Here is a 55,189-nt window from a genome sequence, read left to right as displayed (position 1 = left end):
CCTGTCGAGCACGTCCGAGAACACCCCGGCGACCTCGTGAAAGTCGAGCGCGGCCGGGCCGGTAAGGTCGTACGCCCGGTTCCGGTGTCCGGGGTCGGTGAGGACGGTCGCGGCCACCGCGGCCACGTCCCGCGCGTCGGTGAAACTCAGGACGCCGTCCCCCGCCGGGACGTATATCTCGTTGCGGTCGACGATCTCCGCGCGGTGGATCTCGCTCAGGTTCTGGGCGAACCACGAGGCGCGGAGGAAGGTGCACGCGAGGTCCGTCCCCGCGAGGTGCGTCTCGATCCGGCGATGCGGAAGGATCGGGAGCTTCCCCGCGCCGAGGATCGACAGGAAGGCGACGTGCTCGACGCCTACCCTGTCAGCGGCGTCCGCGAACTCGGTGATGTCGCTCACCGCGCTCCCCGGCGGGTACAGGAGGAAGAGTCGGTCGACGTCCGCGAGCGCAGACCCCCACGTCTCGGGGCGACCGAGGTCGAACTCGACGTACTCCAGCCCCTCACCGAACTGTTCGCGTGCGTCGTCCGGGTTCCGAGTCGCGAGCCGGACCGACGCGTCCCCGTCCGTGAGTTTCCGGACGAGGGGCTCGCCGACGGTGCCGGTCGCGCCGGTGACGAGGACGCGGTCCGCGGTCGGTCGCCCCGAGCTTTCCTCGCCGGTGGCGGCGCGTTCCATACGTCCCGTTCGCGCCTCGCGTATAAGATATTCAGCCCCGATCCGCGCACGAACGGCCCGCCGGCGTCGGCCTCGATCCGAGTGGGGACGCTCCGGCCGGTTTCGACGGCGCTCGCGCCGCCTACTCCCCGCCCAGCTTCGTCTCGCCGACCGCGTCGTGGCCCTCGATGACCTCCGTGCCGCCCATGTACGGGCGCAGCGCCTCGGGGACAGTGACGGTGCCGTCGTCGTTCTGGTAGTACTCTAAGATTGCGACGACGATCCGCGGCACCGCGAGCCCCGAGCCGTTGAGCGTGTGGAGGTACTCCGCGGACTCGTGGTGCTCCTCGCGGTAGCGGATCCCCGCGCGGCGCGCCTGGAAATCCTCGAAGTTGGAGACGGAGGAGACCTCGAGCCAGCGGCCGCCCTGTTCGGGCCCCTCGTCCATGTCGTCGGCGGGCGCCCACACCTCAATATCGTACTTCTTCGCCTGCGTGAACCCGAGGTCGCCGGTACACATCTCTAAGATGCGGTAGGGGAGCTCCAGGCGCCGGAGCACCTCCTCGGCCTCGTCGACGAGCCCCTCGAAGCGCTCGTCGCTCTCCTCGGGCCGGACGAAGTTCACCATCTCCACCTTGTTGAACTGGTGGACGCGGACGATGCCGCGCGTCTCCGTGCCGTGTTCGCCCGCCTCCTGCCGGAAGTTCGGCGTGTACGCCTGGTACTTTAGGGGCAGGTCCTCGCCGAGCAGGATCTCGTCGCGGTGGAGGTTCGTGACGGGTACCTCCGCGGTCGGGAGCAGCCAGAGGTCGTCGTCGTCGTACTCGTCCTCGTTCGACCCCTCGACGCGGTAGGCGTCCTCGGTGAACTTCGGCAGCTGCCCGGTCCCTCGCATCGACGCGGAGTTGACCGGGATCGGCGGGAACACGTCCTCGTACCCCTGCTCGCGGTGGACGTCGAGCATGAACTGGATCAGCGCGTGTTCTAGCCGGGCGCCGTCGCCCTTCGCGACGTAGAACCCGCCGCCGGCGACCTTCGCTCCGCGCTCGAAGTCGAGAATTTCGAGATCCTCGCCGAGGTCGTAGTGCGGCTCCACGTCGGCCGGAAGGTCGCGGAGCTCGTCGAACCCCTCGCGGCGGCGCTCGACGTTCTCCGACTCGTCTTCGCCCACGGGGACCGAGTCCTGCGGGATCTGGGGGAGTTCGAGTAAGGATTCCTCCAGTTCCGCCTCCAGTTCGTCGGCGCGCTCCTCGACCTCTTGGAGTTCCGACTTGAGCTCCTGCGAGCGCTCGATGGCCTCCTGAGCTGCTTCCTCCTCTCCGGCCTGTTTCAGGTCGCCGATCTTCGAGGAGACCTCGTTGCGCTCGTGTCGGAGGTCGTCGCCGCGCTGTTTCAGCTCCCGCCACTCCTCGTCGACGTCGAGAATCCGGTCGAGGTCCACGTCGACGCCCTTGTTCGCGAGCGCCTCGCGGACGACCTCGGGGTTCTCCCGGACGAACTGTCGAGACAGCATTTGACGAGAGTTCCGCGGGGCGACCCAAAACCGTATCGGAGCGTCGCTAACGTCTCACAGCGTCTCCTATTAGTTAGCACTCGGGAATCGGCGGCGAAGACTGTCAAAGCCCCAGCCGCTCGCTTATAAATACGTACCAGTAGATCGCCAGTGAACTCCCATAAAGCACCAGCCGTTCATTTATAAACAGATGTCAGCAGATCGCCGGCGAACACCCCCAAATCTCCAGCCGTTCATTTATAAATAGGTATCAGCAGATCGCCGGCGAACACCCCCAAAGCCCCAGTCGCGAGGCCGGCGCACGCTCGTTGCGCTCCTCGTCGCTCGTTTCACTCGCTCCTGCGGTGCTTACGTCGCCTGCGCCGGCCTCGCGACTGCCCCTTTGAGTCCCGGCCCGCACCGCGACCGCACCTCACGCCTCCCCAGCCTCGCCGCTCGCTGCGCTCGCGGCGTCCCTCGCGCGTACTCCTCGCGCCCAGGGGGCGCTCGGAGGCACGCGCCGACCGCCTCGTCCATTTATAAATCGACGATCGGTGACTGAATGGTCAGTACCCGCCCGGCAGCGCCATCCCGATTGCGAGCGCGACGAGCGGGACCGCGGCGACGAGCGCGTACCACAGTCCGGCGCCGACGAGGAGGAACCACGTCGAGTAGCCGTACCCCGTCGGGTCCCAGTCGACGCCGAGCCGTGGCAAGGCGAGCATGGCGACCGCCGGCGCGACGAAGGCGACGAAGACCGCGCCGAGCAGCGCCGTGAGCAGGAATCCGGAACTCCAAGCGGGCCCCGCCTCGGCGGCGCGCGCGACGGTGAAGACGACGCCGACGACGTACGGGACCGAGAGCCCGACGCACACCCCGAGATACGAGGGCAAGACGCGTCCGGCCGGCGGGAGCGCGTCGAACAGCGCCCGAAGGCGCTCGGCGGCGAGGAACGGTGCGCACAGTCCGGCGGCGACGATCCCGGGGAAGAGGAGCAGCGCGACCGTCCACAGCCATCCGACTGCGACGTCGACGGTCGCGGGGGCGAGAGAGAGGAGGGCCATGGGCGGGAGACCCGTCGGAACCGGCAAACCTCTTGCGGTGACGGCCTCTCGGCTCGGAGGGGGGCCAGGGAGACCGACCGGAACCACCAGCGTTTATCCCGCGCGCCGCGACCGGCCGACAACGATGCTCATCACGGGCGCGACGCTGGCCGACGGCCGGGTTCGAGACGTGCGGATCGGCGACGACGGACGGATCGCCGCGGTCGCCGAGGGGCTCGGCGCCGACGCCGGCGAGCGCGTCCTCGAAGCGCGCGGGAGACACCTCCTACCGGGCGCGGTCGACGTCCACGTCCACTTCCGCGAGCCCGGCGGGAGCCACAAGGAGACGTGGAGTTCGGGCTCACGGAGCGCCGCGGCGGGCGGGGTCACGACCGTCGTCGACCAGCCGAACACCTCGCCGCCCACCGTCGACGGTGCGGCGTTCGACGAGAAGGCGGCGCTCGCGGCCGACTCGCTCGTCGACTACGGGATCAACGGCGGCGTCACGGCGGAGTGGGACCCCGAGAGCCTCTTCGACCGCCCGCTGTTCGCCCTCGGCGAGGTGTTCCTCGCGGACTCGACCGGCGACATGGGGATCGACGCCGACCTGTTCGCGGACGTGCTCGACGAGGCGGCCGCCCGCGACGTGCCGGTCACCGTCCACGCGGAGGACGCGACGCTGTTCGACGAGTCCGCGCTCGACGGCGACCTCGGCGGCGTCGGCACGGCCGCGACCGCCGACGCGTGGTCCGTCTATAGGACGGCCGACGCGGAGATCGCCGCGGTCGAGCGCGCGCTCGCGGCGGCCGGCGACCGCGACGCGCGGGTCCACGTCGCGCACACCTCGACGCCGGAGGCGGTCGACGCGGTGACGGACGCCCGCGAAGACGGGACGGACGCAACCTGCGAGGTGACGCCGCATCACCTCTATCTCTCTCGCGAGCGGGCGCGGTCGCTCGGGACGTTCGGTCGCATGAACCCGCCGCTCCGCTCCGAGGAGCGGCGCGAGGCGCTGTTCGCCCGGCTCGCCGAGGGCGCCGTCGACGTCGTCGCGACCGACCACGCGCCGCACACGGTCGAAGAGAAGCGCGCGGGGCTCGTCGACGCGCCCAGCGGCGTGCCCGGCGTCGAGACGCTGTACCCGCTGCTGCTCGAATCGGCCCGAAAGGGCGAGCTGTCTCTCGAACGCGTCCGCGACGTGGTCGCCGCCAACCCCGCCGAGATATTCGGTCTCGACCGGAAGGGACGGGTCGCCGAGGGACGCGACGCCGACCTCGTCCTCGTCGACACCGCGGACCCGCGGGAGATCGAGGCCGCTGCGCTCCACAGCGCCCCCGCGTGGACCCCCTTCGAGGGGCTCCGCGGCGTCTTCCCCGAGGTCACGCTCGTCCGCGGCGAGGTCGTCTACGAGCGCGACCCGGCGACCGGGGCCGCGTCGTTCGGCGATCCGGTCGGGCGGAACGTCAGGGAACGGTAGTCGCGCGCCGCGGGGAGTTCGCGGGGTCGCCGCCGACGGGGTGAAACGTCGAGACACCGAAGCGCCGAGGACCCGAAACGCCGAGATCGGCCGCGACGAGCGGACCGCCGCCGGCGGAACGCATATGCCGTTGCTCGCCTTACCCGGGGTATATCAATGATCACGGGGAGCATTCGCACGGTCGTCTCCGGACGGGAGCCCGACCCGGACGAGGCCGACCGAACATGACGGCCCCCGGAGAGTCGGGACCGGCGGGGGCCGGTCCAGCGGAGTCGGCGGACGCCGAGGCGGAATCGACCGGCCGCGAGGGGGCGGGGACGACGGCCGGCACCGCCGCGGCGGTCGAGCCCGAGACCCCCGCCGACGTCGCCGCGCTCGCGGACCGCATCGTCGAGGAGGTCGAGGACGTGATCGTGGGCAAGCGCGAGGCGGTCGAACACGTCCTCGTCACTGTGCTGGCGCGCGGCCACCTCCTCGTCGAGGACGTGCCCGGCGTCGGGAAGACGACGCTCGCGAAGTCGGTCGCGCGCTCGATCGACGGCTCGTTCAAGCGCGTCCAGTTCACGCCCGACCTCCTGCCCTCCGACGTCACCGGCGTCAACGTGTTCAACCGCCGCACCGACGAGTTCGACTTCCAGCCCGGGCCGGTGTTCGCGAACGTCGTCCTCGGCGACGAGATCAACCGTGCCCCGCCGAAGACGCAGTCGGCGCTGTTGGAGGCGATGGAAGAGAACCAGGTGACCACCGACGGGACGACCCGCGACCTGCCGGACCCGTTCTGCGTGATCGCGACCCAGAACGACGTGGAGCCGGGACAGACGTACGAGCTCCCCGTCGCGGAGGTCGACCGCTTCACGAAGAAGATCCGGCTCGGCTACCCGGACGCGGAGGAGGAGGCAGCGATCCTCGGGCGGCTCGCCGGCGACCACCCGGTCGACGCGATCGAGCCCGTGGCCACGATCGCGGACGTCCGGCGCGCGCGGCGGATCGTCGGCGAGATAGAGGCCTCCGAGGCGGTCCGGGAGTACGTGGCCCGCCTCGCGGTGTTCACCCGGCGGAACGCGAAGCTCGGGGCGAGCCCGCGCGGGAGCCTCGCGCTGATCCGCGCGTCACAGGCCCGCGCCGCGCTCGACGGCCGTGGATACGTGATCCCCGACGACGTCCAGACCGAGGCGCCGACCGTGCTCTCGCATCGCATCCGGACCGAGTCGGGCGGGACCGACGGCGCGGACGTCGTCGCCGACGCGCTCGACCGGATCCGCATGGAGTGACGAGATGACGCCGACACTGCCCTCGCACAGATGACGCCCGAACTCACCCGCCGGGGCCGCGTCGCCGTCGTCGTCGGCCTCGTCGCGGCCGCCAGCGCGCTCGCCGCCGGCGGGCGCGCGCTCGACGCGATCGTGATCCCGGTCGCCATCGCGCTCGCGGCGGGCTACGTCCAGGTGTCGCGCGTCGACGTCCCCGCGGTCCGACACGTGACGCCTCCCGACGGGTTCGTCGGGGAGACGCGCGAGGTCCGCCTGGAGTTTGGCCCCGATGCCGTGCGGAGCGACAGCGACGACCACGGCGCCGGGCCCTCGTTCCTCGCCGACGTCCGGGTCCGCGTCGACGAGGGGCTCGACGGGCCGACGGCGCCGATCCGTGCGTCCGTCGGCACCGAGCCGGTGTCGTACGCCGTCACGTACCGCGAGCGCGGCGAGCGGACGCTCGGCCCGGTCGAGCTCACCGTGACCGACGTGTTCGGGCTGTTCGAACGCGAGATGGTCGTCGACGAGACCGACACGGTGACTGTGTACCCGCCCCGCGACCCGGTCCCGACGCGGTTCCGGCGGGCGCTGTACGCGGCCGACGCGGTCGACGTGAGCCGGCAGCGCGAGGAGTTCGACCGCCTCCGGGAGTACACCCGCGGCGACGCGGTCCGCGACGTCCACTGGGCGACGACCGCCAAGCGCGACGAGATCGTCGTCAAGGAGTTCGCGGCCGAGACCGCCCGGAACCGGGTGACGATCGCGGGCGGCACTGAGGTCGGCGGCAGCGAGGCGCGCGGTCGCGGCGGCCGCAGCGGCGGTGAGCGCTCGCCGTTCGCGGGCAGCGCTCTCGGCGACGACTCGGCGGCCGACCGCTCCGCGAGCGCGGCCGCCGCCGACGAGCTCGCGCGGGCGACGGCGAGCCTCGCGCTGGCGCTGCTCGACGACGGCGTCCCGGTCGACGTGCGGCTGCCCGGCGGGCGCATCTCGGCGGCCCCGGGCGGCCGCGGCCGGCGAGAGGTGCTGGAGCTCGCGGCGCGGACCGGCCCGGGCGCGGTGACCGACGACGAGGCCGACGTGACGATCGTCGCCGACGCGGACGGCGCCCGGTTCCGCACGGGCGACCGGTCCGAATCCTTCGCCGACCTGCGCCGCGAGGCGGAGGGAGAGCGCGGGGCAAGCGACGGCAACGGTCCGGGCGGGGGCGACGATGCGGCGGACGGACGGGAGGTGGTGTCGCCGTGAGTCGGAGCCCCTCCGTCCGAGAGCGGCTCTCTCCGGGCGAGTCCGCCGGCGGCGACCGACGGCTGGCCGACCCGGCGGTCGTCGGCGTCGCGGTCGTCGCCGCGGCGTACCTCGCCGTGTTCTTCGAGGTGACGAACGTCGTCGGCGGGACGGGGCGGACCGCGGCCGTCGTCGCGCTCGCGGGGGTCGGCGGGCTCGCGCTGGCGCGGGCGGTCGGCGAGCGGACCGCGCTGTGGCTGGCCGGGGTGCTGTTCGCCGCGGGGCTCGCGGGCTACTTCCTCGCGATCCCCGCGAGCCGGCGCGCGCTGTTTTCGGTCCGGAGCGTCGCCTTAGACCTCCTCGCGCTGTCGACCGGGCTCTCCGTGTTGCGGCTGGCGCTCGCGGACGTCTGGGTGCTGGCGGTGGCGCCGGTGCCGACGTTCCTCGTCGGCTACTTCGCGGGACGCGGGCGCCACGTCGCGGCCGCGACGGTCGCGGGCGGGACGCTCGGCTTCCTCGTGCTCACCGGCGACGCCGGGACGGGCGCCGCTGTCGCCGGCGTCGTCGGCCTCGCGCTCGCCGTGGGGCTCTCCACGCTGTCGACGCCGAGCCGGCGCCGCGGCCACGCGGGCACGTTCGCGCTGGTGGTCGCGGCGATGGTCGTCGCGAGCGCGACCGTCACCGTGATCCCGGCCGGCGCGGCGGCGCCGCTGGGGCTCGACCGCGGCACGACGACGCTGGAGTCGAGCCTGAGCGGCGACGACGAGCTGGAGGTGATCGGCACCACGCGGCTCTCCCCGGAGGTGCGGTACACGATCGAGAGCCCAGTCGAGCGGAACTGGCACACCGGGGCGTACGACACCTACACCGGCGACGGCTGGGTCAGGAGCGGCGAGCGGTCCGCGGTCAACGACACGCTGCCGGGCCCGCCGGGAGCGAACGACAGCGTCGACGTGACGATCACCGCGGAGACCGAGTCGAGCGCGCTCCCGGCGCCGTGGAAGCCGGTCGCGGCCTCCGGCGGGGGCGCGGTCGAGGTCGACGAGCGCGGCAGCCTCCGGCTGGCGGAGCCGCTCGAATCGGGCGAGACGGTGACCGTCGAGAGCCGCGTCCTCGACGCCGACCCCGCGACGCTCCGGAACGCCAGCACCGACTACCCCGAAGCGATCGAGGAGCGGTACACCCAGCTGCCCGAGAGCACGCCGGAGCGGGTCGGCGAGCGGACCGAGGCGATCACGGCCGCGGCGGACGCGGAGTCGCCGTACGAACAGGCCGCCGCGGTCGAGGCGTACCTGCGCTCGGAGTACGACTACTCGCTGACCGTCGAGCGACCGGAGGGCGACGTCGCCGACGCGTTCCTCTTCGAGATGGACGCCGGCTACTGCGTCTACTTCGCGACGACGATGGCGGCGATGCTCCGGTCGCAGGGGATCCCCACGCGGATGGAGAGTGGCTACACCTCAGGCCAGCAGGTCGGCGACGACGAGTACGTCGTCCGCGGGCAGAACGCCCACGCATGGGTGTCGATCTACGTGCCCGACCACGGCTGGGTGGCGTTCGACCCCACCCCGTCCGCGCCCCGCGACGAGGCGCGCGACACCCGGCTCGCGGATGCGCGGGCCGACGGCGCTGAAGACGTCGACACCGAGGCGTCCGCGCCCGATCAGACGCCTGAGACTGACGTCGACTCGGACGAGACCGATCCGGAGGCGACCGACGACGGCGCGCAGACGACCGAGGGAACGAACAACTCGACGGCGGGGAACACGAGCGGCAACGGGACGCTCGGTTCCAGCGGCATCGCGCGGCTCGACGGGACCCGAACGGGCACCGCGCCGACGACGACCACCGGTCCGGCGGCGGGGTCGGGGTCGAGCGGGAGCGACGGCCCGCTCGGGTCGCTGCCGGACCCGGAGACCGCGCTCTACTGGCTGCTCGTCGCGGGCCTCGGCGTCGCGGGCGTCCGGCGAACGGGGATAGCGAGCCGGGCGAGCCGACGGATCGGTCCGACGCTCCCGCGGCGGCGCGGCGACCCGGCGGCGGACGCCGAGCGGGCGTTCGCCGACCTCGAACGGCTCCTCGCCGGGCGCTACCGCGAGCGGCGACCGGGGGAGACCCCGCGGCGCTACGTTGACGCGGTCCGGACGCTCGGGGCGGACGAGCGCGTCGAGACCGTCGCGGAAGCGTACGAGCGCGCCGCGTACGCCGGATCCGTGACCCGCGACGAGGCCGACGCGGCCCGCCGGGCCGTCCGGCGGCTCGCGCTCGAACGACTGCCGCTCATCGGGCGGTTCGTCCGCTGATCGGGGGGCTTCCCGACACTATTTAATATGGGCGTCCTGTAGATTCGGGCTGTAATGTCGGAAGTCTGCTCGACGTGCGGACTGCCCCAGGAACTCTGCGTCTGCGAGGACGTCGCGAAGGAGTCCCAGCAGATCAGCATCCGCATCGACGAGCGCAGGTACGGTAAGGAGGTAACGGTCATCGAAGGATTCGACCCGAAGGACGTGGACCTGAGCTCCCTCTCGTCGGATCTCAAGTCGAAGTTCGCCTGCGGCGGCACCGTCGAGGACGGCGCCATCGAGCTCCAGGGGAACCACTCGGGTCGCGTGGAGGACTTCCTCCGCGACAAGGGCTTCAACGTCGCGTGACCGTCACCTGACCGTCCGCCGTCGAGCGTCGCTTCGAACTGCCACCGTTTTTTAAAGAACTACTCGTCCGCGAGCGGCCGCGCCGCTCGTCTCACGCGACCACGGCGGCCCGCCCGACGACGAACGCGGCCGCCGCGAGGAAGGTGCCGTATTTAAACCGTCGCTGCGCGGCGGCGGGGTCTGAGAAGCTCTCGTAGGCCGCGTACAGCATGACCGCGTCGGCGACCGCGACGACCGCGAGGTACGCCGCGCCGAGCGTCCCGGAGCGGTACGGCAGCGGGCTGACAGCGACGGCGACGACGAGCGCGGCCGCTCCGATCCACAGCGCCGCGCGCTCGCCGACCGCGATGGGAAGCGTCGCGAGCCCCTCCTCGCGGTCGCCGGCCACGTCCTCGACGTCTTTGATCACCTCGCGCGTGAACGTCGAGAGTCCGGCGAGCGCGGCGAGGACGAGGACCGCGCGGGGGTTCCCCACGGCGGCCCCGCCGAACAGGAACGTCGAGCCGACGAGGTAGGCGACGAGGGCGTTGCCGAGGCCGGGCGTCCCCTTAAAAATGCTCGTGTAGGTGACCAGCGCGACGAGGTTCACCGCGGCGATGGCGATCGCGAGCGGCGGGAGGGCGACCGCGGCCGCGACGGCGACGGCGAACCAGACGGTCGCGGTCGCGAGCGCGCCCCGGGGCGAGACGGCGCCCCGCGGGATCGGCCGGTCGGGGCGGTTGACCGCGTCGATGTCGCGGTCGAAGTAGTCGTTGATCGCGTTGCCCGCGGCGACCGCGAAGGCGGTGGTCACGGCCGCGAGCGCGGTCGGGAGGGCGGCGCCGCTCGCGCCCGCGACGAACGCGCCGGTGGCCGTGAGGGCCCCGGCCGCGACGCAGTTGCCGAGGCGCGCGAGCTCGACGATACCGCGGAGCGTGTCTCGCACGTCGTCCGCGTACTCCCGCCCGCGAGGAATAAACGGTGCGGGATCAGTCGGGGGCCGCGGTAGGCGACGGGGCGTCAGTCGTCTCGTCGTCGCGGGGGCGTCTCGTCGTCGCGGGGGCGTCTCGTCGTCGCGGGGGCATCTCATCGTCGCGAGGTCGCCTCGTCCCCTCCCGAAGGTGTTCGCCCGGCCTCGGACGGTTGTCGGTCGGTCCGCCACGAACGTTTATCAGGTCCGAAATGAAATACCCGGATATGGCCAAGGGCTTAGACGTTGGCACGATGAACATCCTCTCCGGACGGCAGGAGGGCGCGGAGACGGTGTTTGTACAGCAGCGCAACTCGTTCGTCGAGATCGAGTACAGCGACATGGCCGAGCAGATGCTCTCGCGCAGCGAGGTCCTCCACATCCGGAAGGACGACAAGGTGTACGTCGTCGGCGACGACGCCCTCAACTTCGCGAACATCTTCAACAAGGAGACCCGCCGGCCGATGCAACACGGCATCCTCTCCAGCGAGGAGGCGTCGGCCATCCCGATGATCAAGCTGATCACCGAGCAGGTCGTCGGCGAACCCTCGAAGCCGAACGAGCGGCTGTTCTACTCCAGCCCCGCGGATCCCATCGACTCGCCGCTCACGACGCTGTACCACGAGAAGACGCTGGAGTCGATGCTCGGCGACATGGGGTACGACCCCGAGCCGATCAACGAGGGGATGGCGGTCATCTACTCCGAACTGGCCGACAACAACTTCACCGGCCTCGGGATCTCCTTCGGCGCGGGGATGACCAACGTCTGTCTCGCCTACTACGCGGTGCCCGTCATGAAGTTCTCCATCGCCCGCGGGGGCGACTGGGTCGACGAGCAGACCGCGCAGGCGACGGGCACCCCCGTCGACAAGGTGACGAGCATCAAGGAGGACGACTTCGAACTCGACTTCCGCACCGACGTGGGCGGCGTCGAGGGCGCGCTCGCCATCTACTACGAGAACCTGCTCGATTACGTCATCGAGAACATCTCCCGCGAGGTCGACGAGGAGGACGTCGAGGAGGGACTGGACGTGCCCGTCGTCGTCACCGGCGGTACCTCCAGCCCGAACGGCTTCGAGGACCTGTTCGCCGACCACCTCGCGGACGCGAACATCCCGTTCTCGATCAGCGGCGTACGCTCGGCCGACGAGCCGATGTACAGCGTCGCCAGCGGCGCCCTCGTCGCCGCCCGCTCCGAGGAGGGCGAGGACGACTCGGGCGCCGCCGAGGAGCCCGCGGCCGAGGAGCCCGCGGCCGAGGAGGCCGCCCCCGAGTCAGAGGACTGAGGCGCGGGCGACGGCCGCCGACTTTTCTCGACCGGCCGACCGCCGCGCCGGATCCCGGGAATCCGCCGAAGAGTAAAACCGACGCCGTCCGTAGCGATAGACATGTCTGACGCCGCCGGCACCGACGGCGACCGTCGCCTGCGGGTCGACCTCGACGTCGATCCGACCGGCGACCGCGCTTGTCCGATCGTCTCTGAGGCCGACGAGGCCGCCGCGGTCGCGGTCAACGCGGTCGGCGACGAGTGCGTCGTCGACGTGACGACGCCGGACGGCGAGGTGCGCCGCGGGACCGGCGAGGTCGACGCAGACTGCCTCTGTCACGCGTTCGGCCGGCTCGGCTACGTCCCGCACTTCCGGCGCGTCGAGGACGGGACGATACTCGTCACCGCGTACGTCGACGACCGGGCCGACGTCCGCCGGCTCGTCGAGGAGCTCCGCGGGGTCGTCGACCGGGTGCGTCTCGTCCGGCTCGCGGTCGTCGAGGGGCCGGACGCGACCGAGCAGGTCACGTTCGACCTCTCCGCGCTGACGCCGAAGCAGCGCCGCGGGCTCGAGCTCGCGGTCGTCCGCGGCTACTTCGACGACGACCGCGACGTCCGCCTGAGCGAACTGGCCGACGAGCTCGGAATCAGCAAGTCCGCGCTCTCCCAGCGGCTCCGCACCGCACAGGCGAAGCTGGTGACGGACGTCTTCGACGGCGCGGAAGGGTGACCGGCTCCCGGACCCGGCTCAGTCGTCGGCGGGCGCTGACCGGCCGGCGCCGTCGATCCGCGCGAGCGCCTCCTCGCCGGCGCGCTCGGCGTCGGTGAGGTAGCACTTCGGGTCGGGCGCGAACGGATCGCCGTGCGCCGAGAGCGCGCGGAGCCGCGAGCCGCCGCGGCAGATCGACTGATACGCGCAGTCGGCGCAGCGCCCGGTGAGCCGCTCCTCCCGCTCGCGGAGCCCGGCGAGGAGCGGGTTCGACTCGTCGGTCCAGATGGCGCCAAACGAGCGGTCGCGGACGTTGCCGGGGGAGTACCCCTGCCAGAACTGCGTGAGGTGGACGTTGCCGACGGGGTCGACGTCGGCGACGCGCTCGCCGGTCGGGTCGCCGCCGTTGCGCCGGAGATACTGATAAATGAGCCGCGCGCGGTCGGTCCCCATCTCCCGGTCGGCGTACTCCACGAGGTGGCCCGCGTCCGCGTAGTTGCCGACGAGCAGCGTCTCGATCTCCTCGCCGCGCTCGTGGTACTCGCGGGTGAGGTCACAGAGGTCCCTGACTGCCTTCCGGGTCGCCTCGGGCGAGAGGTCGACGTCAGAGATGTCGGCGCCCCGGCCGCCGTAGTCGAGGTGGTAGAAGCAGAAGCGGTCGACGCCGACGTCGACGAGCAGGTCGACGACCCCCGCCAGGTCGTCGACGTTGTGTTCGGTGATCGTGTATCTGAGCCCCGTCTTGAGCCCGACGTCGAGGCAGGCCTCGATCCCCCGGACCGCGGCGTCGAAGGCGCCCTCCTCGCCCCGGATCCGGTCGTTTCGCTCGGGGAGCCCGTCGACCGAGACGCCGGCGTACTTCAGCCCCGCCTCCTTCAGTTCGCGGGCGCGCTCGCGGGTGAGGAGCGTGCCGTTCGTCGAGAGAACCGGGCGGATCCCGCTGTCGTCGGCGTATTCGATCAGCTCGGGGAGGTCCTCGCGGACAAGGGGTTCGCCGCCGGAAAAGAGGAGGACCGGGACGCCGAACTCGGCGAGGTCGTCGATGAGCGCCTTCCCCTCGGCGGTCGACAGCTCGTTCGGGGCGCCCTCGGCGTCGGCGCCCGCGTAGCAGTGTTCGCAGTAGAGGTTGCACCGCTTCGTGGTGTTCCAGACGACGACGGGACGTCGCTGTTTCTCCTCCGTGATCTGCGGCTCCTTCGAGCCGTCGGCAGCGTCGTAGCGGAGCCCGTCGCTCTCGGCGTCGAGCCCGCACAGCAGCTTGCTGACGGAGATCATCGCGACCCCTCCGCGGACGGCTCCGCGGCCTCGTCACCGCCCCCGTCGCTGTCGACCGGCGCCCCGCCGCAGGAGACGGTCGGCGTCCCCTCAGTCTCCTCGTAGACGCGCGGCTCGTCGGCGTCGTCGGACTCCGCTGAATCTTCCGTCCCTTCGTCCTCGTCGCCAACCAGCGACTCCGCGGAGTAGCGGGACACCTCCGCGGCCGGACACACCCACACGTCGCGGGCGTACCACGCGAACAGCTTGCTCGCCTCCTCGTGCGCAACGTCGGACGTCGACGCGGCGACGGTGCCGACGTGGCGGAGCGGGTCCGACTCCTCCTCGCGGACGAACACCTCGAACCGGCGACCGTCGGCCGACCGGGGGCCGTTCGCGTCCTCGCTTCGGTCCGTCTTCTCGACCATACCCCCGATACGGACGGTCCCCCGAACGGGGTTTCGCGCGTTCTCACGGCCGCGAAACTCGCCCGAACCTGTTCGGGCGACGGAGGGGGCGCGACGCGGTCTCCGGTAACAGAAGTCGTCGAGGGACGGACTCACCGCTACCGAAGCGGAAAGAGGTGCGAGGACCGTAAGCGGTGCGGTCCCGCGTGAGAACGGCTTTCACCGCAGTAGAGAGCCGATCAGATGACGCGGTTCTGCAGGTAGTCGAGGTGTTTCGCGTTGTAGACGATCTTGACCTCGTCGGTGGCCGGGCTGCCGATACAGGTCAGGCGGACGTTCTTCTCCTCGACCTCCTCGTCGGAGAGGATCTGCTGCATGTCCATCTCGATGTCGCCCTCCTTGACGATGGACGCGCAGTTCGCGCAGGCGCCGGCGCGGCACGAGAAGGGCCAGTCGTAGCCCTGCGCCTCGGCCGATTCGAGGATGTATTCGCCCTGGTTCACTTCGAGGGTGCCGTAGTCCTCGGCGTCGAGGTCGGCGTCGGCGGCCTCCTCGAAGAGGTTGTCGTCGTCCATCGACCAGCCGTGGTCGTCGAGCACTTCGTAGTTGAGGTATTCTACTGTGGGCATCACCTGCCGATTTGGAGCCCACCTCATTAGGCTTTGCTGTTCCCCACCCGACCGCTTCGAGAGCGGGCGCCGTGAACCGAACACGTTCGACTCGTCCCAGCGGCGAGGGCGGCTTTCGGACCGCGCTGACGGTGGGGTTCGGAACGCCCCGGCGGCGAGGTCCGCCGGGCTGACCCGACCGGGACGCTTGAGTGACAGATCGTTATCACGACTGATACGAGGTGGGTAACAGTAAATAGCGTACGGCGCTCAGTACGTTCCGATGGAGGAGTCCGTCCTTGCCGACTTCGTCGGCCGCGTCCACGCGGCGAGTTTCGGAACCGACGAACCGGTGACGGGCCGCGTCCTGCTGAGCCAGCGGCGGTTGGTCATCGCGACGGACGACGGGAAGGAGACGGTCCCGCTCTCGCGGGTGTTCGACGTCGTCGTCGGGAGCGTGCCGGGCGACCTGCGCTCGTTTTTCAACGACAGCGTCACCGTCGCGTACGAGCGCGACGGGTCGCGCCGCGCCGCGCTCGTGGAGGGCGAGCCCGAGGACATGGACAAGTTCGTCAGGCTGCTGTTCAAGGCCCTGCTGCGGAACGTCACCGTCACGGTTCGGCACCCGGCGAAGGTCGGCGGGCGCGTCACGGACGCGAGCGACCACCGCGCCTCGGTGTCGGTGTCGCCGGGCGAGATCCGGTTCGAGAACTGCCCGGATCCGTTCACCGTCGACCTCTCCGCGGTGATCGACTACGAGCGGACCGACCGCACCCTCGGCGGGAAAAAGCGACCCGCGCTCGTGTTCCGGCACGTCGCCGACGGCCGGACGGTCTCGTCGATCGCGACCGTCCCGAACGAGCGCGCCCTCAACATTCTCGGCCGGTACATCAAGATCGAGTACGACGAGGCGATGGAGGAGCTCGACTCGTTCGACCCGACCGAAGAGCAGCTGGAGATCCTCGTGTCGATCTACTCCGCGGGGGGCGAGGCGAACATCGCCGACGTGGTCACCGGCGACGTCACCCAGACGTCGATGATCCTCGACACGCTCCGGGAGGCCGGCCTCGTCGCCGACGGCGAGAGCGGGGCGGCGCTCACCCGCAAGGGGCAGATGATCGTGAGCTCCTACCTCGAATCGGTGAACGCCTGACGACCGGACGCGACACGATTGAGGGTCGGACCCGGGCGCGTTCGGGCCCGAACGTGACGCATCGGCCGGGGGGAAGTTTCAAGCTCCTGTAACCGTAGGTATCTCTCATGCGAGAGAGAGACCACCGCGGCGGCGAGACGCCGCTCGACGCCGTGGTCCGCGAGCGAGGGATCGACGCGCCCGGCGAGACGGGGGAGGGCGATCCGCCCGGCGGTGAGACGCCCCCGAGCGACGCCGTCGACTCGGGACCGCGAACGGCCCGCGTGCCGGAGGGCCACGACCACGACACGTACTCGGTCGACGGGATCGACACCGACCGCCGCGAGAGGCAGTTGGAGGCGGTCCTGCGCGACGTCGACGGCGTCAGCGACGCCTCGGCGACGCGGCGCAACGGGACGGTGGGCGTCCACCACGACCCGTCGCTGTCGCGGGACGCGCTCCGCGAGACGCTCGAGTCGTGCGGGCTCGTCGTCGCGCCCGGCGACGAGGCGTTCGAGGCGCGGCGCGCGTCGCAGTTCGCGTCGGCCCGCGTCGCGGTCGCGGTCCTCTTCGGCCTGATGGTCGCGACGCCGTACGTCGCGGTGTTGTACCCGACCCGCATCGAGTGGCTGTTCTACGACCCCGTGACGGTCCAGTACCTCCAGTCGATACTCGACTCGGCGATGACGACGCACTTCTTCATCAACCTCGGCGCGCTCTCCGGGATCGCGTTCCTCGTCGCCTGCGGCCCGACGATCCGCCGCGCGACCGCCGCCGTGCGCGACGGCCGGTTCACCAACGAGGCCGCGTTCGTCGGGGGGGTTGTCGCGCTGTACGGATACAGTACCCTCACCGCGTTCACCGGGCTGGAGGGGGCGGTCCACTACGACCTCGTCGCGTACGCGATCGTCGTCGCCACCCTCTGGACGGAGTTCGGCGTCACGGACACCGCGGCCGACCCCGCGTCGAGCGACGAGTCCGCCGCGGAGGCGCCCGGCGATGTCGACGCGGACGAGCCGGTCGCGATGACCGACGGCGGGCGCTGACTCGGTCGCGGCCCCACCCTTTCCCTGCGTTCGTTTCTCAGACATCGTCGCTTTCCTGCGCTCGCACGGTAGCCTCCCGCTACGCGGTCGAGCGAACGGCCCGCGGACGCGAGGCGAAACGCCGTTCGACGAGTCGAGGCCGATCGGGATTCGGCAGCCCGAGGTCGATCGCGATTCGGCGAGTCGAGGGCGAACGTTCCGGGATCGGTCGAACGGTCAGGAAAAAGAGCCGAGGCGGCGAGGCGGCGCCGCCGGCGACCTCACAGCAGTTCGAGGTAGATGAGGAGCCACCAGACGTAGCCGCCGGTGAGCGCGAGCGCGGTGAGCAGTTCGAGCGCGCCGACGTACTTCGACCCGTGGGTCCGGCGGAACGCCTGGACCTTCTCCACCTGGTTCCACACCGGCAGCAGCGGTTCCGGGATGATCTCGTCGAGTCCGCCGGCCTGCTGTGCGGACTCCTCGGCGATCGACTCGGGGGAGTCGTCGCTCATTGGCTCGCCCCCCTGCCGAACGGCAGCGTGAGACCGCGGATCATCACCTTTTCCGCGACGAAGACCGCGGCGAAGGCCGCGATGCCGGCGATCTTCGCGAGATTGCTCGGGTACACCATGATCAGCACGCCGAGCGTCGCGAGCAGTGCTCGCGCGCCGATCTTCCGACCGGGACGCATCTTGAACGGGTAGTTCAGCCCGTAGATGATCGTCACGGCGCCCAGCAGGACGAGCAGCCCGACGTACAGCGTGTACGCGCCGACGTCCATCGAGATCAGGCCGGGGTTGTAGACGAACGCGACCGGGAGGACGAAAAGCGGCGCGGCGATCCGGATCGCCGCCCCGCAGGTCCGCCAGAAGTTCGCCTCCGCGATCCCGGCCGCGATTACCGCCGCGGTCGCCACCGGCGGCGTGATCCCCGCGAGGATCGCCGCGTAGAACATCGTGTAGTGGGCGGTGATCGCCGGGACGTTGAAGTCGGAGACGAAGGTCGGGACGATGAGGATGGCCACGATGACGTAGGCGGCCACCGTCGGCATGCCGACCCCCATCAGGATCGCGACCCCCATCCCGAGCAGCACCGCGAACAGCAGCACGCCGCCCGAGATGTTGATGAGCAGCAGCGCGATCTTCGCCGGGATCCCCGTCGTGCTGAAGAGGTTCACGACGCCGCTGATGACGACGAGGATGATCGCGATCGGCGCCAGGATGATCGCGCCGCGGCGGATCCCGTGAACGGTGTTTTTTACCTGCGTGACGAGTTCGCCGACCGGACTGGTGCCCGAGCTGTCGACCAGCCGCTGGAGCGGCGGCATGAACGTCCCCGTGATCATCATCGCGACCACCGTGTACAGCGCGGACGTCATCACGGTGTACTGGGCAATCCCGAGCAGGTAGATGAGGATCCCGAACGGAACGCCGAAGCGGATCGCCTCGAACACCTTCTTCTCCGTCGACAGCCGCTCGTCGAAGAACTCGGAGAACTCCATGTCCTGACTGCTGGAGTCCGAGATGGCGAGGTAGTGGACCGCGATGGAGATGGAGACGACCAAGATAGCGGCCGGGACGAGGCCGGCGACGACGATGTCGAGGTACGGCACCCCGAGGTACGACGCCATCACGAACGCGGACGCCCCCATCACCGGCGGGAGGACCTGCCCGGAGGTGGAGGCGACCGCCTCGATGCCGGCCGCGCGGTGCCCCTTCATCCCGGCCTCCTGCATCGTCGGGATGGTGAACGAGCCCGTCATCGCCGCGTTGGCGGTGTACGAGCCGTTGATCGAGCCGATGACCGCCGAGGAGAGCACCGCGGTCTGCGCGATCCCCGACTCGATGTACTTCGCGGCCACGATCGCGACCCGCAGGATGAGGTCGAACGCGCCGTACGCGAACAGCAGTCCGGCGTACAGTAGGAACGGCGCGATCCACGAGGCGGTGATCTGCGTCAGGCTCCCGTAGAACCCGTACAGGTCTGTGACCGTCGCCTGAAGCAGCGTCGCCTGGTTCATCCCCGCGTGACCCAGCACGCCGGGGACGAGATTCCCGTACATCGCGTACCCGAACACGGCGAAGACGAGCCCGAGGAACACGTTCCCGAACTCGCGCCACGTGAGGTACATCAGCGAGAGGACGACGAGCCGCGCGAGCATGTACTCGTGTTCGAGCGCGTACCCCTGCCGCTGGAGGTACACGTCTTGGAAGTTAACCGCGAAGAACGCCGACGCGGTCATCAGCGCCAGCGACGCGGGGATCAGCACGGCGCCGTCGATCCAGTCGCCGTCCGCGATGGCGAGCCGGGTCTCGTTGAGCGCGTACACGGTCAGGATGCCGCCGACGAATGCGGTGGCGAACCGCACCTGCGAGATCGCCTGCGTCTGCGCCCAGTAGAGGACGCCGGCCCAGAACAGCAGCGCAGCCGCCGTGACCGTGACGTTGAGCCCTCGAAGGAGCCCGGACTCGGATTCCGTCGAAGCCGTGTCCGTACTCATTGGCGCTGGAGTACGTCAGAGAGGCTGGTCGGTCGCCCGGGCGTGGTTGATAGTATCATGGTTGGTGTCTGAGTTGTCGGTTGCGTGTTCGATGATTTTAAATTACTGATCGGTACACCGCGGTGAACGGGGAGGAAAGCCGGTTTCCCGGCCGATCAGGCGCTGTCGCCTTCGGTCAGGCTGTCGTCCCACGCGTCGTTGTCCCGGTAGTACTGCACGGCGCCGCGGTGGACCGGGATGTTCTCGCGGGCCGACCCGAGCATGTCCGCGGTGGACTCGAAGTCGTTGAACTGCTCTTCGCCCTCGTTAACCGTGTCGTTGTGTTCGTCGACGACGCGGCACAGCTCGTAGACGGCGTCCGGGTTCGCCTCGGGGTTGAACGTGTAGTTGACCTCGAGGTTCCAGTGGAACACCTCGTCCGTGCCGATGTCGGTGTCCGCGATGGGCCAGTCGTCGTAGCTCGTGGTGCCGAACCCGGCGCCGGGGTACGACTCTGCGGACTCGCGGAGCGCGTCCGTCGGCTCGACGTAGTGGATGTCGGTACGGGAGGCGATCTCCTGGACGAATCCGGTGTACCGCACGCCGGGCGTCCCGTACGCGATACTGGCGTCGATCGTCCCCTCCTCGAACGCGCCGGGCGCGGAGTCGACGCCCATGTTCTGGATGTTCATCTGGTCATAGATGTCGGCCGTCGGCTCCTGCGACCAGACGTCGAGCGTCGTCGCGCGCGTCGAGTACCCCGGCTCGGCGGGATAGACGTTCGCGCCGGCGAGGTCGTCGAAGGTCTCGATCCCCGTGCCGTCGCGAGCGATGATGTAGATGGCGTACGGGAACGCGTAGAACCCGTACTGCGGGATGCGCTCGACGGGCTGTTCGGAGAACGCGCCGGTCTCGTCAAGCGCCTTCGACAGCGAGTTGTTGTCGGTGATCCCGGCGTTGAACTGGTTGTTCGCCATCCGCCGGATCGTCCCGATGTATCCCGGGCTCTCGATGGTCGAGTAGCTCAGGGAGTCGCTCTCTTGGCTCACCGCGCGCTCGACGGCGAGGCCGACGTCCTGCGTCCCGCCGGCGGACGTGCCGACGCGCAGCGTGAGGTCCTGGCTGCCGCCGTCGGAGCCGTCGGAGCCGTCAGATCCGTCCGAACCGTCGGAGCCGTCGGAGCCGTCTCCTCCGTCACCGCCGTTGCCGCTACAGCCGGCCAGTCCGGTGACACCTACCGCGCCGGTACCGTACAGGAACTTCCGCCGATCGATTGAGTTCTCGGACATACTCAACAGAGTACACCCGGTCGATCATTAACAATGTGCCTGTTTGTTTCAGTTCAAACCGAAGGAATATTCATTATAATGACGATCAGCGAACAAGTCGCCGGAACGCGTCACCCGTTGAAGCACCCACCACCGGAGCCGGCCACCCGCCGAGGAGACCGCGCCGGGGGGAGCTACTCCTCGAGGATGACCGTCACCGGTCGGTCCGCTCCGAGCAGCACCGACTGCGTCGTGCTCCCGAACAGCATCTTGCCGGTCGGGCTCCGGCGCCGCCCGCTCATCGTGATGTTATCGACGTCGAGCTCCTCGGCGACCTCGAGGATCGTCTCCGCGGGGTCGCCGTGTTCGCGCCGCTTCGACGTTTCGACCCCGGCCGCCGCCAGCCGGTCCTCGACGGCGGCGACGGCCTCGGGGTAGTTCTCCTCGTTCCACACGTCCTCGGAGTCGACGCGGCCCCCCTCGCCGCTGACCTCGAACCCCTCGTAGACGTTGAGCAGCACCGCCTCGACCTCGTCGGCGGCGTTCGGAAGCGACGCGACCGCGTCCGCGGCGGCCGGCGCGTGTTCGGTCTCTCCGCCGACCGGCACCAGTACCCGGTACATACCCGTCCCTTCCCGAAACGAGGTAATAAAAGTAGCTGCGGGGGCGCCGGCCGCCTACCGCGTCACCGGCGCAGTGACGGACCCGATCGACTCGACGACCGCCCGCACCTCGTCGCCGGGGTCGATGGGCGCCGCGCCGGGCGTGCCGGTGCTGAAGAGGTCGCCCGGCTCCAGCGTCATCACGTCGGAGTGGAACGAGACGATCTCCGCCGGCGGGAACAGCATGTTCCGGATCTCGTTTTCGGCTCGCACGTCCCCGTTGACCTCGGTCCGCACCGAGAGCTCGTCGAGGTCGACCGGCCCTTCCGGTACCGCGAGCGCGGCGCCGGGGACGAGGAACGTGTCGTAGCTCTTCGCCCGCGTGAGGAAGCGCGGGTTCCGCTGGAGCACGTCCTCGGCGGTCATGTCGATCACGGGGAGAAAGCCCGCGATCACGTCGTCGACCTCGCCCTCGTCGACGTTCCGACAGGTTCGGCCCATCACGACCGCCAGCTCGGCCTCGGCGGTCACCCGTTCGCTCTGCGACTCCGGCGGCAGGCGGATCGGCCCGCCGGGGCCGGTCAGGACCGACCGCGGCTTCATGAAGCTCGCCGGCTCCTCGGGGCGCTGCTCGTCGAGGTCGCCGGCGTGTTCCTCGTAATTCAGGCCGATCCCCCACAGCTTCCCGAACGACTCCAGGGGCGCGCCGAAGGACACGTCCGCCGCCGGGACGGGGTCCGCGGTCGCGTCGGCCACGTCACCGAGGTCGCCCGCGGCAGCCCGCGGGAGCGCGTCGCCGACCGTCTTCAGGTCCGGCTCGACGGCGTCAAGGGGGACGTACCCGTCCTCGCCGCCGAGGAGGGGCTCGCCGGTCGCCGTGCGCGCAAGATACTTCATTGCGAGGTGGCTCCGTTCATCTCACTCCTCCCGGTCCGTCCAGAAGTCGAACGAGCGCCCGGGCGCGAACACGTCGAGGCCGACCGCGCGCTCGTCGCCGGTGTTCTCGACCCTGTGGGGCTCGTTCGACTCCAAGAGGACGGAGTCGTTCTTCTGTAGCGTGACCTCGTCGTCCTCGGAGACGACGGTCAGCTCGCCCTCCAGACAGAGGCACACCTGCTCGTTCTCGTGGTCGTGCATCGGGGAGCTGTGCCCCGGCGGCTTCTCGAACCACTCGAAGGAGAAGCGGTCGCTGCCCGCCATCGACACGCGCCGCCACCCCTCGTCGGGCTCGTACGTCTCCGCCTCGTCGAACGCGACCGGCTTCATAGGTTCGCTCCGGTCGATCCCCCGTCGATGGGGAGGGCGGTGCCGTTGACGTACCCCGACTTCGGCGACGAGAGGAACGCGACCGTGTTACCGAGCTCCATCGGGTCGCCGATGCGCCCGAGCGGGTTCTGCGCCCAGTCGTCGAGCCCCTCCTCGTAGGAGTCGTAGTCGCCGCGCTCGACGGCGGCCTCGACGAGGTCCCGGATCCGGCTCGTCTCGTGCGGGCCCGGCAGGACGGCGTTCGCGCGTACCTCCGGCGCGAACTCCTTCGAGAGGGTCTTCTCTAACCCGATGACGCTCATCCGGACCGAGTTCGACAGCACGAGGCTGTCGATGGCCTCCTTCACGCTGCGGGAGGTGATGTTGACGATGGTGCCGCCGTCGCCCTCCTTGAGGTGGGGATACGACTCTCGCGCCAGGCGAACGACGCTCATCACGAGCAGGTCGTACGCGTGCTGCCAGTCCTCATCGTCGGTGTCGAGGAACGCGCCCGAGGGCGGACCGCCCGCGCTCGTCACGAGGTGGTCGATCGTGCCGAACTCGTCGACGGTCGCCTCCACCAAGGCCGCGACCTCGTCTGCGTCGGTGAGGTCGGCGGAGTGGGCGACGACCTCGCCGGTCGCGACCGCCTCGACCTCCTCTTTCGCGTCCGCCAGCCGCTCCTCGTCGCGGCCGTTGATGACGACGTCGACGCCCTCGCGGGCGAGCGCCTTCGCCGATGCCTTGCCGAGTCCGCTGGACGACGCCGTGACGAGGGCCGCGTTCCCGTCGATCTGTAGGTCCATACCCTATCGGTTCCGCGTATCGGGTGAAAACGTTTTCCTAGAGGCAACTGGAGGTATCGACGAGGAGACACGACGGGTGAGCGGCGCGGTTCGACCGGCGACGCGACCCTACGCGTCCGCGTCGTCGGCCAACCCCTCGATCTCCGCCGTTCCGCCGTCGAATCCGACCGTCTCGCGGCCGACCACTTCCGCCGCCTCGGGGAGGTCGTCGACCACGGCCTCGGAGACGCGGAACTCGCCGAGGTCCTGCGTGTTCCGGATCCAGACGATCCGGACCGTCTCGGGGTCGTACCCGCCCAGCGCCGCCAGCGCGGTCCGGAGCGCGAACTCGTCGTCGGGCGCCACCACGGGGAGCTTCGACTTCGCGAGCGACCCGCTCGTGAGCGCGTTCGCGTACGTCTTCTTCAGGTCGAGCTGGTCGACCGCGCGCTTCCGAGTGAGGTCGGCCAGCCCGATCCCGTTGCCGTTCCCCTTCGTCGCCTCGGTCAGGCCACGCACGTAGATGAGGTCGATGTCCGGCGTTTCGGGGTCGGGCGCGTTGAGGACGCGGTAGCGACCGATGACGTTCGTGTCCATCCCGGCGCCCGAGATCTCCTTGCCGATCTCGTCGACGACGAGCAGGTCTATGTCGTCGATCGGCAGCGTCGGCATCTCGTCGTAGGCGCGCTCCAGCAGCTCCGGCTCGCGGTCGAGGAACGAGCCCGCGGGGACGGCCTCGACGTGGCCGGTCTCCTCTTCGAAGTTCTCGACGAGCGCGATCCCGCCGATCATCGGGGTCTCGCGCTCGATCACGTCGAGCGCCGCCGTCAGCGTCTCGACGTACCCCTCGGCGATCGCCGTCGAGTGGAACGACTTCGCGCCGCGCTGCTTGCCGAGTCCGACGACGGTCATCTTCGCGAGCCCGCTCTCGATCGGCCCGGTGAAGTTGGTGTGGGCCTTCACGCGGTTCACCACGAGCACGGCGTCGGCCGCGAGCGCCGCCTCGGAGAAGTACACCGGCAGGTCGACGTCGCCCACGCTCACCGTCGCCAGCTCCTCGGCCGCCATGCGCGCGTCGATCGGCGCGCCGACGGACTCCTCCGTGATCCCGAGCGCCGCCAGCACCTCGCGCTGCCCCTCGGGGGTCGCGCCGCCGTGGCTGCCCATCGCGGGCACGACGACCGGGTCGAAGCCGCGCTCGGCGACCTCGTCGACGACCGCCGCCGCGACCTCGTCGATGCGATCGATGCCGCGGCTGCCGACCCCGACGGCCACGGTCGCGCCGGCCGGGAGGTCGCCGAGGTCGAGCGCGTCGAGCGACTCGCGGGCCGCCCCGACGGGGTCGTCGAGGCGCTCCGTCCGCGGCTCGTACCGCACCCGCGCGAACTCCGGAAGCGGCTGCGGGTCGATGAGCCCGTCCACGTCGGATCGGTCGGGGAACTCCATGTGGGGGCCCTCGCGCCGCCGGTACAAAAGCTGCGGGTGGGAACACGAGCCGCGACCGAGAGCATTGCCGATACAGCGGTCTACTTGTACCCGTGTGACGCCGCACCACGCATGCAGATAACCGAAGTCGAGTCGTTCCCGATCAAGTTACCGCTGGGGTCTCCCGTCTCCTTCTCCAACCGGACGCTGACTTACCGGGACCACGCGATCACGTACGTGCGGACGGACACCGGCCACGAGGGGGTCGGCTACTCGCTGGGGTACGAGGGGGCCGGCCTCATCGCCGACGCGGTCGAGTCGCTGCTCGAACCGCTGCTCGTCGGCGAGGACCCCCGCGACACCGAGCGCCTGTGGCACGAGATGTACGAGGGGAACGTCCAGATCGGCCGGACAGGCCTCTTCTTGCGCGCCATCTCGACGGTCGACATCGCGCTCTGGGACGTGAAGGCGAAGGCCGCCGACATGCCGCTTCACAAGCTGCTCGGCGGCCACGCCGAGTCGGTGCCGTCGTACGCCAGTGGCGGCTACTACCGCGACGACAAGGGCCACGAGGCGCTCCGCGGCGAGATGCGGCGCTACCTCAACGAGGGCCACGACGTCGTGAAGATGAAGGTCGGCCGCCTCTCGGCCGACGAAGAGGCCGAGCGCGTCGCCGCCGTGCGCGACGAGATCGGCGACGACCGCACCCTGCTGCTCGACGCCAACGGCGTCTGGGAGTCCAGCACCGAGGCGCTCCGCAACTGCCGCGCGTTCGCGCCGTACGACCCGTACTTCATCGAGGAACCCGTGATGATCGACCGCGTCGACACGATGGCCGAGGTGAACGACGGGCTCGACTACCCGGTCGCCACCGGCGAGTTAGAGGGGACGCGCCACAACTTCGCTCGGCTCGCGGACACCGGCGCGGCGACGATCCTCCAGCCCGACGTCACCGTCTGCGGCGGCGTCACGGAGTGGCTGAAGATCGCGAACCACGCCTCGGCGTACGACATCCAGATCGCGCCCCACTACAACTGGAACATCCACGCCTCTCTGCTCGGGGCCATCGAGAACGGGCTCTGGGTGGAGTACTTCTACCGCGACATGGACGTGAAGGCGTTCGACGACGTGGTCGCCGACCCGGTGAAGCCCGGCGACGACGGTACCATCGACCTGCCCGACCGCCCCGGCCACGGCGTGCCACTCGATAAGGACGCGTTGGAGCGGTTCAGAGACGACTGACTCGGCAATACCAGCGAAATACAAACACCACCACACATGCGAGACTACTCAGACCAGATCGACACCCGCGACCCGGACCGAGACGTACAGATCACCGGCCTCGACGCCTGCGTCGTCGAGGGGAACTTCGAGTGGAACCTGATCAAAGTGGAGACGGACGCCGGCGTCACCGGGATCGGTGAGGCGTACCGCGGCGGCGGCGTCCCGGAGCTCGTCGAGTACACGAACCGGTTCCTCGTCGGCGAGAACCCGCTCGACGTCGAGCGATTGGTGCGCTACATCTTCCAGGAGATGTCCGGCCACGGCGGCACGACCGGGAAGGTCGTCACCGCAGCCTCCGGCATCGAGATCGCCCTGCTCGACGCGGCGGGGAAGATCCTCGGGCTCCCCGTCTACCAGCTGCTCGGCTCGAAGTACCGCGACGAGGTGCGGCTCTACTGCGACTGCCACGCCGGCGAGGCGTACGCGGTCGAGGACGGGGCGACTGCCTACGCCGACGCCGAGGCGTACTCCCCCGAGGCGTACGCCGCCGAGGCCGCCCGCGTCACCGACATGGGATTCTCCGCGCTGAAGTTCGACCTCGACCTCCCGGCCGACAACGAGAACGACCCGTACAACGGGCGCTTGACGAACGCGGCGATCCGCGAGAAGAAAGAGATCGTCGCGGCCGTGCGCGAGGAGATCGGGTACGACGTCGACCTCGCCTTCGACTGCCACTGGGACTACTCCGTCGAGAGCGCGAAGCGGCTCGCCGACGAGCTCGCGGAGTTCGACTTGATGTGGTTAGAGGACCTGATCCCGCCGGAGAACATGGACGCCCAGAAGGAGGTGACGAGGGCGACGCGGACCCCGGTCGCGACCGGCGAGAACCGCTTCCGCGTGTTCGAGCTGTCGGACCTGATCTACGACCACGGCGTCGACATCGTCACCCCCGACCCGACGACCGTCGGCGGGCTCACGGAGACGATGCGGATCGCCGACCGCGCGGAGGAGAACTACATGCCGATGTCGCCGCACAACGTCTGTAGCCCGGTCGGGACGATGGCGTGCGTCCACCTCGGCGCCGCGACGCCGAACTTCGACCTCTTGGAGTACCACGCGCTGGAGGTCGACTGGTGGGACGACCTGCTGGCGCGCGACGAGCCGCTGATCGAGGACGGCCGCATCGCGGTGCCGGAGGCGCCCGGGCTCGGGATCGAACTCGACGAGGCCGTCGTCGAGGAGCACCTCCTCGACGGGACCGACGGCTGGGACTGAGGCGCTCTCGGCCGGAATATCTGTTCGGCCACGGTGGCGGCGCGGCCCGCGCTCGGACGGCGGGCCCTCGGATCCGTTCAATCGACTGACGAGACCGCCGATTTCGGTCGAGTGACCGACACAACTATACTTATTTATCCTTGGGATCGCAAGCGATCGTATGCTGGATTACTTCGACATGGAGTCGACCCTGTCCGAGGAGGAGCGCCTGCTCGTCGACTCCGCGCGATCGTTCGTCGACGGCGAGGTCCCGGACATGGGGGACCACTGGATCGAGGGCACGTTCCCCACGGAGCTCATCCCGAAGATGGGCGAGATGGGCTTTTATGCGCCGAACCTCGCCGGGTACGGCCTCCCGAACGTCAGCGAGACGGCCTACGGGCTCCTGATGCGCGAGTTGGAGGCGTGCGACTCGGGGCTCCGGTCGATGGCGAGCGTCCAAGGCGCCTTAGTGATGTACCCGATCCACGCGTTCGGCAGCGACGAGCAGAAAGAGGAGTGGCTCCCGAAGCTCGGCGCTGGCGAGGCGGTCGGCTGTTTCGGACTCACGGAGCCGGAGCACGGCTCGAACCCCTCGGCGATGGAGACGATGGCCGAGCCCGACGGCGACGAGTACGTCCTGAACGGCTCGAAGACGTGGATCACGAACTCCCCGATCGCGGACGTCGCGGTCGTCTGGGCGAAGGACCACGGCGAGGAGGGAACGCCGGTCCGCGGCTTCCTCGTTGAGACCGACCGCGACGGCGTCACGACGAACAAGATCGACGAGAAGCTCAGTCTCCGGGCGTCGATCACGGGCGAGATCAGCCTCCAGAACGTCCGCGTCCCGGCGGAGAACCGCCTCCCCGACGTCGAGGGAATGAAGGGCCCGCTGTCGTGCCTGACGCAGGCCCGCTACGGCATCGCGTGGGGCGCGGTCGGCGCGGCGGCGGACTGCTTCGAGGTGGCACGCGAGTACGCCACCGACCGCGAGCAGTTCGGGAAGCCGATCGGCGGCTTCCAGATGCAACAGGAGAAGCTCGCGGAGATGGCGACGCAGATCACGCTGGCCCAGCTGCTCGCGCACCGGCTCGCGGACCTCAAGGAGGCGGGCGAGATGCGGCCGCAACACGTCTCGATGGCGAAGCGGAACAACGTCCGCACCGCCCGCGACCAGTCGCGGATCGCCCGGGAGATGCTCGGCGGCAACGGGATCACCGCGGACTACTCGCCGATGCGCCACATGACGAACATGGAGACGGTGTACACCTACGAGGGCACCCACGACATCCACACCCTGATCCTCGGCGAGGACCTCACCGGGATCCAGGCGTACCAATAGTTCCGGACGGCTCTCCCCGTTTTCGACGGCCTCGCTTCAGGCGACCTGGTTTCGCAGTCCGTCGTAGTCGCCGGTCTCGGCGACACGTTCGAGGTTCTCGACGAGGACGTCCGCGCGCCGCTCCCAGTACCTCGGCGTGTGGCCCGCGACGTGCGGCGTCAGGAAGACGTTCTCGAACCCCCACAGGTCGTGGTCGCTCGGGAGCGGCTCTGGGTCGGTGACGTCGAGCGCGGCCCCGTGGAGCGTGTTCGACCGGAGCGCGTCCACGAGCGCCGGCGTGTCGATCACGCCGCCGCGCGCCACGTTGACGACGACCGCGTCGGTCGGCAGCGCGTCGAGCTCCGCCTCGCCGATCAGCCCCTCGGTCGTCTCCGTCAGCGGGCAGGCGAGGACGAGCACGTCCGTGCCCGGCAGCACGTCCGGGAGGTCGTCGTAGCCGACCACCTCGTCGGTCGGGCCGCCCTTCGCGACGGTGTGGCGGACCCCGACCGTCTCGACGTCGAACCCCGCGAACCGCTCGACCACGGCCTCGCCGATAGCGCCGAGGCCGACGACCGTCACGGTGCTGCCAGCGAGTTCGGTGAACGACTGGAAGCGGCGCCACTCCCGGCGTCGCTGGCGGCGGCGCCCCTCGTCGAGCCGCCGAGCGAACGTCAGCACCCAGCCGAGCACGTGTTCGGCGATGTTCGGGCCGTGGACGCCCGAGGCGTTCGTCACCGCGACGCCGCGCTCGGCGAGCGCGTCCAGCGGGAGGTGGTCGACGCCGGCGGAGTTACACGCGAACAGCCGGAGACTCTCGGCGGCCGCGACCTCGTCGGCATGGATGTATTTCCCCGCGACGACCGTCGCCTCGCGGAGGTAGCGCTCGTGCTCGTCCAGCGTCGCCGCGAGACGTACCTCGCAGTCGGGGAGCCGCCGGGCGAGTATCTCCTCGTAGTCGGCCGCGGGGATGCCGTGCGCGTCGTGGTCGAGGACGGCGACGTCGATGGCGGACATGGTCGACGCGTCGCGGGCGGCCGACAAAGCTCTCGGGGATCGCGACCATCGAGGCGAGCGAGCCGCCCTACCCCTCGGTCCGGATCGGCGGCGACGCGCTCATCAGGAGCAGGCAGGCGATCCCGACCCCGGCGCCGACGACGCCGGCGCCGACGCCGACCGCGCGGACCGCCGCCTCGAATCCGAGCGGGCGGGTCGCGAGCGCGACGGCGATGCCCATGACCACCGGGGTCGCCGTCGCCGCCGCGCGCCCGCTCCCCTCGCCGAGGCTGACCAGCCCCCCGCGCAGGTCCGGCGGCGGGAGCGCCGTGATGACGCTCCGGTAGATGGAGAGCACGAGCCCGAAGCCGACCCCCATGAGGGCGACGCCGACCGCGGCGACCGCGAGCGACCGGGCGAGGAAGGCGAGCCCGAGCCCCGCCCCCATCGACAGGTTCAGCGCCAGAAGCGGGTAGAGCCGGTCGTCGAACGCCTCGGCGATCCGGCCCGCCTGCGTCGCCGCGAGCGCGTACGTGAGGCTCGCGAGCGCCGCGAGCGCCCCCGCCTCCGCCGGCGTGTGGCCGAGCACGTCGACGACGAGGATCGAGTTGTACGTGAGGAAGCCGAACCACGCGACGTTCGCGCTCCCGCGGGCGACGACCATGGTCCACGCGCGGCGCTGCGCGACGAGCCCGCGCATGTCGCCGAGCTGCGCCCGGATCCCGGCCTCGCCTCCCTCGCCCGCCTCGTCTCCCACGCCGCCCGCCTCGTCTCCCACGCCGCCCGCCTCGTCGAGCGGCTCCTCGAAGTACAGGTAGACGACGGCCGCGATCGGGAAGGCGACGGCGTACAGCAGGAACGGGTACTGCCACGCCATCCCGACGAGCACCCCGGCGGCGAGCGGGAACGCCGTCTGGGAGAGCCCCGAGCCGGTGAACCGGAGGCCCTGGGCGGTCGCCTCCTTCGTGCCCGCGTACAGGTCGCCGAGGCTGGTGATGATGATCGGCGTGAGCGCGGCGAAGCCGATCCCCTGGAGCGCGCGTAAGGCGAGCGCCGCGCCGAACGTCGAGACGAAGGCGATGGCGGTCCCGGTGAGTCCGAACCAGACGAGCCCGAAGAGCAGGACGGGCCGCCGGCCGTACCGGTCGGAGACGACGCCGGCGATCGGGATCACGAATATCGACGGCGCGGTGAACGCCGACATCATGAGGCCGATGTTCGCCGTGGAGGCGCCGAGCGGCTCGACGAGGCTGCCCAGCACCGGCGAGAGGAGCGCGGTGCCGAGCGGCGGGAGGACGTTGATCAGCAACAGCAGCTGGAAGGGCCGCTCCCGGACGATCCCCGAGTCGGCGCCCGCGATCGACGAGGGCGATACCACGGCTACCCGCACACCGTCGTCCGAATTAAAGCTACGCGTCGGCGAAGGGGGCGGCGAAGGGAGCGGCGCGCCGGGGCGCGCGGCTGTGGGTCAGAACAGCCCGGCGAGGAACCCGACTCCCATGAGGACGAGGACCGCCGCGGAGAACGCCGGGAGGTACGGCGTGAACCGCTCGACGCGCTCTCTGGAGCGGTGGTAGCCCGCGATGAGCAGCATGGTGAGTCCGACGATGCCCGCGATGACGGTGAGCGCGTAGGCGCTCATCAGCTCGAGGCAGTAGCTCGACCCGGCGCACAGCGCGATGATCTCGAACTCCTCCTCGTGGGCGAACCCGAGGACGAACGCGAACCACGCGATGCCGAGGAGGCCCCGGTCGGCGCTCTCGTCGAAGCTCCCGTGCGAGTGGGAGTGGCCGCCGACGAACGGGAGAGCGCTCTTCAGGCGGGCGAGGCGTCCGTCGGAGCCGTCGTGGTCGTGTGAATGGTTGTGGTCGTGGTGTTCGTGTCCGTCATGGCGGTGGTCGTGATGATTATGCCCGTCACGGCTGTGGTCGCGGTGGTCGTGCCCGTCATGGCCGTGGTCGTGATGGTCATGCCCGTCGTGGTGACCGTGACTCCCTTCCGAGTCGTGGTCGTGCGCCTCGCCGGGAGTCCCGTGAGAGTGGCCGTGGCGGTACTCGCGGACGCCGAGCCCGATCAGCAGGGCGCCGGCCACGAGGCTGACCGGCCCGCCGATCTGGACGCCGCCGAGCACCGTGATCGGTTCGTTGACCTGCGTGAGATCGAAGTAGCTCTTCGCGTAGAAGAAGACAGCAACCATCGCGATGCTGCTGACGAGGTGGCCCAAACCGATGATTAGACTCGCCGTGAACCCGTACAGCCACTTGTTGGTCTGATCGAGCGCGTAGGAGGCCGCGACCGGCCAACCGTGCCCCGGTTCGATACCGTGGACCGCGCCGAGGAGGACCGCGCCCGCGAGCGGCCCGAACAGTTCGCTTGGGAGCATCGTTGTTCGAGGGTCGGGAACGGGGCCGTTTAGCGGTTGTTAGTACCGAACCGGAGGGATCGTAATACGGAGCCTCTTGTGTCCCCGGGTCCGAAGGCGGGCTAATGAGAACGAGTTTCAACATCCCCGACGAGCTGGTCGCGGAGTTCGACCGCGTGTGGCGAGACGAGGGGATCGAGAACCGCTCGCGGGCGGTGCGGGAGGCGATGCTGGAGTTCGTCGAGTCGCACTCGCGGCTCGAAGACACCTCGGGCGAGGTCGTCGCGCTCGTCGGCTTCGACTACCGCCACCACGACGTCATCCGGGAGCTTCACGGCGCCCAACACGAGTACCAGGACGTGATCCTCAACACGAGCCACACCCATCAGGGCGAGTGGTGTCTCGAATCGCTGTTCTGCCGCGGAGACGCAGCGCGCGTCCGCGAACTGACGTACCGGCTCCGCGACTTCGACGCCGTTCGCCGGGTGAAGGTGATGCTGATCCGCGACGGCGACGAGTAGCCCGCCGTCCGCGTGGGTCGTCGGACGCGAAACGACCAACTGTTCGATTTCGTCTCCGGTCGGCGCTACCGGACGTGTTGGCTCGCGATGTACAGCAGGTACGCCGTTCCCGTCGATCCCAGCAGCGTCAGCAGCCAGCTCACGAGCGTTCCGGCGTACTTGCGCGTGTCGACGCCGGCGCCCGCGCCGGCGAACCCGCAGCCGGCGATGCTGTTGATGATGATGTGGTTGTACGAGATCGGCACGCCGAGCGTGTTGGCGATGATCTGAACCATCGGGATCGCGGTCAGAAGCACTGCGAGCGAGGTCCGCTGGCCAAGGCTGGCGTACTGTCGCCCGACGGCCTGGAGCATGACGGGGCTCTTCGTCCACGCACCTACCATGATGCCGAGTCCCCCAAAGGCGATCAGCGGCAGGATCCCGACGCCGAGGTCGCTGACGGTCCCGACGAGCGGCCCCACCGCCAGCCCCACCTGACTGCCACCGCCGATGAACGAGAACACGATCCCGCCGAATAGGACCGCGTTCTCGACCCAGCGGTCCATCCGGTCCGACACCGGCACATACCGACGAATGAGGGTGACCAGTCCGTACGCGACGAACACGGCGGCGATACCGGAGGCGATCCACGAGGTGACAGTGAGCGACCAGTAGTCGAGGTTCGGGCTGTATCCCGCCGCCAGCCCGACCCCGGCGATCGCGCCGAAGGTCGAGAACGCGACGGGGATCGAGTGTTCGAAGTAGATCCCGAGGCCGACGTACAGCCCGATGACGATCAGAGCGATCGTCCCCATCTCGAAGGAGACAGGTCCGGAGACGATCTCGGTCCCGACCCCCCGCGTCACCGCCGTGCCCTGGGCCACGGCGCCGACGAACCCGACGAGTCCGACGAGGAACGCGCCCCGGAGCACCCCCGTCGAGTTGGCCCCGACCGCCGGCGCCATGGAGACGGAGACGCTGCTCGCGCCGGTTACGGCCGCGACGGCGAACGAGACGACGAACGCGCCGGTCAGAAGTAGCACCGACACCACGTAGTTGCCCGCGGCTCAGTATGGGCGAGTGTAAAGCGTAACGAAACCGTCGGCGCTCGACCGCCAACGGTTTCAGCGAGGAACCGAACTCCCCCACGCCGGATCGGGCGACGCAACGTGCCGCCGAGGGCCCGCGAGACGTTCGTGTCGGGCCGTCGGAGCCGACCACGAACTCACAATGGGAACCGAGACCACCGGGGACTCTCCCCCTGACCGAATCGTGGAGAAAACCGTCCGCTCGCCGTGGGTCGACCCACCGAAGGAGGCCGTTCCGGAGGCGCTGTCGACCGCGCGATCGGTGTTCAGCCCGAGCGACGACACGTAAGAGAGCGCGTCCGCGAAGCGGTCGCGGCGATCCGCACGCCGGCCGCGTCCCTCATTCTTTCGCCGACCGACCGTCCGAGAGTCCCGACAGCAGCCCTCCGCTGGGCGTCGACGGGGGTGTGAGAGCGTTCCCGCCCTCCCGGTTTTCCCGCTGCTCCACTTTGTTCAGATATCTGAAATAAATAATATCTTCTGCAACTTCTACGAGAGGTCCGTGGGTAATAGTGGGCAATACATATTAGCAGCGGGTCCGTGCCATTCCTCGATGAAAGTCGACGCGACAGACCTCAAGACGAGCGAGGCGGACGACCGGGGTCGAGTGTATCTCGGCACCGAGTACGCGAACAAGCGCGTGACCGTCGCCGTCGTCGAGGTCGAGTCCGACCGGCCGGACGACGACGAGCTGGCAGCAGCCTATCGGGAGGCCTCCGAGAGCGCGGAGACGCTCACCGAGGAATGGAGCGGAACGTCCGACGAAGCGTGGGAAGGCCTCGATGAGTGACGGCACGGACGTGCGACGGGGCGACGTGGTAATCGTTCGGCTTGACCCCGCCGAAGGACACGAGATGAAGAAGACGCGGCCGGCCGTGGTCGTTCAAAACGATATCGGAAACCGAAACTCCAGCACGACCATCATCGCGCCCGTCACGGGCACCTACCGCGAGTATCCGTTCGAGGTGTTCGTCGAGGCGGACGGGTCACCGCTCGAAACGGACTCGTCAATTCGGCTCGACCAGATCCGAACCGTTTCGGTTCCGAAACGGATTCACTCGGTCGTCGGTTCACTCGACGGACCCACGATGGCTGACGTCGACGAGGCACTAAAACTGAGTCTCGACCTCGACTGAGCTACCGGCTCTCGCGCTGTTCTACCTTGTTCAACTCGATCAGCAGGCGAAAAATCGCCTTCACGAGGTTGGCGTCCACGTCGAAGCGCTCGGCGTTTTCGCCGGCGCGCTCCATCACGCGCTCCTCCTGTCCCTCGTCGGTTGTCGGGAGGTCGCGTTCGTCTTTCACGGCCGCGACCGTGTCGGCGACGTACGTCCGGCGGGCGATCAGTTCGACTATCTCGCGGTCGATGTCCTCGATCTCGCGTCGCAGTTCGTCGAGGCTTCGGTCCTCGGTGTTGGGTGTGTCGCTCATTGGTAGGTGGTGGGGTCGGTCGGTGATCCGCTCATGGGTGCTCACTCGACGGCCGCGCCGTCGTTTCTGGTTGTCGTTCGACGCAGCGTTCCGGGGCGGTCGCCCCACGCGTCGGCGACCGCGTCGAGGTCGGTCTCGGGGTCGTTTGGGTCCGCGACGGCGACGACGCTCGGGCCGGTACCCGACAGCGACACCGCGGTCGCGTGCGGCATCGCCTCGACCGCGGGGTCGGCGTCGAAGCCGAGCGCGGCCGAGAACGCCAGCCCGTTCACCGTCATCGCCTCGCCGTACCGGCCGTCGAGCGCGAGGTCGGCGACGAGGTTGGCCATCGGCGCCACGGCCCGACAGCGCGCCACGTCGGCGTCGGCCGAGTACGCCCGCTCCGGCGGCGTCCAGACGAGCACGTTCCAGTCGATGGTCTCTCGCGCGCGCAGTTCGTCCGCGTCGTTGTCGGTGACGGTGACGCCGCCGAGCATCGACGCGGTCGCGTCGTCGAACGCGCCCGTGACGGTGACGCCGGCCTCGCGGGCCGCGCGCACGCCGAGCCGGCAGGCCTCCAGGCGGGTGACGTCGACCGCGGGGCCGTCCGGGTCGTCGCCGACCGCGTCGTCAGTTGCGCGGCCGTCGTCGCCGACCGCGTCGTCACTTGCGCGGCCGCCGTCGCCGACCGCGAGCCCGAGCGCGTCGCAGGTCGCGAGGACGGTCGCGTTCGCGGCCGCGCTGGAGCTTTTGAGCCCGGCCGCCAGCGGCACGTCGCTGTCGGTCCGGACGCGACCGCCCTCGCCGTCGCCCCAGCGTTCGGTCGTGAGCGCGACGCAGCGCTCGATCAGGTCGGTGTCGGCGTCGGCGTCCTCGGCGATCTCCCCGTCGACCCCGTCGGCCGCGGGGTCGAGTTCGACCGTCGCGCGCGTCTCGACGTCGATGCCGAAGGCGGCGCCCGTGCCGGTCGCGAGCGCGTTCAACACCGTCCCGGCGCCGAGCGCCGCCGCCCGTCCCTCCATGGGTTCACGGCTCGCGAGCGCAGATAAAGAGGTAGCGATCACGGCGAGTCTCTCTCCCGGGCGGACCGCGGTCGCGAGTCCCGGCACCGCCTCAGATCGGTTCCGCGCGCCTGACGGCCGCGTCGACGACGTAGCGGTCGGGTTCGGGGCGGACACCGGTCCGCCGGCTCGGGAACGTGATCTCCACGTCGAAGCGGCGCGGGCGCGACCCGTCGAACCGGTCGTCGCCGGTGAACCTCTCGGTGTCGTACTCGAACCCGACCGCCTCGCGCTCGTCGGTCCCCGCGGGCGTCGCGTACGCGTCGACCCGGAACTCGACGACGCCGTACTCGAACCGTCCCGCGTTCTCGACGGTCAAGCGAGCCCGGACGGTCGTCCGTCCCCCGCCCTCGTCCACTCCCAGGACTGTCGCGTCGGTGACGACGAGCCCTGATCCGTCGGGACCGACCTCGTCGGGCGTCGTCTCGCTCTCGCCGTCGGACCCGTCTCCGTCGCTTCCCGCGCCGCCGTCCGATCCGCTCCCGTCGCCGTCGTCATCTCCTGTATCACTTTCGTTCGCTCCGTCGTCCGTCTGTCGGGTGTCGGGTCCTCCCTCCTCCTCCGATGTCACCAGGCAGCCGGCGAGCAGGCCGACTGCGCCGACCGCGAGGACGCCCCGCCGCGACGCGCGTCGGATCGGTCTGTCGGGACGGTCGGCGCGGTCGGACTCCGGTCCGTCTCGGTCGGCGGTCATCGCATCACCGTCCCGAGAACGCCGGTCGATGCGCCGACGGCGCCGGCGACGAACGCGGTCGCGAGCGTCGGCAGGGCCGCGTCCGCGAGCCCGTGCGCCTGCGTCGCGGCGTCGCCCTGCGAGACGACGATCACCGTGACCGCGATCAGCCCGTACGCCAGCGCGCCGAGGCCGGTCCCGAGCCCACAGGTCGTCGCCGCGGCGGAGACGCTGCGGGAGCGCGAGCCGACGAGGACCCCGAGGACGCCGGCCAGCGGGACGGCGGAGACGAGGACGGTCGCGGTCGCGGCGAGGTACGACTGCGCGACGAACACCGGGCCGAACCGCGCGGTCTCGCCGGTCGCTGCGGTCGCGAGCGCCGCCTCCGCCCAGCCCGTCGCGGCCGCGCCGACGATACCGACGCCGGCGCCGACGAGGGCGAACACCGCGGCCACGAGACCGATCTGGTTGGCGTTCACGCGCCGGTCACCCACCCGTGCCGTAATCGGCCGTGCCAGCCGACCCGCTCCTCCCAGGCGTCGCCGGAGAAGCCGGTCGCGAGCAGGAACTCCCCCGCCCGGACGAGGTAGCCGTACTGGACGCCGGCGTGCTCGTCGAAGCCGTACCGTTCGCCCTCCGCCTCGCGGTGGTAGAACCGGTACCAGGCGGTCGGGCCGGCGTCGGTCTCGGAACCGTCCTCCTCCGTTGAGGCGTTCCCGCTGAAGTCGGAGCCGGCCAGGGTCGCCTCGGGGTCGATCGGCGCGCGGCCCTCCGTCGCGCCCTCGTCAAGCGCTGCGGACAGCCGCGCCGCGGCGGTCTCGGCGTCCGGGTATCGCTGAACGTGGACGGGGACACCGTCGAGTTCGCGGGCCCAGTCCTCGAACGCCTCTCGACGGCGGTTCCCCAGCGGCGGGCGGTCCGCGAACGCGACGAACAGCTCCTCGACGCGGTCTTCCGGCTGGGGGATCGGGCCGAGGCGAGCGCGCAGTTCTCGTTGTCGCTCGGAGGCGAACGCGTCGCCGTAGATCCGCGGGATCCGGTCGCGGTCGACCTCGTCGCGGTCGTACGGCCGGTGCGCGAACGTCGAGAAGCCGCGGCTCGCGACGGCGATCTCGACGAGCGTCCCGCCCGTGACGCGGCCGCGCTCGGGGTCGTCCGGCGGCAGCGGCGCCAGCAGCCGGCGGAACAGCCGGTTGTGAATCGGGTTTCGAGAGAACTCCTCCTCGACGTAGATGGAAGTACCAATGCTGGCGAGGTCGGTACGCATCCGGTCGAGTTCCTCCAGCGCGCGGTCGACGTCGTCCCGGGGAGCGAAGTCTCGGAGGACCCCGACGTGGCGGTCGACCCGGGCGCGGATCCGGGGGCCGGGCGAGAAGTGCGGTTCGAGGGCCTCGGCCGCGCGGTCGGCGGCGGTCTCGCCCGCGGCCGCGACCGCGTCGACCTGTTCGGCCGTGATTTCAGCCTCCTCGTCGACGGTCGCGCGGACCGACCGGACGTTCGCGACCGCGTCGGCGACCGCGTCGCGGTAGGTCGCGACAGCCTCCGGGTACTCCGTCGCGAACCACACCGCGTCGTCGACGACCGCGCGGGTCGCGTCCGCGAGCGCGGCGTTCACCGCCGGCGGGTCGCCGTCGGTCTGCTCTGGCGGGTCGTCGGGAGGGGCGTCTCCGGGCGGGTCGCCGTCAGGGTCGTCCCCGTCGCCCGGCGCGTCGGCGTCCTCCGGGTCGTCGGGGTACTCGACGCCCTCGACGCCGAGACACCCGGCGGTCCCGACGAGGGCGGCGCCGACGCCCAGAAGCGTCCGTCGCGTCCGTTCCATGACACGCACTCCCCGCGGCAGGAACTTAAATGTGGTACGCCGATTCTCGCGGCTGAGGCCGCCCCAGCGGTCCGGCGGTCGGCCGACTCACCGGGCGGTGCGTCGGGAGCGACCCCCGAGCGCGTCCCTTTTGAGGCCGGCACTCCGAGCGTCGCGTATGTCCGCGCCAACGCGCAGCGACGTGCCGCCGACGTCGATCGGCGTCGACCTCCGCGAGGAGGGCGTCGTCGTCGAGTACCTCGACGGCCGGACGACCCTCTACCGGGGCGTCCCCGAGTCGGCCGAGGGATCGGTGACCGCCGGCCCCGGCAAGGAGACCCACGTCCTCGTCACCGACCCCACGGAGACGGAGGGCGTGATGACGTACGTGAACGACTACAAGACCGACGACGAGATCTTAGAGGAGTCCGGCGTCGGCCGCGTCATCGTCGAGGACGGCGAGCGCGACGAGGTGTTCCCCGGCGTGATCGTCGGGCGCGACGGCCAGCGCAACGAGGTCGTCGCCGACCCGGAGGTCGCCGGCGGGCGCGTGTTCGTCTTCGTCGAGGACGGCTGGACCGAGGGGAGCTACGAGATCGTCGAGGGCCCCGAGGACGGCCTCGACGCGCACCGGTGACCGCGCCGCAGTCACGGAAATGAGCCTCGCGAAACCCTGGCGCGACCTCGACCGGTCGACGGTCGGGAGCGCGCCCGATCGCTACGCACTCTACGAACTCGGCGACGCCGACGGCGACACGGTCGGCTTCGGCACGGGCGTCCTCCGCGACGAGCTGAAGGAGGCGCTCGCGTACGGCGACGCCGCGAAGGTGCGGTGGGAGCTCGCCGACTCACCCGACCACGCCGAGCGGCTGCTCGCGGACCACGTCGAGGAGTGACGGGCTCGCCCGTCTCGGCCCCACCCCCTCCCGAACGTGCGGGAACGACCGACAGACGAAAGTCCCGCGACCGCCGAGGGAGCGACATGAGCGACGAGGCCGACGGCGACGAGGCCGCGACGGACGGCGGCGACGAGGTACTCCGCGCCAGCGACATCGGCGGCGAGGGGCCGCCGATCGAGGAGAAGCCGTACAAGATCGTCTTCGAGGCGAACAAGTGCTTCGGGGCGGGGAAGTGCGCGGAGGTCGCGGACAACTGGGCGATGGACGTCGTGAGCGGGATGGCGAAGCCGGAGGCGTACTACATCGGCGAGGAGGACCTCGAAGAGAACGTCGCTGCGGCCGAGGCGTGTCCGGCCAAGAAGGACGCGGGCGTGATTCACGTCGTCGACCGCCGGACCGACGAGGAGATCGCGCCGGACCCACACGGCGACGGGACGCTCTCGGTCGACTGGTAGGGATTTTCGAAAGGGGTTTCACCCCGCCGCCGGTAGCGGAATCCGCGCGGGGGTGGCTGAGCCTGGCCAAAAGCGGCGGACTTAAGATCCGCTCCTGTAGAGGTTCGAGGGTTCGAATCCCTTCCCCCGCATGCTGTCGCGAGCAACTCGCGAGCGACAGCATTCGGCACAGAAGGGTTTCGAACCCAGAGAGTCGCAGCCCGGACCGGCGAGCGGAGCGAGCCGCACGCCCGGACCGTCTTTCGTTGGTTCGAATCCCTTCCCCCGCATATCGCGGCGCTCACACATCGTGAGCGCCGCGTCTCGGATTAGAAGGGATTTGAACCAGGGAGCGGGAGGTGAGCGAGCGGAGCGAGCGAACGGGAGCGACTGAGGTTCGAATCCCTTCCCCCGCACTCCTGCGGCGAGCAGTTGATGAGCGACAGCCACGGCCATTTATAAACCCGTGCGGTGGCGCGTGCCTCCGAGCGCCCACCGGGCGCGAGGAGCACGCGCGAGGGAGTCGGTGGTCCGGAGCGAAGCGGAGGACCACCGACGAGGCTGGGGAGGCGTGAGGTGCGGTGCCGTGCGGGGCGGGACTCAAAGGGGCAGTCGGGAGGCGGGCGCAGGCGACGCAAGCACCGCAGGGAGCGAGCAACGCGAGCGACCGAGGAGCACAGCGAGCGTGCGCCCGCCTCCCGACTGGGGCTTTGGCGGTGTTCTCCAGCGATCCGTTAGCGACGACGTAGTGCCGAGCGACTGGGGCTTTGGCGGGGTCTACTGCCGATCCGCGATCAACTATTTATAAACGAGTGACTGCCTCTTTGGAGATATTTGCTGCCAATCTCCTCGCAATCATTTATAAACCATCGCCGGGAAGTCTGAGAATATCACCGCGACCCCGGTGACATCGATCCGTCCCGATCAACAGCAGAACATGAACGGGTAGACCAAGGCGACGCGGTCCCCCTCCTCCAGTTCCGTGTCGAAGCCGTTCTCGTTCTCGTTGAAGTGGCCGTTGACGAGGATCCGAGCGTACGCGATGGTCTGCTCGCCGACCGGGTTCTTCGACCACGTGCCCGGCAGCTCCTCCGGCGTCGGCGCCCAGCCGCTGTGGGTCGCGTCGGACTCCGACTCCGCGATCAGCATGTCCTGGAGCTGCGGGTACTCCTCGAACAGCTCGTCTAAGAACGCGCGGAGCGTGTCGCCCTCGAAGGTGTACTCGAACTCGTACACGTCCAGCTCCGTGCGCACGTGGCCGGTACACCGGACGGTGACGGTCGTCTCCGCCTCGGTCGCGGTCGCGTCCGCCTCTGGTCCGCCGGTCTCCGCCTCGGGCGGGTCGGTCATCTCGCTGGTTTGGGCCATGTACGAGCGTACGCGGCCGTTCCGGGTAAGCCGGGTTACGAACATGTTCGCGGGGGCCCCGCCCGACGGTGACGCTTCCGGGCGTCGGGAATCCGACCGAACATGTTGCCGCTAAGCGCATAGGACGTCTCGACGGGACGTTCGCACATGCGACTCACGAGGAAGACGATAGCGAAGGTGATCGTCGCGGCGTTCCTGCTCAACCTGGTCGTGATGGGCGCCGGGGCGTGGTTCGCGTATCAGGAGGCGCCGCCGATACCCGACGAGGTCGTCGGCCCCGACGGCGAGACGGTCGTCACGGGGGCCGAGGTCCAGGACGGGAAGGCGGCGTTCCAGCAGTACGGGCTGATGAACCACGGGTCGATCCTCGGCAACGGGGCGTACTACGGCGAGGACTACACCGCCGAGACGCTGGAGCTGAAGACCGAGCACATGCGCGAGTACTACGCCGACGCCGAGTACGGCGCGGCGTACGAAGAGCTCGACTCGGGACAGCAGTCGCGGATCGACGCGCTCGTCCGCGACGAGCTCGACGCGTCGCACGACGGGAGCGACACCGTCCGGTACTCGGCCGCCGAGCTGTACGCCCACGAGCGGGTGCGCGAGACGTACGTCGAGCGCTACCACGAGGGCGACCACGACCGCGGCGTCCCGGTCGAGATGATCGGCTCGGCGGAGGAGGCCGAGGACTTCGCCGACTTCGCGCTGTGGACCGCGTGGTTCTCGCACACCGACCGGCCGAACGCCGACCACTCGTACACCAACGAGTGGCCCTACGCGCCCGGCGCCGGCAACGACGCCGCCGGCTCCGCGATGATCTGGAGCGTGATCGCGATGGTGTTACTCGTCGGCGCCGCGGGCGCGGCGATCCTCCTCTACAAGTCGGTGAAGCTCCCCGAGCCGTCCTCGGCGGGGATCTCGGTGCCCGAGCCGGGCGACGTGAGCGTCTTCCCGAGCCAGCGCGCCGCGCTCCGCTTTATTCCGATCGCGGCGGGGCTGTTCATGGCGCAGGTGCTGCTCGGCGGCCTGCTCGCGCACTTCTACATCGAGCGGGCCGGGTTCTTCGGGATCGAGCAGGTGTTCGGGATACACATCCTCCAGCTGCTCCCCTTCTCCATCGCGAAGACGTGGCACATCGACCTCGGCATCCTCTGGATCGCGTCGACGTGGCTCGGCGCCGGCCTGTTCCTCCCGCCGCTGCTCACCGGCCACGAGCCGAAGCGGCAGGGGACGTACGTGAGCGTCCTGCTCGGCGCGCTCGTCGTCGTCGTGGTCGGCGGCATGGGCGGCATCTGGCTCGGCGCGAACGGCTACCTCCCGGGCGAGCTCTGGTGGCTGCTCGGCAACGAGGGGCTCGAATACCTCGAGGTCGGGAAGGTGTGGCAGGCCGGCCTGCTCGCCGGGTTCATCCTCTGGGCGGTTCTCGCGATCCGCGGCCTCAAGCCGCTGCTCGACCGCGAGCCGCCCTACGGGCTCGCGCACATGATCCTCTACGCGGGCGGCTCGATCACCCTACTGTTCGTCGCCGGGTTCATGTTCACGCCGTCGACGAACATCGCCGTCACAGAGTTCTGGCGGTGGTGGGTCGTCCACATGTGGGTCGAGGGCGCCTTCGAGTTCTTCATCGTCGCCATCATCGGGATCACCCTCGTCTCGATGAACCTGCTCAGTCGCCGCAGCGCGGAGAAGGCGGTGATGCTCCAAGCCCTCCTCGTGATGGGGACCGGCGTCATCGGCGTCTCGCACCACTACTGGTGGATCGGGATGCCCGACTACTGGGTGCCGATCGGGAGCGTCTTCTCGACGTTGGAGCTGCTCCCGCTGATCTTCATCCTCTACGAGGCGATCGGCCAGTACCGCGCGATGCGCGAGACCGGCTTCCCGTACACGCTCCCGTTCATGTTCATCGTCGCCAGCGGGGTGTGGAACTTCGTCGGCGCGGGCGTGCTCGGCTTCTTCATCAACCTCCCGCTGATCAACTACTACGAACACGGGACGTACCTCACCGTCGGCCACGCGCACGCCGCGATGTTCGGCGCGTTCGGCTTCCTCGCGCTCGGCATGGTGACGTACATGCTCCAGCTGTCGATCGACCCCGAGCGCTGGGACGCCTCGTGGCTCCGCGCGTCGTTCTGGTGTTGGAACGTCGGGCTCGCGCTGATGGTGTTCGTCTCCGTCCTCCCGGTCGGCTTCCTCCAGCTCGACGTGGCGTTCACGGAGAGCTACGCCGCGGCGCGCAGCCTCGCGTTCTACGAGCGGGACATCGTCCAGACGCTGTTCTGGGCGCGGCTCCCCGGCGACACGCTGATCATCGCCGGGACGGCCATCTACGTCACCGACCTGATCCGCAAGCGGTTCGTCCTCCGCGCGTCGGAGGACGACCCCAGCGTCGACGACATGGCGGTCGCGGAGGGGATCGTGAGCGACGACTGACCGGTCGAGTTCGGCGGCCGTCGCGCCGGTCGGTCCGACAATCGCCGACCCTCCTCGGTCGGCTCCGCACGGATATCACCGGGGTTTAACAGGGACCGCAATTTACGAAAGCGCAGACTAATTAGCGTCGGGAGAGGCCGCCGAATGCTCCCCTCGCGGATCGCGATCATGAACACCTACTCATCGTCACGGGAGTGGTCGACGTGGTAGAACACACTCGAACGCTCGATTTCAAGATCGCCTTCGCGATCGGGCTCGGAACGATGATCGCGGCGGGGATCTTCTCGCTTTCGGGCGCCGCCGTCGCCCGGATCGGGTCGAGCGCCGTGATCTCCTTCGTCATCGCCGCGGTGATCGCCGGGATCACGGCAGCCGCCTACTCGGAGTTCGCCTCGATCTACTCGGAGAACGGCGGCGGCTACCTGTTCGTCTCTCGGACGTTCGAGGGCCGGGACCTCCTCACGTACGGGATCGGGGCGTCGCTGTTCCTCGGGTACACCGGGACGACGGCCTTCTATCTCGCGACGATGGACGAGTGGTTCGTCCGATTCATCATCCCCGAATCGCTCGGCTGGCTGCCGCACGGGACCGCGGGCGTAGCGGCCGCGGTCCTCCTCGGCGTCCTGAACAGCCGGGGAACCGAGGAGTCGGGGACGTTCCAGCTCCTGGTCTCGGGCGCGAAGGTCGCCGTGCTCTTCGCGTTCATCGCCGGGGCGCTCGCGTTCCGCGGCCCCACGGCCGCCGTGGACACCTTCGCGGCGCAGTTCTCCGCGGACGTCGTCGGCATCCTCTCGGTCGCGGCGCTGGCGTTCATCACCTTCTTCGGGTTCTCGGCGATCGCGGCGAGCGCCGGGGAGATAATCGAACCCCGCAAGACCGTCCCGCGAGCGATCGCGGCGAGCATCGTCTCGGTCACAATCCTGTACGCGCTGGTGATCGTCGCGATGACCAACTCGCCGGTGCCGCCCGAGGTGATCGCGCGGGAGGGCGAGACGGCCATGGGACGGGTCGCGGCGGGGTTCCTCGGTCCCGTCGGGCAGTCACTGATCGTCGCCGGCGCGGTCTTCTCGATGGTGTCCGCGTCGAACGCGTCGATCCTCGCGGCGTCGTCGATCGGGTCGCTGATGGGCCGGCAGGGGCAGGCCCCGCGGCCGTTCGCCCGCATCCATCCGGAGTACAGCACGCCGTTCTGGAGCGTGACCACCGCGACGGGGGTGATCGTCACGCTGATCGTCACGTTCATCGCGGTGTTCCCCGCCGAGGACGGGCTGGCGGGTATCGACCTCGGGCTCAACGCGCTCACCGGGTTCGCGACGCTGAACCTGCTGCTCCCGCTCGCGGTCGTCAACGTCGCGCTGATCGTCCACCGGCGGCGGTTCGAGGATATCGAGCGCGGCTTCCGGGTTCCGGGCGTCCCCCTCGTGCCGCTGGTCGGGGTCGTCGCGAACCTCGGGCTGGTGTACAACCTCCCGCGGCGGGGCGTCGCGGTCGGACTGCTGCTGTCGGGGGTGCTGGTCGTCGCCTACCTCGTCTGGGGCGGTGCCCCCGGTGTCGAGGACCTCATTCGGGAGGTGCCGGGGTCCGAGACCGCCGCGGCGGCCGACGAGGGGGTATCCGAAGAGGCGGCGCCCGACGAGCCGGCGGCCGACGAGCCGGCACCCGACGAGCCGGCACCCGACGAGCCGGCACCCGACGAAACCCCCGCCTCCGGCGGGGCGGCGGTCGACGAGGGAGACGCGGGGCCGTTCCGGGTACTGATCCCGGTCGCGCGCCCGGAGAACGCCGTGAGATACCTCCAACTGGCGGACGTGCTCGCGTCTGGGAGCGACCGCGACGTGTCCGTCACCGTCCTCACCGTGACGCAGATCCCGGAGCAGACGCCCCACGAGGTCGTCAGCGACATCGCCACCGACCGAGCGGACCGTATCACCGAGGTGCTGGCGGCCGACGACCACCCCGTCGAGTACACGGTGACCGCCCACACCTGCCGGAACATCGCGTTTGACATCAACAATACCGCCCGGAATCAGGGGGCCGACCTGATCTTGATGGGATACCCCGAGGAGAGCGAGGAGATCACCAGAGGGGTCGAGTACGGCGCCCCCTGCGACGTCGTCTTCACGAGCGGGTACGAGGGCGAGACGGTCGAGACGGTGAACGTGGGCGCCGGCGGCGGTCCACACCACCGCGCCGCGCTGTCGGTCGTTCGAGTGCTGGGCCGACAGGGGGCGAACGTGAACGTCATCACGGTCGATCCCGGCGGCGAGGAGCCGCCGGAGGACCCGGCGACGACCGTGTCCGAACTGAACGGCGTCGAGGACCTCCGCGTGATGAACGTGGAGGCCGGGACGATCGCCGACGGCCTGGTCGACACGGCCGCCGAGGCCGGCGGGCTCCTCGTGATCGGGGCGTCGCGCGACAGGCGCTTCCGCCAGTGGGTGTTCGGGAGCACGCCCGACGCGGTGATTCAGACCGCACGGGCGGCGGACGTCCCGGTGATCGTCTACGCGAGTCAGAGCGGCGTCTACGAGCGGTTCGAAGATTACCTCTTCCCGGTCTACCGGTTCCTGCGCCGGCTGGTCCGGCGTCGCGGGGCGACCCCCGACCGAAGCCCGCTCGAACAGTGACCTCCCCCGCTCAGTCGCGGAGGTCGTCGGTCCGCTCCGACCAGCCGGTCGTGTCCGTCGCGAGGTCCCGGACCTCCTGACGGATCCGTGCGTAGTTGTCGACGACGTCCCCCGTGGTGACGATCCCCTCGGGCGTCACGCCGTCGACGAGCTTCTTGACGCCCTCCGAGCGCATGCGTTCCGTGGCGGCTCGGAGCGTCGCGCTCGGCCGGACGGTGACGAGGGGAGCGCTCGCCGCCTTCCGGACTGGGATCGACGACAGGGAATCGTCGGTGACGTATCCGGCGTGGTGGACGTCGCTCTCGGTCAGGATCCCGGCCGGGGTCCCGCCGTCCGTAACGACGACGCTCCCGACCCGGTTGCGGAGCATCCGCTCCGTGGCGTCCCGGACCGTGGCGTCGACGTCGCAGGTCACGAGGTCCGTCGTCATCACCTCCTCGACGAGCATAGCGGAGCTACCGCGGCGGGGTACTTGTAGGTGGCTGCGGGGGGCGCGGCGCCGATCCGCTGTCCCGCCGGGCGGCGGGCCGCCGCTCAGTAGTGCCACGGATAGTCGCGGAACTGCGGCTCCCGGCCCTCCAAGAACGCGTCGCGGCCCTCCTGGGCCTCCTCCGTCATGTACGCGAGCCGCGTCGCCTCGCCGGCGAACACCTGCTGGCCGACCATCCCGTCGTCGGCCATGTTGAACGCGTACTTTAACATCCGCATCGCGGTCGGCGACTTCCGGGTCATCTCGTCGGCCCACTCCAGGGCCACGTCCTCCAGCTCCTCGTGGGCGACGACCTCGTTGACCATCCCCATGTCCGCGGCCTCCTCGGCCGAGTAGGTCTTCCCGCGGAAAAACACCTCGCGGGCCTTCTTCTGGCCGATCTGCTTCGCGAGGTAGGCGGAGCCGAACCCGCCGTCGAACGAGCCCACGTCGGGGTCGGTCTGGAGGAACTTCGCGTGCTCCTCGCTGGCGAGCGTCATGTCGCAGACGACGTGCAGCGAGTGGCCGCCGCCGACCGCCCAGCCCGGGACGACCGCGACGACGGGCTTCGGCATGAATCGGATCAGCCGCTGGACCTCGAGGATGTGGAGCCGGCCCGCGCGCGCCGAGCGGACGAGGTCGTCGTCGTCGTCGCCCGCCTCGTCGTCGTCGCGGTACTCGTAGCCGGAGCCGCCGCGGACCGACTGGTCGCCGCCCGAGCAGAACGCCCAGCCGCCGTCCTTCTCCGAGGGGCCGTTCCCGGTGAGGAGGACGGTGCCGACGTCCGCCTGCTTGCGCGCGTGATCCAGCGCGGCGTACAGCTCGTCGACCGTTCCCGGTCGGAACGCGTTGCGGACCGCGGGGCGGTCGAAGGCGATCCGGACCGCGGGGACGTCGACGGCGCGGTGATAGGTGATGTCGTCGAACTCGTCGGTGACGGGCTCCCACGTGTCGGGATCGAAGATCTCCGAGACCATGCCGGCTCCTACGTCCGGCCCGCTCATAAACGGCGTCGGATCGAATGAGGAGAAACCGCCGACTCAGTCGGACGCGGCGCCGCCGCGCCCCGCGACGAGGACGGGGAGCCGCTCCCAGCGTCTGGGACGGACGCCGGAGTCGCGGCTCGCCCGTCGAGACTCGTCAGTCGTTCTGCGCGTACGCACCCTTCGGGTGCCCCTTGTGCTGGAGGTTGCGGTTGTCGCGCTTCCGCGTCGCGGTCGCGGGGATGACCTCGCGGGTCGGGTCGATCTCCGACCGCGGCATCCCGGTGTACCCGTGGTCCGGATGCTCGGAGCAGTGTGCCATCGCGTCGTGCGAGCCCTCCCACGGGCCCTCGTCACAGCCGTCCGCCGTACAGACGAACACTATCTCCTCTGACATGCTGTGCGGGGGTTCCCGGCCGGTGTATAAAAACCTCGCACCGAAATTATCAGATTTGAATCTGCCGTTCCGCGCCACGAAACCGGCCGACTGCGCGGCTGGACCCGCTAATCGCCAGCGGCGGGCGCGCCGAACAGCTCGACGCTCGTCCCGTCGTGTCGGCAGTCTTCGAGCGCGTGTTTGGCCGTGAAGCCGGCCTCGTGGGCGGAGGCGCCGCGGCCGACGCCGACCTGGAGTTCGACGTCGACGTCGTCCGCGACGTGGGCGACCGCCGACGAGAACGCCGACTCGGGGAGGTCGGGGCAGACCGCCACGACGTTGTCGCCGCCGACGAAGAAGGAGAGGGCGCCGTGCGCCTCCCGGAGGTGGCGCATCAGCGAGCCGTACGCCTGTTCGATGTTGATGAACGTGTCGAACTCGTTGAGTCGGTCGGTGTACTTGCCGGTCGCGTTGACCACGTCGAAGTGTGCGACCTGGAGGTCCGACCGATCCGTCTCGGAGAGGTACTCCCCGGCGAGCACCTCTGTCCGGCTCTCGTCTTGGGCGCTCCCCTCCGTCTGGAGCCGCCGGTTCGCCGCTTCGAGCGCGTCGACGGGGCGCTCGGCGACGGCGGTCCCGAGGCTCACGCTGACCGGGTAGCGGTTGCCGATCGACTCCTGAAGGGTCGCGTGGGCCGCGCCGTCGACGCCGTTCGTCACCGCGATCATGTTGTCGAAGCGGGTGAAGAAAACGTAGGCGTCGCGGTGGCCGAGGAACTGGGCGACGTCGGCGAACAGCCGCGACTGGAGCGTCTGGAGGTCCATCTCCCGGCGCGGCTCCGGCGTCGTCGTCCACGGCCCGTAGTTGTCGATCTGGACGAGGGTCACCTGAGTCGTCGTCACAGTGAACACCGATACGGAACGCTGCCGCTTTACCCTTCCGTTATCCCGAAGGTGGAACCGGTACCGAGTTCGTGATCTGCGTGCCCTAGCCCGGGGTCGTCCTTCGCCACGGACGCGGGCGCAACCCCTACGGCCGTGGCGCCCGCATTCGGGGTATGACATACAGCGGCGCCGTCATCGACGTCGACGGCACGGTCGTGCGCGGCGACGATCCGATCCCGGGCGCCCCGGCGGGGTACCGGCGGCTCCGCGAGGCCGGAGTCGAGCCCCTGTTCGTCTCGAACAACCCGACGAAGGCGCCGCCGGCGTACGTCGACCGCCTCGGCGCGGCGGGGTACGACGTCGACGCCGACCGCGTCTTCACCGCCGGCAGCGTGACGACGCGGTACCTCCGAGAACGCCACGCGGACGACGACCTGCTCTGTATCGCCGCCCCGGGACTGCTCGACCAGTTCGCGGAGGCGGGGCTCTCGACGACCGACGACGTCGACGCCGCCGACGCCCTGGTCGCCTCCATCGACCGCGAGTTCGACTACGACGACCTCTGTACCGCGCTGTGGGCCTTAGAGCGCGACATCCCGTTCATCGGAACCGACCCCGACGTGGTGATCCCGGCCCCCGAGCGCGACGTGCCCGGGTCGGGCGCCGTGATCAACGCGATCGCGGGCGTCGCGGAGCGCGAGCCCGACGCCGTCCTCGGCAAGCCCTCCGACACCGCGATCGAGATGGTGCGCGAGCGGCTCCCCTACCCCGCCGAGGAGTGTCTCGTCGTCGGCGACCGGCTCGACACGGACATCGCGCTCGGGGAGCGCGCCGGGATGACGACGGTGCTCGTCCGCTCCGGCGTCACCGACGACGACGACCTCGCCGCGTCCGCGATCGACCCGGACCACGTGATCGACCATCTCGGAGAGATCGATCGCGTCGTCGACTGAGGACCCCGCAACGAGCCGCCAACTACGTTCGCCGTGTGGGAAACAGTTATGTACCGGCGAGCGCACCGCTCGCATATGGGAGTGGTTGACTCACACGAAGATCGGACCGGGGACGACGAGGAGGATCCGGAGGAGTCCGTCCGCGTACTGGAGGGACACGCGGTCCAGTTCAACGAGTACCGGTACTGAAAGCGGCGTCGCGGGCGCTTCGGTCGGCGATCGACCGCCCGACGGCTGTCGGGACCGTTAAGTGGTCGTCGGGGGTAGCCGAAGGTGTGATACGGAGGCTCCGACGCGCGAGCGTCTTCGCCGCGGTGGCCGCGCTCGCGGTCCTCGCGCCGTCGCTCGAGACCGCCGCCGCCGTCCCCTTCTTCGCCGTCGCCGGCGCGGCCTTCTTCGGCGTCCGCGACGGGGAGTGGTTCGAGACGCTCGCGCTGCCCGGCGACCGCGAGGCGGAGCGCCTCTACGGGCTCGTCTCCTTCGCGCTCGCCGGCGCGGGCCTCGCGCTGTTCGCCTCGCTGCCGCGCGCCCCGCTGCCGTACGAGGCGTTCGCGGCCGCCGCGCTCGCGGTCGGCGCCGGCCGCCTCGGTCGGACGCTCGTCTCCCGCCGGACGACCGACGAGTTCCCGCTCGTCGCCGGCTACGTCGCCGCCGGGACGGCCGCCGCCCTCGTCGGACAGATCGGGGTGCGGCTCCAGACCGGCGCCCCCGTCGACGGGGAGACGGTCCCGCTCCTCGTCTTCCTCGCCGCGTCGGCCGCGCTGACGGCGGCGCTCGTCCGCTCGCTCGTGTTCTCCCGGGACGCGCACATCACGACGATCCTCGTCGCGTTCGTCGTCTGGGGCTTCCTCGCTTTGGAACCGACCGTCGGCCCCCTCCTCATCGTCGTCGGCCTCGCGGTGACCGGCGCGCTCGGCTACGTCTCCTTCGCCATCGGCACCGCCTCGGTCGCCGGGATGCTCACCGGCGTCGTCTCGGCGCTGCTCGCGGTTGTCCTCGGCGGCGTCGGCTGGTTCCTCACGCTCATGTCCTTCTACGCGATCGGCGGCCTCGCCTCGAAGTACCGGTTCGACGAGAAGGCGGCCCGGGGAGTCGCCCAGGAGAACGAGGGCGCCCGCGGCACCGGCAACGTGCTGGCGAACTCTGCGGTCGCGCTCGCGGCGGTGGTCGGGTACGCGGCCGCGCCGCACCTCGCGGTCCCGGCCGCCCCCCTCGGCTTCGCGTTCGCGGGCGCGACGGCGACCGCGATGGCCGACACGCTCTCCTCGGAGATCGGCGGCCTCTTCGACGGCCCGCGGCTGGTGACGACGCTCCGCCGCGTCGAGCCCGGCACCGACGGCGCGATCACCTGGCAGGGGGAGCTGGCGGGCCTCTCCGGAGCCCTGCTCGTCGGCGCCCTCGCCGCCGGCGGGACGCCGGTGCTCGACCCGGTAACCCCGGGCGGCGTTGCGGCGGGCGGCGCCGTGGTCGCCGCCGGCGTCGCCGGGATGACCGTCGACAGCCTCCTCGGCGCCCTGATCGAGGGCGACCGGGTCGGCAACCAGGCCGTGAACTTCCTCGCGACGCTCAGCGGCGCGGCCGTCGCCGTCGCGCTCTGGGCGGTGGTGTGAATGGCGGGCGAGAACGCGTCCGGCTCCGGCAGGGACGAACGCGACGGCGACAACCGAGCGTCCGACGAACGCGACGGCCCCGACCCCCGAGTCCGCCCGGGACGGACTGCCGACGCCGACCGGATCCGCGAGCTCCAGTCGCACCTCCGGCAGCCGAGCCCGGACCTGCTGGAGTACGGGCTCGCGGTGGGCGCCGCCCAGGTGAGCGTCGCCGACGGCCGCGTCGTCGGCTACCTCCTCCCGGTGGACGCGCCGAACCGCCCGGGCGTCCACGTCGCCGAGCTGGTCGTCGCGCCCGCCTTCCGCCGGGAGGGGCGCGCCCGCGGGCTCCTCCGCGCGGCCATCGCCGACGCCGACGGCCCGGTGACGCTCCAGGCGCACCCGGACAACGACGCGGCGCTCGCCCTCTACGAGTCGCTCGGCTTCGAAGTCGTCGAGCGGCGGCCGGACGCGTACGCCGACGGCGACGCGCTCGTCTTGCGGCTGGGGTAGCGCGCCCGAGGCGCTCGCGACGGGTAGCGCACACGAGACGCTCGCGACGGGTAGCGCACCCGAGTCGCCTCGCGGCAGGCGCTCCCGCGCGGTGACCGCAGACACAAGGACTATTCGAGCGCCACGCCTCCGGACAGCCATGAGTGACGCCGACGCGGAGGCCGAGCCGATCGACGTCGACTTCGGCGAGAGCGGGTTGGTGCCGGCGGTCGCCCAGGACGCCGACTCCGGCGAGGTGTTGATGCTCGCGTACGTCTCGCCCGAGGCGCTCGCGCGCACCCGCGAGACCGGCGAGGCCCACTACTACTCCCGGTCCCGCGAGGAGATCTGGCACAAGGGAGGTACCTCCGGCCACACCCAGTCGGTCCGGGAGGTCCGGGTCGACTGCGACGCCGACACCCTTCTGTACCTCGTCGACCAGGCTGGCGGGGCCTGCCACACCGGTCACCGCTCGTGTTTCCACCGGACGATAGACGGCGAGCACGTCGGTGAGCGCGTCTTCGACCCCGACGAGGTGTACTGACCGATGGCCGAGGCCGTCACGGAGAGCGACGGCGCCGACCCCGTCGCCGAGGCCGGCGAGGCGGCCGCGCGGCTCCGCGAGCGCTACGACGAGCTCCGCCGGATCGAGTCCCGGATCGACGGCTACGGGCGCGACCGCGTCGAGGCGGCCGCGGACGCCTACCGCCGCGCGCAGCGGGTTCTCGACCGGTTCGAGGAGGACGCGGTCGGCTCGGGCGACTTCGAGTCGTACGTCCGCTTCCGCGGCGAGTTCGGCGACGCGGTCGACGTGGACGACGACACGCCCGCCGGCGACGCCTTCGAGGCGGCCGACGAGGCGGTCGACAAGCGCCGGCTCTCCGAGTCGGACTTCGCGGCCGCACGCGAGGCGCTGGAGCCGGCCGGGGAGTTCGTCGACCTGCTGGAGGCGTACGACGACGCGGTCGACGACTACCGGGCGGCCCGGAAGGACGCCCGCGAGGCCCGCAAGCGCCTCGACTCGCGGCTCGACGAACTGCGCGAGGTCGCGGGGATGGCCGACGCCGACCTCGACGCCGACCTCGATCGCCTCCGCGACCCGATCGAGGCGTACGACGAGGGGATCCGGGAGGCGTTCCGGGAGTTCTTCAAGTCGGCGTCCGCCCGCGAGGTGTTCGACTTCCTCGACCGCGCGGACGCGACGCCGTTCGTCGACGTCGACGTGCCGCCGACGGACCTCGCCGAGTACGTCGAGACGCACGCGGCCGGCGAGGAGCCGCCCGCGACGCTGTTGGAGTACGCCGACTACACCAACTCCAAGCTGGAGCACTACGTCGACGACCCGGGGGCGCTCCGCACCGCGGTCGCGGTCCACCGGACGTACCTCGAACGCCTCGACGGCGAGCCGCTGACGCTCGACTGGCCGCCGAAGCCGGGCGACGAGCTCGCCTACGAGATCGACGAGCTGGTCCCGCTCGTCGGCCGGATCGCGGACGACGAGGTCGTCGCGACGCTCCGCTCCGTCCGGGAGCTGGCGCGGAGCGACGAGTACGAGCGGCTCCGCCGCGCGGCCGAGGTGCGCGACGCGCTCGACGGCGACGACCTGGCGCTGATCGAGCGCGGCGGGGCCGACGAACGGCTCGCCGAGGCCGAGCGGACGCGCTCGCTCGTCGACGACGTGCTGGCGGAGACGGAGCGGGAGTAGGTCCGACGCGGCGCAGTCGGTGACGGGACGCCCGCCGCTCCGGAGTGCGGATTTTTAAGCCCCGTCGCGGCCGAGCGACCGTATGACCAGATTCGACGCCGCGACCGAGGACGAGCGGCTGAAGCTGTTCGCCGACGCCGCGGCCGCGCACCGCGCGCGCTCCGGCGACGTGATGACCGTCGACGTCGACCCCGACAGCGACGACACCGAGGGCGGCGAGGTGCCGCCGTGGATCCAGCTGGCGGGGACGGAACTCATCCTGGACTGTACCGACGAGGAGTTAGACCGCCTGAAGGACCTGCTCTCCGAGTTCCCCGAGTTCCGGATCGACGAGCTCGTCAGCCCCGAGGAGGCCGAGGGGACGAACGCCGTCGTCACCGCGCGGTCGGACGCGAACCGCGTCGCGGGGTTCGTCGAGCGCGCGTTCCGCGAGGTGTACGAGCTCGACGACGAATACCGGGCGTGGGTGACGGCGATCTGACGGCGGCGGATTCGGCACGAGGAGCTGGTACGGTGCCGGCGACACACAAATATCTGAGAGGCACAAAGATATTTTGATAGTCGGTCCGTACGCGTCGCCATGACCAACTTCGATCCCGCCCCCGATTCCGAGGCGGGCGAGTCGCGGTGGCAGGCGGGGACCGACACGTTCGGTCGCGTCTACGACGCGGTCCTCGGTCTGACGTCGCCGACGGCTTACACCGACGTGGCCGACCTCGCAGACTGCTCGCCGAACGCGGCGAAGAAGCACCTCGATCGGCTGGCGGAGATGGGCGTCGCCCGCGCGAACCGAGAGAGTCGCCCGGCGACGTACGAGCGGAACGAGGGGTACCTCGAATGGCAGGACGCGAGCCGGATCGCGGCAGACCTCTCGGTCGAGGAGATCATCGACCGGGTCGCCGACCTCGAAGAGCGGCGGTCCGAGTACGAGGCGCGGTTCGACGCAGACGACCCGAGCGTCGTCTCCGTGTTCGACGCCGCCGACCACGAGACCGTCCACGAGCGGATGGAGGCGGTGAGCGACTGGCGCCGAGCGATTCGGGACCGCCGGCTCTACGAGCTCGCGCGCCGGCTCGCGGAGAACGACGGGCGCCTGATCCCGGCCTGAAGATGGGTCCGTCGGACGGAGATGCGAGGAACGGTTCGACCGGCCCGCCGGACCGACAGACGCTGCGACTGCTCGAACGACAGCTGGCGTCGGATCCCCTCGTCGCCGCGACCGAGTTCGAGCCGGACCCGTACGAGCCGCGGTCGCTGCGAGCGGAACTGGACACGGAGCGATATCCCGATCCGGTGACCGCGGCCCGGGTCGACGTCCGGTGGTTCGCGACGGACGACTTC

General features: G+C 70.2%; 57 protein-coding genes and 1 tRNA gene (2 of these 58 running past the window's edge). 29 read left to right on the top strand and 29 right to left on the bottom strand.

Annotation, left to right across the window (positions count from 1 at the left end; translation table 11 throughout):
* The 3 genes from B378_RS0113105 to B378_RS0113095 all read right to left on the bottom strand — a co-directional run.
* A protein-coding gene (locus tag B378_RS0113105) for an NmrA family NAD(P)-binding protein (RefSeq protein ID WP_017344226.1) crosses the window boundary here: on the bottom strand, positions 1-678 show its 5' portion. It extends 219 nt beyond the left edge of the window; the window shows 678 of its 897 coding nt (coding positions 1-678); it begins with the start codon at positions 676-678; the stop codon falls past the left edge of the window.
* Positions 679-799: 121 nt separating this feature from the next.
* A complete protein-coding gene (gene serS, locus B378_RS0113100; RefSeq protein ID WP_017344225.1) occupies positions 800-2,170 on the bottom strand; it encodes a serine--tRNA ligase in 1,371 nt (456 codons plus the stop codon).
* A 545-nt stretch (positions 2,171-2,715) separates the two neighbouring features.
* Positions 2,716-3,213 (bottom strand): hypothetical protein, encoded by a 498-nt coding sequence (locus B378_RS0113095; protein ID WP_017344224.1) that lies wholly within the window; start codon positions 3,211-3,213, stop codon positions 2,716-2,718.
* Positions 3,214-3,337: 124 nt separating this feature from the next.
* Between B378_RS0113095 and B378_RS0113090 the strand changes: the two genes are divergently transcribed.
* The 5 genes from B378_RS0113090 to yciH all read left to right on the top strand — a co-directional run bounded on the left by B378_RS0113090 (position 3,338) and on the right by yciH (position 9,794).
* Positions 3,338-4,669, top strand: coding sequence for a dihydroorotase (locus B378_RS0113090; RefSeq protein ID WP_017344223.1), 1,332 nt, complete (start codon positions 3,338-3,340; stop codon positions 4,667-4,669).
* A 224-nt stretch (positions 4,670-4,893) separates the two neighbouring features.
* Positions 4,894-5,940, top strand: coding sequence for a MoxR family ATPase (locus tag B378_RS0113080; protein WP_017344221.1), 1,047 nt, complete (start codon positions 4,894-4,896; stop codon positions 5,938-5,940).
* 30 nt (positions 5,941-5,970) lie between these two features.
* Positions 5,971-7,164: a DUF58 domain-containing protein gene (locus B378_RS0113075; protein ID WP_017344220.1), complete on the top strand. Its 1,194-nt coding sequence runs from the start codon at positions 5,971-5,973 to the stop codon at positions 7,162-7,164.
* Positions 7,161-9,446: a transglutaminase domain-containing protein gene (locus tag B378_RS0113070; protein WP_017344219.1), complete on the top strand. Its 2,286-nt coding sequence runs from the start codon at positions 7,161-7,163 to the stop codon at positions 9,444-9,446. Before B378_RS0113075 ends, B378_RS0113070 begins: the two co-directional genes overlap by 4 nt.
* A gap of 54 nt (positions 9,447-9,500) precedes the next feature.
* Positions 9,501-9,794, top strand: coding sequence for a stress response translation initiation inhibitor YciH (gene yciH, locus B378_RS0113065; RefSeq protein ID WP_004596695.1), 294 nt, complete (start codon positions 9,501-9,503; stop codon positions 9,792-9,794).
* Positions 9,795-9,885: 91 nt separating this feature from the next.
* Here yciH and B378_RS0113060 read toward each other — a convergent pair whose 3' ends face one another.
* On the bottom strand, positions 9,886-10,719 hold the full coding sequence (locus B378_RS0113060; RefSeq protein ID WP_017344218.1) for a geranylgeranylglycerol-phosphate geranylgeranyltransferase: 834 nt from the start codon (positions 10,717-10,719) through the stop codon (positions 9,886-9,888).
* Between the two features lie 251 nt (positions 10,720-10,970).
* On the opposite strand from B378_RS0113060, the gene B378_RS0113055 reads away from it, so the two are divergent.
* Complete coding sequence (locus B378_RS0113055) at positions 10,971-12,029, top strand: hypothetical protein (protein ID WP_017344217.1); 1,059 nt, start codon at positions 10,971-10,973, stop codon at positions 12,027-12,029.
* Positions 12,030-12,131: 102 nt separating this feature from the next.
* On the top strand, positions 12,132-12,740 hold the full coding sequence (locus tag B378_RS0113050) for a helix-turn-helix domain-containing protein (protein ID WP_017344216.1): 609 nt from the start codon (positions 12,132-12,134) through the stop codon (positions 12,738-12,740).
* A gap of 18 nt (positions 12,741-12,758) precedes the next feature.
* On the opposite strand, the gene B378_RS0113045 is transcribed toward B378_RS0113050, so the two are convergent.
* The 3 genes from B378_RS0113045 to fer all read right to left on the bottom strand — a co-directional run bounded on the left by B378_RS0113045 (position 12,759) and on the right by fer (position 15,009).
* On the bottom strand, positions 12,759-13,994 hold the full coding sequence (locus B378_RS0113045) for a TIGR04347 family pseudo-SAM/SPASM protein (RefSeq protein WP_017344215.1): 1,236 nt from the start codon (positions 13,992-13,994) through the stop codon (positions 12,759-12,761).
* Entirely contained in the window at positions 13,991-14,401 is a 411-nt protein-coding gene (locus tag B378_RS0113040; protein WP_017344214.1) for an Htur_1727 family rSAM-partnered candidate RiPP, read from the bottom strand. Before B378_RS0113040 ends, B378_RS0113045 begins: the two co-directional genes overlap by 4 nt.
* Positions 14,402-14,619: 218 nt before the next feature.
* On the bottom strand, positions 14,620-15,009 hold the full coding sequence (gene fer, locus B378_RS0113035) for a ferredoxin Fer (RefSeq protein ID WP_004596710.1): 390 nt from the start codon (positions 15,007-15,009) through the stop codon (positions 14,620-14,622).
* 262 nt (positions 15,010-15,271) lie between these two features.
* Between fer and B378_RS0113030 the strand changes: the two genes are divergently transcribed.
* Positions 15,272-16,141, top strand: coding sequence for a CheF family chemotaxis protein (locus tag B378_RS0113030; RefSeq protein ID WP_017344213.1), 870 nt, complete (start codon positions 15,272-15,274; stop codon positions 16,139-16,141).
* A 107-nt stretch (positions 16,142-16,248) separates the two neighbouring features.
* The gene (locus B378_RS0113025; protein ID WP_017344212.1) at positions 16,249-17,166 is read left to right on the top strand and encodes a hypothetical protein; all 918 of its coding nucleotides are present in this window, start codon (positions 16,249-16,251) and stop codon (positions 17,164-17,166) included.
* 260 nt (positions 17,167-17,426) lie between these two features.
* On the opposite strand, the gene B378_RS0113020 is transcribed toward B378_RS0113025, so the two are convergent.
* The 8 genes from B378_RS0113020 to B378_RS0112985 form a co-directional block, all read right to left on the bottom strand.
* A complete protein-coding gene (locus B378_RS0113020) occupies positions 17,427-17,657 on the bottom strand; it encodes a hypothetical protein (RefSeq protein WP_017344211.1) in 231 nt (76 codons plus the stop codon).
* Positions 17,654-19,645, bottom strand: a complete 1,992-nt coding sequence (locus tag B378_RS0113015) for a TRAP transporter fused permease subunit (RefSeq protein WP_017344210.1) — start codon at positions 19,643-19,645, stop codon at positions 17,654-17,656. The genes B378_RS0113020 and B378_RS0113015 overlap by 4 nt, the downstream gene beginning before the upstream one ends.
* A gap of 155 nt (positions 19,646-19,800) precedes the next feature.
* The gene (locus B378_RS0113010) at positions 19,801-20,913 is read right to left on the bottom strand and encodes a TAXI family TRAP transporter solute-binding subunit (protein ID WP_017344209.1); all 1,113 of its coding nucleotides are present in this window, start codon (positions 20,911-20,913) and stop codon (positions 19,801-19,803) included.
* 173 nt (positions 20,914-21,086) lie between these two features.
* Positions 21,087-21,515: a universal stress protein gene (locus tag B378_RS0113005; RefSeq protein ID WP_017344208.1), complete on the bottom strand. Its 429-nt coding sequence runs from the start codon at positions 21,513-21,515 to the stop codon at positions 21,087-21,089.
* Positions 21,516-21,569: 54 nt separating this feature from the next.
* Positions 21,570-22,391: a fumarylacetoacetate hydrolase family protein gene (locus tag B378_RS0113000; protein ID WP_017344207.1), complete on the bottom strand. Its 822-nt coding sequence runs from the start codon at positions 22,389-22,391 to the stop codon at positions 21,570-21,572.
* Positions 22,392-22,412: 21 nt separating this feature from the next.
* A complete protein-coding gene (locus tag B378_RS0112995; RefSeq protein WP_017344206.1) occupies positions 22,413-22,760 on the bottom strand; it encodes a cupin domain-containing protein in 348 nt (115 codons plus the stop codon).
* Complete coding sequence (locus B378_RS0112990) at positions 22,757-23,545, bottom strand: SDR family oxidoreductase (RefSeq protein ID WP_017344205.1); 789 nt, start codon at positions 23,543-23,545, stop codon at positions 22,757-22,759. The genes B378_RS0112995 and B378_RS0112990 overlap by 4 nt, the downstream gene beginning before the upstream one ends.
* Before the next feature lie 108 nt (positions 23,546-23,653).
* A complete protein-coding gene (locus tag B378_RS0112985) occupies positions 23,654-24,970 on the bottom strand; it encodes a DUF362 domain-containing protein (protein WP_017344204.1) in 1,317 nt (438 codons plus the stop codon).
* Positions 24,971-25,081: 111 nt separating this feature from the next.
* Between B378_RS0112985 and B378_RS0112980 the strand changes: the two genes are divergently transcribed.
* The 3 genes from B378_RS0112980 (at position 25,082) to B378_RS0112970 (ending at position 28,769) form a co-directional block, all read left to right on the top strand.
* Positions 25,082-26,191, top strand: coding sequence for a mandelate racemase/muconate lactonizing enzyme family protein (locus tag B378_RS0112980; RefSeq protein ID WP_017344203.1), 1,110 nt, complete (start codon positions 25,082-25,084; stop codon positions 26,189-26,191).
* Positions 26,192-26,227: 36 nt separating this feature from the next.
* On the top strand, positions 26,228-27,448 hold the full coding sequence (locus B378_RS0112975) for a mandelate racemase/muconate lactonizing enzyme family protein (protein ID WP_017344202.1): 1,221 nt from the start codon (positions 26,228-26,230) through the stop codon (positions 27,446-27,448).
* A 160-nt stretch (positions 27,449-27,608) separates the two neighbouring features.
* Entirely contained in the window at positions 27,609-28,769 is a 1,161-nt protein-coding gene (locus B378_RS0112970) for an acyl-CoA dehydrogenase family protein (protein WP_017344201.1), read from the top strand.
* A 36-nt stretch (positions 28,770-28,805) separates the two neighbouring features.
* Here the strand turns inward: B378_RS0112970 and B378_RS0112965 are convergent, their stop codons facing one another.
* From B378_RS0112965 to B378_RS0112955, 3 genes are all read right to left on the bottom strand, one after another.
* Positions 28,806-29,765, bottom strand: a complete 960-nt coding sequence (locus B378_RS0112965; protein ID WP_017344200.1) for a D-2-hydroxyacid dehydrogenase — start codon at positions 29,763-29,765, stop codon at positions 28,806-28,808.
* 67 nt (positions 29,766-29,832) lie between these two features.
* Positions 29,833-31,122, bottom strand: coding sequence for an MFS transporter (locus tag B378_RS0112960; protein ID WP_017344199.1), 1,290 nt, complete (start codon positions 31,120-31,122; stop codon positions 29,833-29,835).
* Between the two features lie 90 nt (positions 31,123-31,212).
* Entirely contained in the window at positions 31,213-32,127 is a 915-nt protein-coding gene (locus tag B378_RS0112955; RefSeq protein ID WP_017344198.1) for a hypothetical protein, read from the bottom strand.
* Between the two features lie 104 nt (positions 32,128-32,231).
* Between B378_RS0112955 and B378_RS0112950 the strand changes: the two genes are divergently transcribed.
* A complete protein-coding gene (locus tag B378_RS0112950; protein ID WP_017344197.1) occupies positions 32,232-32,627 on the top strand; it encodes a CopG family ribbon-helix-helix protein in 396 nt (131 codons plus the stop codon).
* A 65-nt stretch (positions 32,628-32,692) separates the two neighbouring features.
* Here B378_RS0112950 and B378_RS0112945 read toward each other — a convergent pair whose 3' ends face one another.
* Positions 32,693-33,649: an inorganic phosphate transporter gene (locus B378_RS0112945; RefSeq protein WP_155118218.1), complete on the bottom strand. Its 957-nt coding sequence runs from the start codon at positions 33,647-33,649 to the stop codon at positions 32,693-32,695.
* 598 nt (positions 33,650-34,247) lie between these two features.
* On the opposite strand from B378_RS0112945, the gene B378_RS0112935 reads away from it, so the two are divergent.
* Positions 34,248-34,484, top strand: a complete 237-nt coding sequence (locus B378_RS0112935; RefSeq protein WP_017344194.1) for a hypothetical protein — start codon at positions 34,248-34,250, stop codon at positions 34,482-34,484.
* The gene (locus tag B378_RS0112930) at positions 34,477-34,830 is read left to right on the top strand and encodes a type II toxin-antitoxin system PemK/MazF family toxin (protein WP_026046287.1); all 354 of its coding nucleotides are present in this window, start codon (positions 34,477-34,479) and stop codon (positions 34,828-34,830) included. Before B378_RS0112935 ends, B378_RS0112930 begins: the two co-directional genes overlap by 8 nt.
* A 1-nt stretch (position 34,831) precedes the next feature.
* Here the strand turns inward: B378_RS0112930 and B378_RS0112925 are convergent, their stop codons facing one another.
* From B378_RS0112925 to B378_RS0112905, 5 genes are all read right to left on the bottom strand, one after another.
* The gene (locus tag B378_RS0112925; RefSeq protein ID WP_017344192.1) at positions 34,832-35,125 is read right to left on the bottom strand and encodes a chorismate mutase; all 294 of its coding nucleotides are present in this window, start codon (positions 35,123-35,125) and stop codon (positions 34,832-34,834) included.
* Between the two features lie 41 nt (positions 35,126-35,166).
* On the bottom strand, positions 35,167-36,126 hold the full coding sequence (locus tag B378_RS0112920; protein ID WP_017344191.1) for a shikimate kinase: 960 nt from the start codon (positions 36,124-36,126) through the stop codon (positions 35,167-35,169).
* Between the two features lie 91 nt (positions 36,127-36,217).
* Positions 36,218-36,859 (bottom strand): hypothetical protein, encoded by a 642-nt coding sequence (locus B378_RS0112915; protein WP_017344190.1) that lies wholly within the window; start codon positions 36,857-36,859, stop codon positions 36,218-36,220.
* Positions 36,856-37,317 (bottom strand): hypothetical protein, encoded by a 462-nt coding sequence (locus B378_RS0112910; protein ID WP_017344189.1) that lies wholly within the window; start codon positions 37,315-37,317, stop codon positions 36,856-36,858. Before B378_RS0112910 ends, B378_RS0112915 begins: the two co-directional genes overlap by 4 nt.
* A complete protein-coding gene (locus tag B378_RS0112905; protein ID WP_017344188.1) occupies positions 37,314-38,657 on the bottom strand; it encodes a hypothetical protein in 1,344 nt (447 codons plus the stop codon). The genes B378_RS0112910 and B378_RS0112905 overlap by 4 nt, the downstream gene beginning before the upstream one ends.
* 157 nt (positions 38,658-38,814) lie before the next feature.
* Here B378_RS0112905 and B378_RS0112900 point away from each other — a divergent pair, with 157 nt between their 5' ends.
* From B378_RS0112900 to B378_RS0112885, 4 genes are all read left to right on the top strand, one after another.
* Positions 38,815-39,273, top strand: coding sequence for a DUF5796 family protein (locus tag B378_RS0112900; protein WP_017344187.1), 459 nt, complete (start codon positions 38,815-38,817; stop codon positions 39,271-39,273).
* Between the two features lie 19 nt (positions 39,274-39,292).
* Positions 39,293-39,532 carry a hypothetical protein gene (locus B378_RS0112895; protein WP_017344186.1) on the top strand — a complete coding sequence of 80 codons (240 nt, stop codon included), beginning with the start codon at positions 39,293-39,295 and terminating at the stop codon, positions 39,530-39,532.
* An 86-nt stretch (positions 39,533-39,618) separates the two neighbouring features.
* On the top strand, positions 39,619-39,990 hold the full coding sequence (locus B378_RS0112890) for a ferredoxin (RefSeq protein ID WP_017344185.1): 372 nt from the start codon (positions 39,619-39,621) through the stop codon (positions 39,988-39,990).
* 46 nt (positions 39,991-40,036) lie between these two features.
* A tRNA-Leu gene (locus B378_RS0112885) sits at positions 40,037-40,121 on the top strand.
* A gap of 772 nt (positions 40,122-40,893) precedes the next feature.
* Here the strand turns inward: B378_RS0112885 and B378_RS0112880 are convergent.
* A complete protein-coding gene (locus tag B378_RS0112880) occupies positions 40,894-41,337 on the bottom strand; it encodes a MoaD/ThiS family protein (RefSeq protein ID WP_017344184.1) in 444 nt (147 codons plus the stop codon).
* Positions 41,338-41,484: 147 nt separating this feature from the next.
* Here B378_RS0112880 and B378_RS0112875 point away from each other — a divergent pair, with 147 nt between their 5' ends.
* Both B378_RS0112875 and B378_RS0112870 read left to right on the top strand, forming a co-directional pair.
* Positions 41,485-43,770, top strand: a complete 2,286-nt coding sequence (locus tag B378_RS0112875) for a nitric-oxide reductase large subunit (protein WP_017344183.1) — start codon at positions 41,485-41,487, stop codon at positions 43,768-43,770.
* Positions 43,771-43,973: 203 nt separating this feature from the next.
* On the top strand, positions 43,974-46,397 hold the full coding sequence (locus B378_RS0112870; protein ID WP_026046286.1) for an amino acid permease: 2,424 nt from the start codon (positions 43,974-43,976) through the stop codon (positions 46,395-46,397).
* A 10-nt stretch (positions 46,398-46,407) separates the two neighbouring features.
* Here the strand turns inward: B378_RS0112870 and B378_RS0112865 are convergent, their stop codons facing one another.
* From B378_RS0112865 to B378_RS0112850, 4 genes are all read right to left on the bottom strand, one after another.
* Positions 46,408-46,845 carry a CBS domain-containing protein gene (locus tag B378_RS0112865; protein ID WP_017344181.1) on the bottom strand — a complete coding sequence of 146 codons (438 nt, stop codon included), beginning with the start codon at positions 46,843-46,845 and terminating at the stop codon, positions 46,408-46,410.
* A gap of 86 nt (positions 46,846-46,931) precedes the next feature.
* The gene (locus B378_RS0112860) at positions 46,932-47,843 is read right to left on the bottom strand and encodes a 1,4-dihydroxy-2-naphthoyl-CoA synthase (RefSeq protein WP_017344180.1); all 912 of its coding nucleotides are present in this window, start codon (positions 47,841-47,843) and stop codon (positions 46,932-46,934) included.
* Positions 47,844-48,006: 163 nt separating this feature from the next.
* Positions 48,007-48,246, bottom strand: a complete 240-nt coding sequence (locus B378_RS0112855) for a hypothetical protein (RefSeq protein WP_004596760.1) — start codon at positions 48,244-48,246, stop codon at positions 48,007-48,009.
* Positions 48,247-48,353: 107 nt separating this feature from the next.
* Positions 48,354-49,127, bottom strand: a complete 774-nt coding sequence (locus tag B378_RS0112850; protein WP_017344179.1) for a GTP cyclohydrolase III — start codon at positions 49,125-49,127, stop codon at positions 48,354-48,356.
* 155 nt (positions 49,128-49,282) lie between these two features.
* On the opposite strand from B378_RS0112850, the gene B378_RS0112845 reads away from it, so the two are divergent.
* The 8 genes from B378_RS0112845 to B378_RS0112805 all read left to right on the top strand — a co-directional run.
* Positions 49,283-50,062, top strand: a complete 780-nt coding sequence (locus tag B378_RS0112845) for an HAD-IIA family hydrolase (protein WP_017344178.1) — start codon at positions 49,283-49,285, stop codon at positions 50,060-50,062.
* Positions 50,063-50,337: 275 nt separating this feature from the next.
* Positions 50,338-51,672 carry a DUF92 domain-containing protein gene (locus tag B378_RS0112835; protein WP_017344177.1) on the top strand — a complete coding sequence of 445 codons (1,335 nt, stop codon included), beginning with the start codon at positions 50,338-50,340 and terminating at the stop codon, positions 51,670-51,672.
* Entirely contained in the window at positions 51,673-52,164 is a 492-nt protein-coding gene (locus B378_RS0112830; protein ID WP_017344176.1) for a GNAT family N-acetyltransferase, read from the top strand.
* 139 nt (positions 52,165-52,303) lie between these two features.
* Positions 52,304-52,687: a phosphoribosyl-AMP cyclohydrolase gene (gene hisI / locus B378_RS0112825; protein ID WP_017344175.1), complete on the top strand. Its 384-nt coding sequence runs from the start codon at positions 52,304-52,306 to the stop codon at positions 52,685-52,687.
* Between the two features lie 3 nt (positions 52,688-52,690).
* Entirely contained in the window at positions 52,691-53,848 is a 1,158-nt protein-coding gene (locus tag B378_RS0112820; protein ID WP_017344174.1) for a hypothetical protein, read from the top strand.
* 82 nt (positions 53,849-53,930) lie between these two features.
* Positions 53,931-54,329 (top strand): hypothetical protein, encoded by a 399-nt coding sequence (locus B378_RS0112815; RefSeq protein ID WP_017344173.1) that lies wholly within the window; start codon positions 53,931-53,933, stop codon positions 54,327-54,329.
* Between the two features lie 99 nt (positions 54,330-54,428).
* The gene (locus tag B378_RS0112810) at positions 54,429-54,956 is read left to right on the top strand and encodes a hypothetical protein (protein WP_017344172.1); all 528 of its coding nucleotides are present in this window, start codon (positions 54,429-54,431) and stop codon (positions 54,954-54,956) included.
* Between the two features lie 2 nt (positions 54,957-54,958).
* A protein-coding gene (locus B378_RS0112805) for a hypothetical protein (protein ID WP_017344171.1) crosses the window boundary here: on the top strand, positions 54,959-55,189 show its 5' portion. 207 nt of this gene lie beyond the right edge of the window; the window shows 231 of its 438 coding nt (coding positions 1-231); it begins with the start codon at positions 54,959-54,961; its stop codon lies off the right edge, out of view.

Source organism: Halorubrum sp. T3 (assembly GCF_000296615.1).
Classification (GTDB): Archaea; Halobacteriota; Halobacteria; order Halobacteriales; family Haloferacaceae; genus Halorubrum; species Halorubrum ruber.
Note: the sequence above shows the minus strand (reverse complement) of the source record. Positions and strands in the feature narration are given on the sequence as shown.

Coding starts and splice junctions, on each gene's coding strand:
- B378_RS0113080 (WP_017344221.1), top strand. CDS start 4,894: ATGACGGCCCCCGGAGAGTCGGGACCGGCGGGGGCCGGTCCAGCGGAG.
- B378_RS0113025 (WP_017344212.1), top strand. CDS start 16,249: ATGCGAGAGAGAGACCACCGCGGCGGCGAGACGCCGCTCGACGCCGTG.
- B378_RS0113040 (WP_017344214.1), bottom strand. CDS start 14,401: ATGGTCGAGAAGACGGACCGAAGCGAGGACGCGAACGGCCCCCGGTCG.
- B378_RS0112905 (WP_017344188.1), bottom strand. CDS start 38,657: ATGGAACGGACGCGACGGACGCTTCTGGGCGTCGGCGCCGCCCTCGTC.
- B378_RS0112875 (WP_017344183.1), top strand. CDS start 41,485: ATGCGACTCACGAGGAAGACGATAGCGAAGGTGATCGTCGCGGCGTTC.
- B378_RS0112980 (WP_017344203.1), top strand. CDS start 25,082: ATGCAGATAACCGAAGTCGAGTCGTTCCCGATCAAGTTACCGCTGGGG.
- B378_RS0112895 (WP_017344186.1), top strand. CDS start 39,293: ATGAGCCTCGCGAAACCCTGGCGCGACCTCGACCGGTCGACGGTCGGG.
- B378_RS0112970 (WP_017344201.1), top strand. CDS start 27,609: ATGCTGGATTACTTCGACATGGAGTCGACCCTGTCCGAGGAGGAGCGC.
- B378_RS0113050 (WP_017344216.1), top strand. CDS start 12,132: ATGTCTGACGCCGCCGGCACCGACGGCGACCGTCGCCTGCGGGTCGAC.
- B378_RS0112845 (WP_017344178.1), top strand. CDS start 49,283: ATGACATACAGCGGCGCCGTCATCGACGTCGACGGCACGGTCGTGCGC.
- B378_RS0112915 (WP_017344190.1), bottom strand. CDS start 36,859: ATGACCGCCGACCGAGACGGACCGGAGTCCGACCGCGCCGACCGTCCC.
- B378_RS0113010 (WP_017344209.1), bottom strand. CDS start 20,913: ATGTCCGAGAACTCAATCGATCGGCGGAAGTTCCTGTACGGTACCGGC.
- fer (WP_004596710.1), bottom strand. CDS start 15,009: ATGCCCACAGTAGAATACCTCAACTACGAAGTGCTCGACGACCACGGC.
- B378_RS0112935 (WP_017344194.1), top strand. CDS start 34,248: ATGAAAGTCGACGCGACAGACCTCAAGACGAGCGAGGCGGACGACCGG.
- B378_RS0113095 (WP_017344224.1), bottom strand. CDS start 3,213: ATGGCCCTCCTCTCTCTCGCCCCCGCGACCGTCGACGTCGCAGTCGGA.
- B378_RS0112865 (WP_017344181.1), bottom strand. CDS start 46,845: ATGCTCGTCGAGGAGGTGATGACGACGGACCTCGTGACCTGCGACGTC.
- B378_RS0113020 (WP_017344211.1), bottom strand. CDS start 17,657: ATGAGCGACGACTCCCCCGAGTCGATCGCCGAGGAGTCCGCACAGCAG.
- B378_RS0113075 (WP_017344220.1), top strand. CDS start 5,971: ATGACGCCCGAACTCACCCGCCGGGGCCGCGTCGCCGTCGTCGTCGGC.
- B378_RS0113005 (WP_017344208.1), bottom strand. CDS start 21,515: ATGTACCGGGTACTGGTGCCGGTCGGCGGAGAGACCGAACACGCGCCG.
- hisI (WP_017344175.1), top strand. CDS start 52,304: ATGAGTGACGCCGACGCGGAGGCCGAGCCGATCGACGTCGACTTCGGC.
- B378_RS0113015 (WP_017344210.1), bottom strand. CDS start 19,645: ATGAGTACGGACACGGCTTCGACGGAATCCGAGTCCGGGCTCCTTCGA.
- B378_RS0113055 (WP_017344217.1), top strand. CDS start 10,971: ATGGCCAAGGGCTTAGACGTTGGCACGATGAACATCCTCTCCGGACGG.
- B378_RS0112820 (WP_017344174.1), top strand. CDS start 52,691: ATGGCCGAGGCCGTCACGGAGAGCGACGGCGCCGACCCCGTCGCCGAG.
- B378_RS0113030 (WP_017344213.1), top strand. CDS start 15,272: ATGGAGGAGTCCGTCCTTGCCGACTTCGTCGGCCGCGTCCACGCGGCG.
- B378_RS0112925 (WP_017344192.1), bottom strand. CDS start 35,125: ATGAGCGACACACCCAACACCGAGGACCGAAGCCTCGACGAACTGCGA.
- yciH (WP_004596695.1), top strand. CDS start 9,501: ATGTCGGAAGTCTGCTCGACGTGCGGACTGCCCCAGGAACTCTGCGTC.
- B378_RS0112930 (WP_026046287.1), top strand. CDS start 34,477: ATGAGTGACGGCACGGACGTGCGACGGGGCGACGTGGTAATCGTTCGG.
- B378_RS0112965 (WP_017344200.1), bottom strand. CDS start 29,765: ATGTCCGCCATCGACGTCGCCGTCCTCGACCACGACGCGCACGGCATC.
- B378_RS0112860 (WP_017344180.1), bottom strand. CDS start 47,843: ATGGTCTCGGAGATCTTCGATCCCGACACGTGGGAGCCCGTCACCGAC.
- serS (WP_017344225.1), bottom strand. CDS start 2,170: ATGCTGTCTCGACAGTTCGTCCGGGAGAACCCCGAGGTCGTCCGCGAG.
- B378_RS0112900 (WP_017344187.1), top strand. CDS start 38,815: ATGTCCGCGCCAACGCGCAGCGACGTGCCGCCGACGTCGATCGGCGTC.
- B378_RS0112955 (WP_017344198.1), bottom strand. CDS start 32,127: ATGCTCCCAAGCGAACTGTTCGGGCCGCTCGCGGGCGCGGTCCTCCTC.
- B378_RS0112855 (WP_004596760.1), bottom strand. CDS start 48,246: ATGTCAGAGGAGATAGTGTTCGTCTGTACGGCGGACGGCTGTGACGAG.
- B378_RS0112830 (WP_017344176.1), top strand. CDS start 51,673: ATGGCGGGCGAGAACGCGTCCGGCTCCGGCAGGGACGAACGCGACGGC.
- B378_RS0112950 (WP_017344197.1), top strand. CDS start 32,232: ATGAGAACGAGTTTCAACATCCCCGACGAGCTGGTCGCGGAGTTCGAC.
- B378_RS0113090 (WP_017344223.1), top strand. CDS start 3,338: ATGCTCATCACGGGCGCGACGCTGGCCGACGGCCGGGTTCGAGACGTG.
- B378_RS0112815 (WP_017344173.1), top strand. CDS start 53,931: ATGACCAGATTCGACGCCGCGACCGAGGACGAGCGGCTGAAGCTGTTC.
- B378_RS0112810 (WP_017344172.1), top strand. CDS start 54,429: ATGACCAACTTCGATCCCGCCCCCGATTCCGAGGCGGGCGAGTCGCGG.
- B378_RS0112975 (WP_017344202.1), top strand. CDS start 26,228: ATGCGAGACTACTCAGACCAGATCGACACCCGCGACCCGGACCGAGAC.
- B378_RS0112990 (WP_017344205.1), bottom strand. CDS start 23,545: ATGGACCTACAGATCGACGGGAACGCGGCCCTCGTCACGGCGTCGTCC.
- B378_RS0113000 (WP_017344207.1), bottom strand. CDS start 22,391: ATGAAGTATCTTGCGCGCACGGCGACCGGCGAGCCCCTCCTCGGCGGC.
- B378_RS0112920 (WP_017344191.1), bottom strand. CDS start 36,126: ATGGAGGGACGGGCGGCGGCGCTCGGCGCCGGGACGGTGTTGAACGCG.
- B378_RS0112880 (WP_017344184.1), bottom strand. CDS start 41,337: ATGGCCCAAACCAGCGAGATGACCGACCCGCCCGAGGCGGAGACCGGC.
- B378_RS0113045 (WP_017344215.1), bottom strand. CDS start 13,994: ATGATCTCCGTCAGCAAGCTGCTGTGCGGGCTCGACGCCGAGAGCGAC.
- B378_RS0112890 (WP_017344185.1), top strand. CDS start 39,619: ATGAGCGACGAGGCCGACGGCGACGAGGCCGCGACGGACGGCGGCGAC.
- B378_RS0112995 (WP_017344206.1), bottom strand. CDS start 22,760: ATGAAGCCGGTCGCGTTCGACGAGGCGGAGACGTACGAGCCCGACGAG.
- B378_RS0112985 (WP_017344204.1), bottom strand. CDS start 24,970: ATGGAGTTCCCCGACCGATCCGACGTGGACGGGCTCATCGACCCGCAG.